At 67.0% G+C, this 57671-nt stretch carries 51 protein-coding genes and 1 pseudogene (2 of these 52 running past the window's edge); 22 read left to right on the top strand and 30 right to left on the bottom strand.

Going from position 1 to position 57671, the window contains the following annotated elements; translation table 11 throughout:
• Positions 1–1010, top strand: the 3' portion of a protein-coding gene (locus ERC79_RS22705; protein ID WP_131580579.1) for a saccharopine dehydrogenase NADP-binding domain-containing protein. Its footprint begins 241 nt before the window's first position; 1010 of the gene's 1251 nt are visible here — the last part of the coding sequence; the start codon falls outside the window, past its left edge; its stop codon occupies positions 1008–1010.
• 4 nt (positions 1011–1014) lie between these two features.
• On the opposite strand, the pseudogene ERC79_RS22700 reads toward ERC79_RS22705, so the two are convergent.
• Together ERC79_RS22700 and ERC79_RS22695 are read right to left on the bottom strand one after the other, a co-directional pair.
• A pseudogene (locus ERC79_RS22700) lies at positions 1015–1736 on the bottom strand (class II glutamine amidotransferase).
• Between the two features lie 155 nt (positions 1737–1891).
• Complete coding sequence (locus tag ERC79_RS22695; protein WP_242676692.1) at positions 1892–2605, bottom strand: lysoplasmalogenase; 714 nt, start codon at positions 2603–2605, stop codon at positions 1892–1894.
• 91 nt (positions 2606–2696) lie between these two features.
• On the opposite strand from ERC79_RS22695, the gene ERC79_RS22690 reads away from it, so the two are divergent.
• The 4 genes from ERC79_RS22690 (at position 2697) to ERC79_RS22675 (ending at position 8917) form a co-directional block, all read left to right on the top strand.
• Positions 2697–3755 (top strand): nucleoside hydrolase, encoded by a 1059-nt coding sequence (locus tag ERC79_RS22690; RefSeq protein WP_131580578.1) that lies wholly within the window; start codon positions 2697–2699, stop codon positions 3753–3755.
• Between the two features lie 97 nt (positions 3756–3852).
• Positions 3853–4494 carry a ScbR family autoregulator-binding transcription factor gene (locus tag ERC79_RS22685; protein ID WP_131580577.1) on the top strand — a complete coding sequence of 214 codons (642 nt, stop codon included), beginning with the start codon at positions 3853–3855 and terminating at the stop codon, positions 4492–4494.
• Between the two features lie 314 nt (positions 4495–4808).
• On the top strand, positions 4809–5819 hold the full coding sequence (locus ERC79_RS22680) for a hypothetical protein (protein WP_165497193.1): 1011 nt from the start codon (positions 4809–4811) through the stop codon (positions 5817–5819).
• 476 nt (positions 5820–6295) lie between these two features.
• On the top strand, positions 6296–8917 hold the full coding sequence (locus ERC79_RS22675) for a LuxR family transcriptional regulator (RefSeq protein ID WP_131580575.1): 2622 nt from the start codon (positions 6296–6298) through the stop codon (positions 8915–8917).
• Positions 8918–9133: 216 nt separating this feature from the next.
• Here ERC79_RS22675 and meaB read toward each other — a convergent pair whose 3' ends face one another.
• The 3 genes from meaB to mutA are packed head-to-tail and all read right to left on the bottom strand — an operon-like array spanning position 9134 to position 14279.
• Positions 9134–10123, bottom strand: coding sequence for a methylmalonyl Co-A mutase-associated GTPase MeaB (gene meaB / locus ERC79_RS22670; protein WP_131580574.1), 990 nt, complete (start codon positions 10121–10123; stop codon positions 9134–9136).
• Positions 10124–10125: 2 nt separating this feature from the next.
• Positions 10126–12375: a methylmalonyl-CoA mutase gene (gene scpA, locus ERC79_RS22665; protein ID WP_131580573.1), complete on the bottom strand. Its 2250-nt coding sequence runs from the start codon at positions 12373–12375 to the stop codon at positions 10126–10128.
• A gap of 14 nt (positions 12376–12389) precedes the next feature.
• Positions 12390–14279 (bottom strand): methylmalonyl-CoA mutase small subunit, encoded by a 1890-nt coding sequence (gene mutA / locus ERC79_RS22660; protein WP_131581501.1) that lies wholly within the window; start codon positions 14277–14279, stop codon positions 12390–12392.
• A gap of 303 nt (positions 14280–14582) precedes the next feature.
• Between mutA and ERC79_RS22655 the strand changes: the two genes are divergently transcribed.
• From ERC79_RS22655 to ERC79_RS22645, 3 genes are read left to right on the top strand one after another with little or no spacing between them, the layout of a single operon-like run.
• Positions 14583–15260, top strand: a complete 678-nt coding sequence (locus ERC79_RS22655; RefSeq protein ID WP_207390393.1) for a VTT domain-containing protein — start codon at positions 14583–14585, stop codon at positions 15258–15260.
• 60 nt (positions 15261–15320) lie between these two features.
• On the top strand, positions 15321–15902 hold the full coding sequence (locus tag ERC79_RS22650; protein WP_131580571.1) for a helix-turn-helix transcriptional regulator: 582 nt from the start codon (positions 15321–15323) through the stop codon (positions 15900–15902).
• Complete coding sequence (locus tag ERC79_RS22645; RefSeq protein ID WP_131580570.1) at positions 15899–16417, top strand: hypothetical protein; 519 nt, start codon at positions 15899–15901, stop codon at positions 16415–16417. The genes ERC79_RS22650 and ERC79_RS22645 overlap by 4 nt, the downstream gene beginning before the upstream one ends.
• 35 nt (positions 16418–16452) lie before the next feature.
• Here ERC79_RS22645 and ERC79_RS22640 read toward each other — a convergent pair whose 3' ends face one another.
• The 3 genes from ERC79_RS22640 to ERC79_RS22630 all read right to left on the bottom strand — a co-directional run bounded on the left by ERC79_RS22640 (position 16453) and on the right by ERC79_RS22630 (position 18965).
• Entirely contained in the window at positions 16453–17616 is a 1164-nt protein-coding gene (locus ERC79_RS22640; RefSeq protein ID WP_131580569.1) for an SPFH domain-containing protein, read from the bottom strand.
• Positions 17617–17620: 4 nt separating this feature from the next.
• Positions 17621–18052, bottom strand: coding sequence for an NfeD family protein (locus ERC79_RS22635; RefSeq protein WP_131580568.1), 432 nt, complete (start codon positions 18050–18052; stop codon positions 17621–17623).
• An 85-nt stretch (positions 18053–18137) separates the two neighbouring features.
• On the bottom strand, positions 18138–18965 hold the full coding sequence (locus tag ERC79_RS22630) for a DUF3097 domain-containing protein (RefSeq protein ID WP_207390392.1): 828 nt from the start codon (positions 18963–18965) through the stop codon (positions 18138–18140).
• A gap of 66 nt (positions 18966–19031) precedes the next feature.
• Between ERC79_RS22630 and ERC79_RS22625 the strand changes: the two genes are divergently transcribed.
• Positions 19032–19844, top strand: coding sequence for a hypothetical protein (locus tag ERC79_RS22625; RefSeq protein ID WP_131580567.1), 813 nt, complete (start codon positions 19032–19034; stop codon positions 19842–19844).
• 13 nt (positions 19845–19857) lie between these two features.
• On the opposite strand, the gene ERC79_RS22620 is transcribed toward ERC79_RS22625, so the two are convergent.
• From ERC79_RS22620 to ERC79_RS22580, 9 genes are all read right to left on the bottom strand, one after another.
• Positions 19858–20346: a hypothetical protein gene (locus tag ERC79_RS22620; protein WP_131580566.1), complete on the bottom strand. Its 489-nt coding sequence runs from the start codon at positions 20344–20346 to the stop codon at positions 19858–19860.
• A gap of 3 nt (positions 20347–20349) precedes the next feature.
• Complete coding sequence (locus ERC79_RS22615; RefSeq protein ID WP_131580565.1) at positions 20350–21420, bottom strand: ferrochelatase; 1071 nt, start codon at positions 21418–21420, stop codon at positions 20350–20352.
• 42 nt (positions 21421–21462) lie between these two features.
• Complete coding sequence (gene inhA / locus ERC79_RS22610; RefSeq protein WP_131580564.1) at positions 21463–22260, bottom strand: NADH-dependent enoyl-ACP reductase InhA; 798 nt, start codon at positions 22258–22260, stop codon at positions 21463–21465.
• Positions 22261–22312: 52 nt separating this feature from the next.
• Entirely contained in the window at positions 22313–23035 is a 723-nt protein-coding gene (fabG1, locus tag ERC79_RS22605) for a 3-oxoacyl-ACP reductase FabG1 (protein WP_131580563.1), read from the bottom strand.
• 69 nt (positions 23036–23104) lie between these two features.
• Positions 23105–24085 (bottom strand): VWA domain-containing protein, encoded by a 981-nt coding sequence (locus ERC79_RS22600; RefSeq protein WP_131580562.1) that lies wholly within the window; start codon positions 24083–24085, stop codon positions 23105–23107.
• Entirely contained in the window at positions 24082–25038 is a 957-nt protein-coding gene (locus tag ERC79_RS22595; RefSeq protein WP_131580561.1) for a DUF58 domain-containing protein, read from the bottom strand. The genes ERC79_RS22600 and ERC79_RS22595 overlap by 4 nt, the downstream gene beginning before the upstream one ends.
• Positions 25035–26120, bottom strand: a complete 1086-nt coding sequence (locus ERC79_RS22590; RefSeq protein ID WP_131581497.1) for a MoxR family ATPase — start codon at positions 26118–26120, stop codon at positions 25035–25037. Before ERC79_RS22590 ends, ERC79_RS22595 begins: the two co-directional genes overlap by 4 nt.
• 148 nt (positions 26121–26268) lie before the next feature.
• A complete protein-coding gene (locus ERC79_RS22585; RefSeq protein ID WP_131581495.1) occupies positions 26269–27645 on the bottom strand; it encodes an NlpC/P60 family protein in 1377 nt (458 codons plus the stop codon).
• A gap of 426 nt (positions 27646–28071) precedes the next feature.
• Positions 28072–28665 carry a DUF6676 family protein gene (locus ERC79_RS22580; protein ID WP_207390391.1) on the bottom strand — a complete coding sequence of 198 codons (594 nt, stop codon included), beginning with the start codon at positions 28663–28665 and terminating at the stop codon, positions 28072–28074.
• Positions 28666–29000: 335 nt separating this feature from the next.
• Between ERC79_RS22580 and acnA the strand changes: the two genes are divergently transcribed.
• Positions 29001–31802, top strand: coding sequence for an aconitate hydratase AcnA (gene acnA, locus ERC79_RS22575; RefSeq protein ID WP_131580560.1), 2802 nt, complete (start codon positions 29001–29003; stop codon positions 31800–31802).
• 191 nt (positions 31803–31993) lie between these two features.
• On the top strand, positions 31994–32560 hold the full coding sequence (locus tag ERC79_RS22570) for a TetR/AcrR family transcriptional regulator (protein WP_131580559.1): 567 nt from the start codon (positions 31994–31996) through the stop codon (positions 32558–32560).
• Between the two features lies 1 nt (position 32561).
• On the opposite strand, the gene ERC79_RS22565 is transcribed toward ERC79_RS22570, so the two are convergent.
• Positions 32562–32783: a helix-turn-helix domain-containing protein gene (locus ERC79_RS22565; RefSeq protein WP_131580558.1), complete on the bottom strand. Its 222-nt coding sequence runs from the start codon at positions 32781–32783 to the stop codon at positions 32562–32564.
• 142 nt (positions 32784–32925) lie between these two features.
• Positions 32926–34557, bottom strand: a complete 1632-nt coding sequence (locus tag ERC79_RS22560) for an ABC-F family ATP-binding cassette domain-containing protein (protein WP_131580557.1) — start codon at positions 34555–34557, stop codon at positions 32926–32928.
• 161 nt (positions 34558–34718) lie between these two features.
• Between ERC79_RS22560 and ERC79_RS22555 the strand changes: the two genes are divergently transcribed.
• Positions 34719–35489, top strand: a complete 771-nt coding sequence (locus ERC79_RS22555; protein ID WP_131580556.1) for an SDR family oxidoreductase — start codon at positions 34719–34721, stop codon at positions 35487–35489.
• On the top strand, positions 35429–36616 hold the full coding sequence (locus ERC79_RS22550; protein ID WP_242676691.1) for a lycopene cyclase family protein: 1188 nt from the start codon (positions 35429–35431) through the stop codon (positions 36614–36616). Before ERC79_RS22555 ends, ERC79_RS22550 begins: the two co-directional genes overlap by 61 nt.
• Before the next feature lies 1 nt (position 36617).
• Here ERC79_RS22550 and ERC79_RS22545 read toward each other — a convergent pair whose 3' ends face one another.
• Entirely contained in the window at positions 36618–37616 is a 999-nt protein-coding gene (locus ERC79_RS22545) for an alkaline phosphatase family protein (RefSeq protein WP_165497192.1), read from the bottom strand.
• A 195-nt stretch (positions 37617–37811) separates the two neighbouring features.
• Here ERC79_RS22545 and ERC79_RS22540 point away from each other — a divergent pair, with 195 nt between their 5' ends.
• Positions 37812–38636, top strand: a complete 825-nt coding sequence (locus ERC79_RS22540) for a Ku protein (RefSeq protein ID WP_131580555.1) — start codon at positions 37812–37814, stop codon at positions 38634–38636.
• 4 nt (positions 38637–38640) lie between these two features.
• On the opposite strand, the gene ERC79_RS22535 is transcribed toward ERC79_RS22540, so the two are convergent.
• From ERC79_RS22535 to ERC79_RS22500, 8 genes are all read right to left on the bottom strand, one after another.
• The gene (locus tag ERC79_RS22535; RefSeq protein ID WP_242676690.1) at positions 38641–39135 is read right to left on the bottom strand and encodes a DUF1990 domain-containing protein; all 495 of its coding nucleotides are present in this window, start codon (positions 39133–39135) and stop codon (positions 38641–38643) included.
• A gap of 1 nt (position 39136) precedes the next feature.
• Positions 39137–39553: a metal-sulfur cluster assembly factor gene (locus ERC79_RS22530; protein WP_131580554.1), complete on the bottom strand. Its 417-nt coding sequence runs from the start codon at positions 39551–39553 to the stop codon at positions 39137–39139.
• The gene (gene sufU, locus ERC79_RS22525; RefSeq protein ID WP_131580553.1) at positions 39550–40071 is read right to left on the bottom strand and encodes a Fe-S cluster assembly sulfur transfer protein SufU; all 522 of its coding nucleotides are present in this window, start codon (positions 40069–40071) and stop codon (positions 39550–39552) included. Before sufU ends, ERC79_RS22530 begins: the two co-directional genes overlap by 4 nt.
• 2 nt (positions 40072–40073) lie before the next feature.
• A complete protein-coding gene (locus ERC79_RS22520) occupies positions 40074–41336 on the bottom strand; it encodes a cysteine desulfurase (protein ID WP_131580552.1) in 1263 nt (420 codons plus the stop codon).
• A gap of 6 nt (positions 41337–41342) precedes the next feature.
• Positions 41343–42167, bottom strand: coding sequence for a Fe-S cluster assembly ATPase SufC (sufC, locus tag ERC79_RS22515; protein WP_131580551.1), 825 nt, complete (start codon positions 42165–42167; stop codon positions 41343–41345).
• 54 nt (positions 42168–42221) lie between these two features.
• Positions 42222–43424 carry a Fe-S cluster assembly protein SufD gene (gene sufD, locus ERC79_RS22510; RefSeq protein WP_242676926.1) on the bottom strand — a complete coding sequence of 401 codons (1203 nt, stop codon included), beginning with the start codon at positions 43422–43424 and terminating at the stop codon, positions 42222–42224.
• 104 nt (positions 43425–43528) lie between these two features.
• Positions 43529–44974 carry a Fe-S cluster assembly protein SufB gene (gene sufB, locus ERC79_RS22505; RefSeq protein ID WP_131580549.1) on the bottom strand — a complete coding sequence of 482 codons (1446 nt, stop codon included), beginning with the start codon at positions 44972–44974 and terminating at the stop codon, positions 43529–43531.
• Positions 44975–45037: 63 nt separating this feature from the next.
• Positions 45038–45730, bottom strand: coding sequence for a metalloregulator ArsR/SmtB family transcription factor (locus tag ERC79_RS22500; RefSeq protein ID WP_131581487.1), 693 nt, complete (start codon positions 45728–45730; stop codon positions 45038–45040).
• 201 nt (positions 45731–45931) lie between these two features.
• Between ERC79_RS22500 and mptB the strand changes: the two genes are divergently transcribed.
• The 5 genes from mptB (at position 45932) to ERC79_RS22475 (ending at position 52022) form a co-directional block, all read left to right on the top strand.
• Positions 45932–47635, top strand: coding sequence for a polyprenol phosphomannose-dependent alpha 1,6 mannosyltransferase MptB (gene mptB / locus ERC79_RS22495; protein WP_207390552.1), 1704 nt, complete (start codon positions 45932–45934; stop codon positions 47633–47635).
• Positions 47636–47637: 2 nt separating this feature from the next.
• Positions 47638–48588 carry an ABC transporter ATP-binding protein gene (locus tag ERC79_RS22490; protein WP_242676925.1) on the top strand — a complete coding sequence of 317 codons (951 nt, stop codon included), beginning with the start codon at positions 47638–47640 and terminating at the stop codon, positions 48586–48588.
• On the top strand, positions 48585–49382 hold the full coding sequence (locus ERC79_RS22485) for an ABC transporter permease (protein WP_131580547.1): 798 nt from the start codon (positions 48585–48587) through the stop codon (positions 49380–49382). Before ERC79_RS22490 ends, ERC79_RS22485 begins: the two co-directional genes overlap by 4 nt.
• A gap of 67 nt (positions 49383–49449) precedes the next feature.
• A complete protein-coding gene (locus tag ERC79_RS22480) occupies positions 49450–51000 on the top strand; it encodes a hypothetical protein (protein WP_131580546.1) in 1551 nt (516 codons plus the stop codon).
• 47 nt (positions 51001–51047) lie between these two features.
• Entirely contained in the window at positions 51048–52022 is a 975-nt protein-coding gene (locus ERC79_RS22475; RefSeq protein ID WP_131580545.1) for a COX15/CtaA family protein, read from the top strand.
• 80 nt (positions 52023–52102) lie between these two features.
• On the opposite strand, the gene ERC79_RS22470 is transcribed toward ERC79_RS22475, so the two are convergent.
• Complete coding sequence (locus ERC79_RS22470; protein WP_131580544.1) at positions 52103–52456, bottom strand: hypothetical protein; 354 nt, start codon at positions 52454–52456, stop codon at positions 52103–52105.
• An 83-nt stretch (positions 52457–52539) separates the two neighbouring features.
• On the opposite strand from ERC79_RS22470, the gene ERC79_RS22465 reads away from it, so the two are divergent.
• Complete coding sequence (locus ERC79_RS22465; RefSeq protein ID WP_131580543.1) at positions 52540–53505, top strand: quinone oxidoreductase; 966 nt, start codon at positions 52540–52542, stop codon at positions 53503–53505.
• Between the two features lie 14 nt (positions 53506–53519).
• On the opposite strand, the gene ERC79_RS22460 is transcribed toward ERC79_RS22465, so the two are convergent.
• Positions 53520–54509: a heme o synthase gene (locus ERC79_RS22460; protein ID WP_131580542.1), complete on the bottom strand. Its 990-nt coding sequence runs from the start codon at positions 54507–54509 to the stop codon at positions 53520–53522.
• 204 nt (positions 54510–54713) lie between these two features.
• Here ERC79_RS22460 and tkt point away from each other — a divergent pair, with 204 nt between their 5' ends.
• Both tkt and tal read left to right on the top strand, forming a co-directional pair.
• On the top strand, positions 54714–56816 hold the full coding sequence (gene tkt, locus ERC79_RS22455) for a transketolase (protein WP_131580541.1): 2103 nt from the start codon (positions 54714–54716) through the stop codon (positions 56814–56816).
• Positions 56817–56822: 6 nt separating this feature from the next.
• Positions 56823–57671: the 5' portion of a transaldolase gene (gene tal, locus ERC79_RS22450; RefSeq protein WP_131580540.1), read on the top strand. It continues 285 nt past the right edge of the window; the window shows 849 of its 1134 coding nt (coding positions 1–849); its start codon is at positions 56823–56825; its stop codon lies off the right edge, out of view.

Genomic DNA, 57671 nt, shown 5'->3' with positions numbered 1-57671 from the left:
CCGCCACCCATGTCGTGGCGACCACGGTCGGCCCTTACGCGAAGTACGGTCTGCCGCTGGTACGCGCATGCGCCGAGGCCGGCACCGATTACGTCGACCTCACCGGCGAGGTCCTGTTCGCCAGGGACAGCATCGACCGTTTCCACGACATTGCACGGGCCAGCGGCGCACGAATCGTCCATTCCTGCGGATTCGATTCCATCCCTTCCGATCTCGGAGTTCACGTCCTGCACCGGCAGGTAGCGGCAGACGGCGCCGGCGACCTCACCGACACGACACTGGTGGTGACGTCCATGCGCGGCGGCATCAGTGGCGGGACCATCGACTCCCTGCGCACTCAAATCGACGTCACCAGGCGCGACGCCAGGCTTCGTCACCTCGCCGCGGCGCCGTACTCGCTGAGCCCCGACCGTTCCGCCGAACCCGACCTCGGGAAGCAGCCCGATCTGACCATGGTGCGCGGCTCCGACATCGCACCCGGACTGTCAGGCTGGAAGGCGCCGTTCGTGATGGCGCTCTACAACACCCGGGTAGTGCGTCGGAGCAACGCGCTCAGCGGCTTCGCCTACGGCAAGCAGTTCCGGTACCGCGAGGTGATGAACGTGGGCTCCTCGATCGTCTCACCGGCGATCGCCGCGGCCATCGGTGCCGGCGTCGGCGGACTGATGGCCGGATTGCTGTTCCCGCCGACTCGCGCTCTGCTGGACCGGATCCTACCCAAACCTGGCGAGGGCCCGAGCGAAAAGACCCGCAGCACCGGACATTTCACGATAGACGTGTATACCCGGACCAGCACCGGTGCCCGCTACACCGCGCGCATCTCGGCGCAGGGTGATCCCGGTTACGCAGCGACCGCCGTCATGCTCGGTGAATCTGCCTTGGCGCTGGCCCTGCAACGCGACGATCTCCCCGACGTCGCGGGTGTTCTGACGCCGGCGGTCGCGATAGGTGACGTGCTCACCGCACGCCTGCGCGACGCCGGATTCGAGATTCACGTGCAGCGCGCCTGACGAATCACACCGGGTTGGGCGACTGCGCGGCGGCAGCCCGGTCCGTCAGATCTGCCAGCGTGAGCTGATGGCGCGCGGGTCGGCCGCGGACCATCGTGCGGGTAACGGTTCGGTCGGTAGCCACGTGGAGAAGCTCACCCGGGCACAGCGACTCCCAGTCCGGGTCCTCGTCCATCTGCTCCGTTGCAACCACCACCGCGGGAAGCTCGGCGAGCTGCCCGGACCGGGCACGAACCGTGCCGGCGCGCGCCGCGTGGTCGAGATGACGATGGCCACCGGGGCCGCCCGACCTGCGTCGCAGCACCAACAGGTCGTGGGTATCCGGAAGACGCAGCGCCCACATCTCCGTCGCACTGATCAGCACGAAGTTCAGCGACAGCATTCGCAGGCGGTCGGCGACCCAGGCCACCGCGGCGGTGATTCGGGCGGCGACGTCGCCGTCGTGCTCATCGATATAGCGGGTGATCAGCGCGAAGAACCGCTCCGAATCGGTTTCGCCCTTCACGAGCCCACGGTAGTCGCCGAGCTCCGCCTCGAGCGCGGACAGATCTTCGATCACGCCGTTGTGCGCGAACAGCCGGCCCTGCTGTCCACGGAAAATGTGCCCAGTCCGGTACCGTCCGGCATTCGCCGACTCTGCCGCGCGAGACTGTCGTCGGCGTCGAACAACCAGAACGTCGCGTGCACACGGTGCGGCGCCGCGGACAGTCCGAACAGCCGACACATGGCCATCGCCCCTTCGTCTCGAGTCCGGGTATCGACCAGTATGTCGCCCGCGACGGCGGCACGTAACCGATCGCACTCACGACTTCGGAAGCTGACGGCGCCTGCGGTCACCACGTTCACCACGGCGACCGACCGGCTCGATCGCGCTGTCGGTATTACGCCGAAGCCGTGGCGGATTCACCCACGGAGCGGTGACCGCAGCACGCCCCGCGTTCGGCCGCCAGCACGCCGAGCACGATCAAGACCTGAGCGACGATGTACGTCGCCATGATCCAGAAGCCCTCGAGCGGCGGAGTGAACCAATCGGCGAACGCTCCCAGGGCGATCAGCCCGTCCGAGACGAGGAACATGGCGCCGCCGATTGCCGCCCAGCGGTTGAGCCCGGTCGCCAGGGCCGCCATGACACCGAGAGTGATGCCGTAGACGAGGGCAGGTACCAGCAGATCGCCAGCACCAGGCGCGCACGCGGCAACCAGTGCGACGACAGCGCCGACGTATGCAGCTGCCCACCCGCGCCGTTCGATCAGCACACTGGCGCTGCGATACGGCAGGAACGCGGCGATGTAGGTGAACTGAGCAAGGAGAAAGAACCCCATCATCAACAGGAAGGAGATGTCGCCTTCGGCCAGGTCCGGTGCACTGTCCCCCAACCAGGAGAATCCCAGGGCCACAAGCGTCAAGACGACCAGACGGCTCCGGCCCGCCCCCGTCGCTGACCAGAGCACGCTCGCCAGCATCGGCATCAGGAACCACTGCGATACGTTCGCGAGCTGGTCGGCGTCGGCGAGTTGCGCCGCGAGATGGACGATGGCCAGGACGCCGAACGCCGCCCACAGGATCCGAACCGCGTTGTTTCGCTGGGGATTCACGATGTCATGGTAGGGCGGGAGGAGCGGCGATCCGTCACGATCGGCAAGAGTCCGCGATGATGGAGCGGTGACCGATCGACAGCGACCGTCCGTGAACGACCGCACCCGGCTGATCATCGACGTCGACACCGGCATCGACGATTCGGTAGCACTGCTGTACCTCCTGTCCCGAGAGGACGCCGAGATCCTCGCCGTCCTCTCGACGGCGGGCAATGTCCCGGCCGCACAGGTCGCCACGAACAATCTGGCGTGGTTGCAGTTGTGTGGTGCCGACGCCATCGAGGTCGCACTGGGTGCCGCCGCACCCCTGACCGTCCCACTGCGCACCACCGAGGACACACACGGACCACAGGGAATCGGATACGCCACCCTGCCGCCGCCGACCAGGGCGCCGTCGTCGCGCACGGCGGCGCAGGCGTGGGTCGATCTCACCCGGACGCACCCGGGCGAACTCGTCGGCCTGGTCACCGGCCCGCTCACCAATCTGGCACTCGCGGTACGCATGGACCCGGACCTCCCCCGCCGACTGCGTCGACTCGTCGTCATGGGTGGCGCATTCGGTCATCCGGGCAACACCACCCCGGTCGCGGAATGGAACATCTCGGTCGACCCCGAGGCCGCCGCGGAGGTGTTCGCGGCGTTCTCCGGGCTGCCGGAGGACCGCCGACCCATCGTCTGCAGCCTCGACGTCACCGAACGGATCGTGCTGCGGCCCGGACACCTGCAGCGGCTGGCGGAACTGTCGGACAGCACCCCGGTCGAATCGATGTCCGTCGACGAAGATCGTGGCACCCGCTCAGCGGCGTCGAACCCGCTCGTGCGCCACCTGTGCGACGCGGTGCGGTACTACTTCGAGTTCCACGACGACCACGGCCAGGGCTACCTCGCGCACATGCATGATCCCTTCGCCGCGGCCGTCGCGCTCGACTCCAGTGTGGCGCGGTACCGCTCCGCAACGGTCGATGTGGAAGTAGGCGGCCGCATCACCCGCGGCCAGACTGTTGCCGACTGGACCGGAATGTGGGGACGCGAACCCAATGCCGAGGTCGTCCAGGACACCGACCCGGAGGCGTTCCTGGACCACATGATTCGACAGCTCGCCGAGTATGCCCGGAAGCTGTTCCCATCCGAGACCCCAATCGGTCGTTAGTTAGAAACTGGTAGCGTTTCGACGTTCTGACATAGCGACCGGTCGGTGCTTCCGGGCGGTCGCTATGCCGGTCGGATCCGTCGGGGAGAGGTAGGGCATGGCACAACAGGCACGTGCCGTGGCAACACGGCAGCAGATCATCACCGGAGCGGCTCGAATGTTCGAGCGTTCCGGATTCAAGGGCGCGAGCCTCGGCGACATCGTCGACAGGGCTGGTACCACGAAGGGCGCACTCTACTTCCACTTCCGTTCGAAGGACGAACTCGCGAGAGTCGTCATAGACGAACAGCACCAAGCGATGCGTGCAATGTACAGCGCTATCGCGGAATCGGGGGCACCTGCACTACAGCAACTCGTGATGCTGTGCCATGAGATGGGCACACGGATCGTGCACGATCCGATCGTCCGAGCCGGTCTCCGACTCACCCTGGAGTTCAGCGGGACCGACGGTCCGGCGCGGCCATACCTGGACTGGATCGACGGCACCCGGACCCTCATCGAGCTCGGCATTCGGCAGGGCGAGATCGTGGAGACGATCGATTCACCGACCCTGGCTCAGTTCATCATTGGCTCGTTCACCGGCGTGCAATTGCTGTCCCAGGTCCTGACGCGGCGCGCGGATCTGGAGCAGCGTATCGACGAGATGTGGTCACTGCTGATTCCCGGCATCAGCACCAGCCGGGATGCCGGCGTCCACCGCGAGATCCGCGCCGCGCGGTGGCAGCCGATCGCTGAATGACCCTCGCCCCGTCGCCATTGAATCCGGGCGAACCGTGTCGATATGGCGCTCGGGCGAGGTAGCAGAGGACGCGAGGGGTCGGCGTCCGCAGAAGGAGTCGCCGGTCCTGAACTCTTCACCTCCACTCTCACCCTCGTCGGTGAAGTTTCACATCCGGCTTCACTCACTTTTCGTGCTTGTCCCCTGCTCTGCTCGGGTTCGATGGACATAACTCGGAATTCGCCCGCTGCTGCATCATGTGCTCACCAGGCGTCCGAGCGTCAGGACTCGAACTCCGCCGGAAGGGCACATCCACCATGACGACAATCGATCGTATGCGTCGACCGCGCAGAGCCAGACGCCTTCGAAATCTGGCCGCCGCACTCACCTCCGCAGCACTTGCTATCGGCACCGCCACGGCTGCGGTCGCCGCACCGGTCGGTGTGCCCGGCGACCACCCCGGCACCATCACCGCATGGGGGCAGAACGATTACGGGCAGCGCGACGCTACGCCCACCGAAGGCGACTACACGGCCGTCGCCGCCGGCGACTTCCATTCGGTGGGAGTGAAAGCGGACGGCACCGTCACCACCTGGGGTGACGACACCGATGGGCAGTTCTACGATGCCCCCACCGGAAGTGGCTACACAGCCGTCGCCGCGGGCTGGCACCACTCGTTGGCACTCAAAGCCGACGGCACCGTCACCACCTGGGGAAGCAACGCATGGGGCGAGCGCGACGACGCCCCCATCGGAGGTGACTACACGGAGATCGCCGCGGGCGATGCCCATTCGCTCGCGCTCAAGCGCGACGGCACCATCACCATCTGGGGAAACAACAGCTACGGCCAGCGCGACGGAACGCCTACCGGGGGCGGCTACATCGCGATCGCCGCCGGTGGTGATCATTCGGCAGCGCTGAAAGCCGACGGCACCATCACAGTCTGGGGAAACACCGACTACGGCCAGCGCAACGACGCCCCCACTGGTAGCGGCTACACCGCCATCTCCGTCGGCGACTTCCACGCGGTAGCACTGAAGAGCGACGGCACCATCACCGTGTGGGGCGCCACCGACAATGGACAGCGCAACGACGCCCCCACTGACGGTGGCTACACAGCCGTGGCTGCAGGCTGGGCGCATTCGCTGGCACTGAAAGGCGACGGCACCATCACCGTGTGGGGCGCCACCGAGGACGGGCAGCGCAACGACGCCCCAACTGACGGTGGCTACACAGCCATTGCCGCTGGAGCCTGGCACGCCTTGGCGCTGAAATCGAGTCCTACTCCGCTCGGATCGCTCGGATCGCTCGGATCGCTCGGATCGCTCGGAAGCTTGGGTTCCTGAAGGAGGCGCCCTGACTCACCAGCTGCACCACCGATGAGACCGGTGGCCACCCATCCCGTCCGGGGGTGGGTGGCCACCGCCTCCCGAAGGTCCGAGGCAGCATCACTGATCCTCGGCAGGTCCTCGGACCAATTGTGGCGAATCGTGATTCTTCAGTCCCGAACAGCTCCGAGCGTCACTGTCACGACGGGCACCCTCCTGGACACACTGTGCGCTACCGTCGTGAGAGCCCAATCCGGAACACTCACCGCCGCAGTGGAATACAATCTCAAAGTCGCGCAAACCACTGGTGTCGAACCAGAGCAGCTCGTCGCGAACACGAACTCGTCCACATCACCGAACTGAATTCGGCAGAGAGTCCAGGACAATGGCACCGTGAAAGTGCTCGACACCACCGCCTGGCAACGAACCCCTGTATAGGGTAGTTGCGAACCGCTCGAATGTAGCGGGAGGCGAGAAGGGGTGAGTCCACACTGATGCTCGGCAAGGACCTTCACAACTGGGCCACCATGTCCGGCAGGGGCTCGATTGCCGAGTCCGCTTCTCACCGAGCGCAATTCGCGAAGCTCGACCGCCACGCCGCATTGACGATCATTCGCGCACCGACCGGCTACGGAAAATCCGCCTTGATCGCGTCGTGGCTGCGCACCACTCATGTCTCCGAGCTCATCTCTGTCTGGATTTCCGCCTCAGATCGGTCGGTGACCGCGCGCGAGTACTGGGCTGGCGTACTCGCGCAGCTCTACGATGCCGGGATTGCGCTGGTAAACAGCTCCGACACCGCGGATCCAGATCCGTTCGCTGCGATAGTTACTGTCCTCTGCAATACTGCGCGCCCCGTAGTGATCGTTCTGATCAGACCTGACCGAGTCGCCGGCACGCTGGACGACGAAATCATCGACATCGCCACGATTTGCCGGAACGTCAGTGTCGTCGTCACTGTGACAGGACGCAGCATGTTTCCCGACCCACACCTGCTCGATATCGATCAAGAATCGATCAGCACGAACGACCTTCTCTTCACACTCGAAGACACGACGAGTTTTCTCGACCGATCGGGTGCCGAGGTTCATCCTGGAGAAGCCGAACTCGTTCAGGCCCTCGTCGGTGGGCTACCCGTCCTGGTTCATCGCTCTGTGGCGGCCCTCAAGAATCTTCCGAGGGATTCGGGTCGTGAACAGTTGCTGGAACACCGTCTACGGCAGGTGCTCGAGCACTACACCCAAGAGTTCACTGTGGCTGATGCCCGACGGGTCGAACAATACGACTTCTTGGTATCAACAGCGGCGGCACGCTCGCTCACCGTCGGCATCGCCATGCAGATGTTCGATTCCCATGAAACCACTCGACAGATTCACGATCGGCTCCTGACTCTCGAATCGGCCGGCGTACTGTGCCACATCGACACCGAAATCGAGGCGACCTGGTCGTTGCCTCCGGCGATTCGGCAATCAATTCTCTCCCTGCAAAACGGTGCGGGAATTGATCAAGCTCAGCGCCTTTCCTTTCTCGCGCACAGACAACTCGACGCCGGAAACCACGCATCGGCGCTCGACTACGCGGTCGAAGCGAAAGACTGGCCCCTCTCCGTCGACATCATCGAACAGCACTGGGTCTCGATGATCGCTGATAATCTGGAGACAGTTCGCTCCGCATTCCATCAGATACCGCCCGAGGCTGCGGACAAGAAAGCAACCGCCCAGGCCGGGCGCAATCTTTTCATGAAGCACCAGGCTCAACACTCAGGTCTGGCGAGCGTGCCTACGTCGCAGACCGAACTCTCGACCCTCGGAAGAAGCGCGGATGCCAAAGCCGCCCTGACGGTAGGTTGTGTTCAGGCTCTCGAGTTCATCCATGTCGGGGAGTATCAGCACGCAGCGGAGGTCACCGGGCGTCTGATTCATGTGAGCCAGAGCGCGCTGGAATCCAATCCGGATGAGATCAGCGCTCAACTTCCCATCATGCGCGCGCAATGGGCGGTAACTTATCAACTGACCGGACGATTCGCCGAATCCACGACCATGGCTCGAATGGCCTACTGGGGCGGTGTGGCGCAGGGTCTCGACTTTGTCGCCCGCAATTCTGCGGGCATCGTCGCGATGAACTGGGCCATGGCCGGCGAGCCGCATCAGGCACGCTACTGGTCCGAATTCGAACAAAAGCACCGGGATTCGAACGACCGTTTGGAGCCTCTCATCAAGACTGCTGGGTTGACAGCGAGGACGTTGGCGTCCCTCGATACGCTCGACTACGCCGATGCGCGGCAGGCACTGACTGAACTGGGGCATCCCACCGAGAGCCAAGACTTGTGGGCGGAGGAACTATGGGCGTTCGCCATCTACGCGCACAGCCAATTCGCGCTCGCCCACGGTGACGCGTTCTCGGCGTTGTCGCTGCTCCGCCGGACAGTGGCCGCCCGCCGCGCGCAATGCAATCCCACCTCCTTTGCGCAACCATTGATGCGTGCCACCGAGATCGATCTACTCCTCGCGCTCGGGGAAGGAACCCAAGCAGTTGCACTGGCCGACAGCATCGCCGATCCGGAAAACAATCCGTGGACTCTGGTGTCGGTCGCCCGCATTCGACAGCGGATCGGCCACAATGAAGCGGCAATCGCCCTGTGCCACCAGTTCGACTGGTCCGGTGAATCGTATCCTCGGGCTCATACCGAATGCCTACTCATTCAAGCGGTTGCGCACCTCGAACTGGGCGACCAGCAGCGCGCGGCCGAGGCATGGTCCATGGCCTGCAGCATCGCCGACCAGACCGGGCTGCTACGCCCTTTCACGACCATCGCGACGCCGGACATCGAAAAGCTGGAATCGACCGCGATCACCACGTCGAGCGCACTCGCAGAATTTGTGAAATCCGCTGGTTCTCAATCATTTCCGAAGTCCGTGCACATCGTCGCTCTGACCGGACGTGAACGTCGGGTTCTCTCACTGCTGGCCCTCGGTATGAGTTCCACCGGAATGGCCGACAGACTCCACGTATCCACCAACACCGTCAAGTCTCAATTACGTTCGCTGTACAAGAAGCTCGACGCACACAGCCGAGACGAGGCTCTCGCGAAAGCACATGCGCTGCAGTTCATCTAGATTGCAAGCCTCTCGACCAGCCGCACGGACGGTCGGGTTCGTGCGTGACCAGGACCAACACATCCACCTCGCCATACCGGCCATAACCGAACTCGGTGCCGCCCACGGGCCTACCGACCTGTAACTACGCGAACAGGGTCCCGCACCAACCGAAGTGGTACGGGACCCTGTATCGCGTTGTGCCCTGTGCCCCGTTATGCCCTGTGTCCCGTTGTGCTAGGAGCCGTCGAAAGCGTCGAGGATCCGGTGCGCAGCCAAGGCCGCGGTCAGCGAACCGTCACGCACCTGCCTCTCGACGTCACCCCGGATCTCCTTGACCCGCGGGTTGGCGTCGAGCCGACGCAGCAATTGGTCGTGCACCATCGTCCACGTCCAGTCGACCTGCTGCTGACGACGCTTCTCCTCGAACTGGCCTGCCGCGGTGAGCGTGTCCCGATGCTTGAGCACCGTGTCCCAGAACTCGTCCAGTCCGATGCCCTCGAGCCCACTCATCGTGAGCACCGGCGGCTTCCAGATTGCGTCGTGCGGATAGATCAGCCGCAGCGCACCGGCAAGTTCGCGCGCTGCGCCCTTCGCCTCACGCTCGTGCTTACCATCAGCCTTGTTGACCGCGACAAGGTCGGCGAGCTCCAGAACACCCTTCTTGATGCCCTGCAACTGATCTCCGGTGCGCGCCAACGTCAGGAACGTGAAGCAGTCGACCATGTTCGCGACCGTCACCTCGGACTGCCCGACGCCGACCGTCTCGACCAGGATCACGTCGAATCCGGCCGCCTCGAGCAGCACGATCGTCTCGCGGGTGGCCTTGGCCACGCCCCCGAGCGTCCCCGACGTCGGCGACGGCCGGATGTACGCGTTCCTCTCCACCGACAGCCGCGCCATGCGCGTCTTGTCGCCGAGGATCGAACCGCCCGTCCGGGTGGACGACGGGTCCACCGCGAGCACGGCGACCCGATGTCCCTTGCCGATCAGGTACATGCCGAGCGAATCGATGAACGTCGACTTGCCGACTCCGGGGACACCGGTGATGCCGACCCGCAGCGCTCCCCCGGCCTCGGGGAGCAGCTTCAGCAGCAACTGCTGCGCCTGCTCCCGATGATCAGTGCGCGTGGACTCGACCAGAGTGATGGCCTGGGCCAGGCCGGCACGCTTGTTCTCGCGTACCGCCTGGGCCAGAGCATCGATGTCGACAGGAGGTCTACCCATTGCTACAGGTCGTGACCCAGCTGGGTGGCCAGCTTCTCGAGCAACCCGGAAGCCGCGTCCGCAATCACGGTGCCGGGCGGGAAGATCGCCGCGGCGCCGGCCGCATACAACTCGTCGAAGTCACCCGGCGGGATGACTCCACCGACGACGATCATGATGTCCGGGCGACCGGCCGCAGCCAATGCCTCCCGAAGTGCGGGCACCAGAGTGAGGTGACCCGCAGCCAACGACGACACGCCGACCACGTGGACGTCGTTGTCGGCCGCCTGGTTGGCGACCTCTTCGGGGGTCTGGAACAGCGGGCCCACATCGACGTCGAATCCGAGGTCGGCGAAGGCGGTGGCGATCACCTTCTGTCCACGGTCGTGTCCGTCCTGACCCATCTTCGCGACGAGGATGCGGGGACGACGTCCCTCGTCCTCCGCAAACTTCTCGACGAGCTCGGTTGCCTTGGTGATGTTGCTGACCTTTCCGGCCTCGTCCCGGTAGACCCCACTGATGGTCCGGATCTCGGCCTGGTGGCGTCCGTACACCTTCTCCAGAGCGTCGGAAATCTCCCCACCCGTCGCCATGGCACGAGCCGCATTGATCGCGAGGGCCAGCAGGTTGTTCTCCATGCCGCCCTCGGTCGACGCCGCGGCCCGGGTGAGCTCGGCGAGCGCGGCCTGCGTCGCGGCCTCGTCGCGCTCGGCGCGCAGCTTCTCGAGCTTCGCGAGCTGCTCGGCGCGCACCTTGGTGTTGTCGACCTTGAGCACCTCGATGCTGTCCGGCTCGTCCGGCACGTACTTGTTGACGCCGATCAGCGGCTGACGGCCGGAGTCGATCCGGGCCTGGGTGCGAGCCGCAGCCTCCTCGATCCGGAGCTTCGGAATGCCCTCACCGATGGCCTGCGCCATGCCGCCGGCCTCCTCGACCTCGGCGATGTGGGCGCGAGCCCGATTCGCGAGCTCGTTGGTCAGCCACTCGACGTAGTGAGAACCACCCCACGGGTCGATCGGACGGACCGTGTTCGACTCCTGCTGGATCAGTAGCTGGGTGTTACGCGCGATGCGGGCCGAGAAGTCGGTCGGCAGCGCGATCGCCTCGTCGAGCGCGTTGGTGTGCAGCGACTGGGTGTGCCCCTGTGTTGCGGCCATCGCCTCGATGCACGTGCGGCCGACGTTGTTGAACACGTCCTGCGCGGTGAGCGACCAGCCCGACGTCTGCGAATGGGTACGCAGCGACAGCGACTTGGCGCTCTTCGGATCGAACTTGGCGACCAGCTCGGCCCACAGCAGACGCCCGGCACGCAGCTTGGCGACCTCCATGAAGAAGTTCATTCCGATAGCCCAGAAGAACGACAGACGCGGCGCGAACTTGTCGATCTCCATGCCTGCATCGAGGCCCGCACGGATGTACTCGACGCCGTCGGCGAGCGTGTACGCCAGCTCCAGATCTGCCGTCGCGCCGGCCTCCTGGATGTGGTAACCGGAGATGGAGATCGAGTTGAACTTCGGCATCTTCGCGCTCGTGTACGCGAAGATGTCCGAGATGATCCGCATGGACGGCTTGGGCGGATAGATGTAGGTGTTGCGGACCATGAACTCCTTCAGAATGTCATTCTGAATGGTTCCGGCGAGCTGCTCGGGGGTGACGCCCTGCTCCTCTGCCGCAACGACGTACAGCGCCAGGATCGGCAGCACGGCTCCGTTCATGGTCATCGACACCGACACCTGTGACAGGTCGATGCCGTCGAACAGCTGACGCATGTCGAGGATCGAGTCGATCGCGACACCGGCCATGCCGACGTCACCGGCCACGCGTGGATGGTCGGAGTCGTAGCCGCGGTGGGTGGCGAGGTCGAACGCGACCGACAGGCCCTTCTGACCGGACGCGAGGTTGCGGCGGTAGAAAGCGTTCGACTCTGCGGCAGTGGAGAACCCGGCGTACTGGCGGATGGTCCACGGCTGGTTGACGTACATCGTCGGGTACGGACCACGCAGGAACGGCGCGGCACCCGGGTAGCTGCCGAGCGGGTATCCCTCGGCCTCGACCGCGTCGCGGTCGGCCTTGGTGTACACCGGACGCACATCGATGCCCTCGGGCGTCGACCACACCACCTGCTCGGGGGTGTAGTTGTTCGCCGTCGCGAGGTTCTCGATGAGCGCATCGGTCTGCTCGGAGGTGGGGGCAGCCGACTCCGGGAACTGTGGGTCCGTCAGCGCGACATCAGCGAAACTGCCGATGACGTGCTGCACCTCGTTCGTTGTCACTTCGATGCTCCCAGTCACTCGTTGTCACCGTCGATTGCGTCGAGCAGCGCGGTCAGTGCCGCGACTGCGTCGATGCGAGCGGTGAGGAATCCGTCGGGACGCTCGGCGCCCTCGACTCCGGCGAAGATCTTCTCGGGACCGGCGAGCAGCACCTGCTCGATGCCGGCTTCCCGCAGGGCTGCCACGGCGGCGGCGCCCTGCTCCGCATAACGCTTGTCGGTGCCGCACAGCACCGCGATGCGAGCTCCGGACTCCTTGACAGCCGCCGCGATGCTGCCGTTGCCGGCGTCCAGCGGACCCGGGTTCAGCGCCTCGATACCGCCGGAGGCGAGCAGGTTGGCCGCGAAAGTGGACCGGCCGTTGTGTTCGGCCACCGGGCCGAGCGGCGCCAGGAACACCTGGGGGCGTGCACCGTTCGCTGCAAGGAACGCATCGGAACGGTCGCGCAAAGCCTCGAACGCGGCGGCGTAGCGAGCCACCGTGGCGCCCGACTCGATCGCCTCGGTCGGCAGCGGAGCTTCAGCGAGATTCGGGAACTCGTTGACGCCGGTGACCGTGGTCCTGCGGTGTGCGATGTCGGAATCGCGGGCAGCCTTGGTGGCTGCGATACGATCGCCGATCACACCGGAGCCGAGTGCCGCCGAGTAGCCACCGACCGCCTCGATCTGCTGGAAGAACTCCCAGGCCTTGGCTGCGATCTCCTCGGTGAGGTCCTCGACGTACCAGGAGCCGGCACCGGGATCGAGCACGCGGCCCAGGTGTGACTCCTCGAGCAGCAGCAGCTGAGTGTTGCGCGCGATACGAGCCGAGAACGACTTCGAGACTCCGGCGGCGCCCGCGGGGAGCGCGACGTCGAACGGCAGCACCGTCACCGAGTCGGCACCGCCGACGCCGGCGCCGAACGCCGCGAGCGTGGTCCGGAGCATGTTCACCCACGGGTCGCGCTGCGCCATCATTGCCGCGGACGTCACCGCGTGCTGTACGGCGCCACCGAACTCGGAAGCACCGCACACCTGAGCGACGCGGGCCCACACCTGACGGCCGGCACGGAACTTGGCGATGGTCTGGAACTGGTCATCGGTGGCGGCCAATCGGAACTCGAGTTGGCCCAGGGCCACCGAGATGCTCAGCCCCGCGTTGGTGAGCGCGCGCAGGTACTCGACACCGGCCGCAACGGCCGCACCCAGTTCCTCGGCGTCACTGGCACCGGCGTTGTGGAACGCGGTGCCGTCGACGGTGATCGCGCGGATCGACTCCTCGCGTCCGGCCGCGGTCTCGGCGAGCGCGACGGCCTGCGCCAGCTCCACATCAGCCGCACCGGAGAATGCGCTGGTGAGGGGCGCAACTCCCAGACCGACACGCACCTGCGCGCGATCGGCGACGCCGTCACCGGCGGCGGCACGTGTGTCCAGCAGTGCGAGGATCTGCTCGGAGGCAGTCTCCGCGTCAGCGCCGGCGTCGAGCGTGAGCGGCGCGAGGTCCAGCAGCACGCCCTCCAACGCGACGGCCAGCGAGGCGGTGGGCAGGTTCTCGCCGCCCACGGACAGCTGGAGCGCGCTCACACCGTTCTCGAGCGAATCCAGGATCGTCCGATTGACTGCGGACGCGTCGACGGCGCCCTGACCGAACTGGGCATTGACGAGCCAGCCGGAGTTGACGTCGCGGTTCGCATCGGCGCCGCGCACGAACGGGAACACTCCCGGCAGCGGCGGTTCGGGGCGCTCGTCCCGACCTGTGTACAGCGGCGAGATGGTGACACCGTCGTAGGTCGTGGTCTCGAGCAGCTTCTGCGGCTCCGGGCCCAGCTCGGAGGCGTCCACTCGTCGCGATTTGGCGAGCACGCCGGCCACGGCCTGCTGCCACTCCGAGTAGGCGTGCGCGGCGTCCGTGACGCCTCGACGCACGGCGTCCGTGACGCCTCGACGCACGGCGTCCTCGGCCTCTGAAGCTGGTGACACGGGGCGGCTCCCTCTCACTCTCGTGTGCGATCGCTCATCGAAGAACGGTCTTCCAATCGGGCAGATCAGTCGGACAAAATAGGACGATCGTCGTCCTCTGATCTGTGATGTTATCCGCAGCGGTCCGGCTGCTCACGTGAGGACCACCCCACTGTCGCCAGCCTCGGTTCATGAGCGTTGTGAACGTGCTGGACGACGGTGCGCCGATGGCCCCTCGGCGATTGCCACGCACGGGTACTGTGGTCGACTGTGGTTGCGCGGCTGAGGGATCCCAGGTTGATCGCGTCCCTCGCACTCCTGGTGGCACTCTTCGTGGCTGCCGCACTCATGCCGCTCCCGTCAATCGAACAGGTTCGTACCTGGGCCGATGCGGTCGGGCCGGCGTTCCCACTGGTGTTCTTCCTCGTACACGTCGTGGTGACGGTGGCGCCGGTACCTCGGACGCTGTTCACGATCAGCGCCGGAGTTCTGTTCGGTGCGGCGACCGGCCTGGTGGTGACGGTCGCCGCCACGACGATCAGCGCAGTACTGGCGCTGCTGCTGGTCCGCGCTCTCGGACGGGAGGCGGTTGCGGCGCATCTGACGCACCCGGCGGTACGGGCGGTGGATACGAGGCTGGCCCGCCGCGGCTGGCTGGCCGTCGGTTCACTGCGGTTGATCGCGCCGATTCCGTTCTCGGTGATCAACTACTGCTGCGGCGTCTCCTCGATTCGGGTCGTCCCGTACACACTGGCCACGGTCGCCGGCATCCTGCCCGGCACCGTGGGTGTGGTCCTCCTCGGTGACGCCCTCACCGGCCAGGCCGATCCGGCACTGTTGACGGTCTCGGCGATCTGCATCGCCGTCGGCGTCCTGGGTCTTCTCCTGGATGCCCGAACTCCGGTCTCGGGCACTCCAGCGGTCGCCCCCACCAAGCCTGAAAGGTAGATTCACTCAAATCAAGCTTTTAGCCTTGATCATTGAGAGTCCAGGCTCTAGCCTTCACTCATGTACGTCCTGACCGTGGATCAGCGGCACAGCCGCCGCGACGTGGACCGAGTGGGCGACCTGCTCTCGGACCTCGGGGACCGGCCGCTGCTCCGACCGTTCGAACGGACCGCCGGCGACGAGGTACAGGCCGTGGATCGCGATCCGGCGATGGTCGTCGACCTTGCTCTCGATCTGGTTAGACGCGGACACTGGAGCGTCGGGATCGGCGTCGGAGCAGTCGAGGAACCGCTCCCCGAACAAACACGCGCCGGGCGCGGGCCGGCGTTCGAGGCCGCTCGAACTGCGGTCGAACGCGCGAAGAAGATGCCCGTGGCGGTCGCCGTCGAGGCGGCCGACAACGATGCGTCACTGGACGCCGACGCGGCCCTGATGCTGGTCGCGATGCTGGTGTCGCGCCGCTCGGCCCAAGGACATGCCGCGGTGGCGCTCATGGCGCGAGGACTCACCCAAGCCGAGGCCGCGTCCGAGTTGGGAATCAGCAAGCAGGCCGTCTCGCAACGGCTGGCCGCGGCTGGCTGGCAAGCCGAGATGGCCGGGAGACGACTCACCGAAAGACTGCTCCGGAGGGCCGATCGATGACCGTACTGAGTCTGGCACTGATCGCGGTCGCGGCACTCGTCGGAGTCGCGGCGGGGCGTGCGCGCCGCACGAGTGTCGCCACACGGGTCACACCGGTCGTGGCCGCCGTCGCACTGGCAGGTTCCGCGCTGGCCGCGACCGCCGCCCCACCCGCCCAAGGGTTCGCCCTCGCCGCCGCATATGTCCTGAGCGTGGCGGCCGCGGCGACGGGCGGAGCACCAATGGTGTTTGCGGCGTTCCGTTTCGCACGCCGTCAGCCCGATGCCGGCCCCGAACCCGACGACGGCCCACTCCGCGGAGGCCGGGTGATCGGCCTGCTGGAGCGAACCGCCGTCGCCGTGTCGATCCTCGCCGGCTGGCCCGAGGGCATCGCGATCGTGCTCGCGGTGAAGGGGCTCGCGCGCTATCCGGAGCTGCGCGAACCGCATGCATCCGAGCAGTTCATCATCGGCACCTTCACGAGCGTGCTGTGGGCCGTCGCGGCTGCGGGCATCGGCCGGGCGCTGCTGACCTGACCGACGCCCACAACTACGTACCCGACTGCCCAGACCTACTCCTTGGCCGGAGGCAGCTCGCCTGGCTCGTCCGCGCCGCCGAGGAGATGCTCGGGGACGAGGGACTCGACCGGGGTCCGGGCCACAGCCTCGGCCGCGCGCACGGCGCGTTCTACAGCTGGGTCGGTCTTGGTCTCGAACCAGCCCGCCACTTCCTCCGAGTCGTCCTCAGGACGCGGCAGGTCCTCGGCCTCGGCACTGGGCTCGTACCGGAAGACGCCGTCCTCGCCGGGCGCGCCGAGTGTCTTCGCGAAGCCCTTGAGGGCGTCACCGAAGTCGCTGGGCACCAGCCACACCTTGTTGGCATCGCCCTGCGCCATCTGTGGCAGCGTCTGCAGATACTGGTACGCCAGCATCTCAGGAGTCGGCTTGCCCGCCTTGATAGCCGCGAACACCTTCTCGATGGACTTGGCCTCGCCCTGCGCCTGCAGGTACTTCGCGGCCCGCTCACCCTGCGCGCGCAGGATGCGAGACTGCCGTTCACCCTCTGCCGCGAGAATCGCCGCCTGCTTGGCGCCCTCCGCAGACAGGATCTGGCTCTGCTTGGCACCCTCGGCAGTCTTGATGGACGACTCGCGATGTCCTTCCGCAGTGAGAATCGTCGCCCGCTTCTCGCGGTCGGCCTTCATCTGCTTCTCCATCGACTCCTGGATCGACGGCGGCGGGTCGATGCTCTTGAGCTCGACACGGGCCACCCGTAGACCCCAGCGTCCGGTCGCGTCGTCGAGCACCCCGCGCAACTGACCGTTGATCGAGTCACGCGAGGTCAGTGTCTCCTCCAGCGTCATACCACCCACGACGTTGCGCAGCGTGGTGATGGTGAGCTGCTCGACGGCGGCGATGTAGTTGCTGATCTCGTACACCGCCGCCTGCGGATTGGTCACCTGGAAGTACACGACCGTGTCAATGGACAGGGTCAGGTTGTCCTGCGTGATGACCGGCTGCGGCGCGAACGACACAACACGCTCGCGCAGATCGACCTTGGCCCTTATCCGGTCGACGAACGGAATCAGGAACGTCAACTGCCCAGACACGGTCTTCACGTAGCGGCCGAGCCGCTCGATCACTGCCGCCTCGGCCTGCGGGACCAGAGCCACCGACTTCGCGACCAGGATCACCACCAACACGACGATGACGGCCAAAACTATGAGTGCAGCCATGTTTCTAGGGTCCCCTCCAGACGACGGCAGTCGCGCCGTCGATCTCAATCACTGTCACCGTGGTGCCCGGCGGATAAACCTCGGTGACGTCGAGCGGCCGGGCCGTCCACACGTCACCGCCGAGCTTGACCTGCCCGGCGTTCGCACCAACCTCTTCGAGCACCAACGCCTGCTTGCCGCTCAGCGCCGCCGTATTGGTGGGCACCTCGGGTGGGACCCCGAACCGCCGCAGCAATGCCGGCCGGAGCCCGACCACCAGCGCGAGGGAAACCACCCCGAACACGACGGCGTCGATCCACACCGGAAAGTCGGAAATCGCCGTGACGGCGGCAGTCGCGAGCGCAGCGCCGGACAGCATCAGTAGGAAGAACCCACCGGCCAGCGCCTCGGCCGTCGCCAGTAACACGCCCGCCACCAGCCAAATCAGAGCCGCCACATCACCATCTAACCAGAAGCCGGACCCCGGCAGCGGAGTCGACGAAGCGAGCTACCGGCACGGGGACCTGGTCGTGAACGCGCTCTCAGTCAGCAGTGACGAAGTCGACAAGCCGTTCGACGGCACCGATCAACGGCGCCTCGAGATCTCGGAAGCTGCTCACGGCGCCGTACACCCGGCGCCACCCTTCCTGCGGGGTGCCCCAGCCGAGGGCATTGCAGATACCGGTCTTCCAGTCCTGCCCCCGTGGGACTTTCGGCCAGAACTCGATACCGACTGCTGTGGGCCGCACGGCTTCCCACACGTCGATGTACGGGTGACCGGTAACCATGACGTGTGGACCGAGCCCCTGCGTCAGCCGCTCCTCTTTCGAACCGGTGACCAGGTGGTCGACCAGCACGCCCACCTTCCGCCCCGGTCCGGGATCGAACTCGACCAAGCGGTCCGCGAGGTTGTCGAGACCCTCGAGGTGTTCGACGACCACACCTTCCACGCGCAGGTCGTGCCCCCACACCCGCTCGACCAGCGCGGCGTCGTGCACACCCTCCACCCAGATCCGGCTGGGCAGCGCGGTCCGCGCCCGCAGCCCCTCCACCCTCGTCGAGCCGGACGCCGAACGCTGCGCCGCCACCTTCTGCGGCTGCGGCACCGGACGCACCAAGGTCACCGGACGACCGTCGATGAGGAATGCGGCCTCCCGCATCGCGAACAGTCGGGTGCGTCGCGCCGAATCCTCGAGACGCACGAAGTCGCCGTCGTAGGTTCGTTCGATGCCGACCACCGCGCCGCAGAACCCGCTCGCAGCGTCCTCGACCACCAGATCGCGTTCGGCAGGTACCTGCGGAGTCGTCGGCTTCCGGGCGCGGGAGTGGCCGGCGAAGATATCGCCGCCGTACATGTTGCTCGAGCTCACGGCCGACCACGCTATGCCAGCGGGCCGTCCTGCCGACCCCGCCACGCCGTCCTATGCTCGATAACCGTGAGTTCCTCGAGCGCGACACTGACCGTGTGGGCCAGTTCCTGGCTCGCCGGTGCCAGTGCCCCGGACGACGTGATCGACGCCCTGCACCAGTGGGCGCCGATGCACATCGTCGGCGCCTCCGACCAGCGCACCGCGATCCTGACGGACCTGGAGTGGCCTGGAGTGCAGGACGGCGGTGGGCCGATCCTGCTCCGCATCCTGCGTCAGGCAACCGAGACGGTCGGGGCCGGGCTCCGCCTGGTCCTGCCCGCACCCGGGGACGTCCGCGGACTGCCCGCCGGTACCGGTTTTGCGCGCGCCGCACTCGAGACCGGGGAGGGAATCGTCGTCGGGGAACCCGGCCGGTCCGGTCTCGGGATCGTTCCCGTCGTCGAGGGCCCGGACGTGCTGAGATGGACGGTGTTCCCGATCGCTACTGTTCCCACCGCGGGCGATTACACCGGGCTCGGCGAGGCCGAGTACGCAATGCGGGAGGCCGTCCGCGACGCCGCCGACGCCCTGCTGCGAATCTCCTCCGTGCATACGGGTTCCTCCGACGGCAATCCACGTCGGCGCATCGCAGAGGCGCTCGACGATCGCGCCCACCACTCGTATCCGAAATCGACACCACCCCGCGCGCTACGGATCCTCGACTCGGCCGATCAGGTGGCGGCTATTCTCTCTGTGGCGGAGGATGATTCACCGACCCAGGCGCCGTCGGCCGCGACCGCCGCGGCACGGGAGAACCTGCTGCGCCCGCTGTGGGCTGCGGTGCGCTCGGCCCGGGTGGCGGCAGTGTCCGCGTGCGCGGAGTTCACCCACCGGACTTGATGCAGGACGGCCATCACCCCGCGCGATGGTTCATCACGATATGACGATCGATCCGCACGTGGTCGTCGAGAGTCGGGTACTGCAGTCCCGTGTCGGCGCCGTAGTCGTGACGGCGGAGCCAGGCGTACACGTCGCCCCACAGCCAGATTCCCCCGGAGACGGTGTTGAACGGCGCCGGAAAGGGCGTACCCCGCTGGCGCACACCACGAACCCACTGCCCCACCGCCTGGCGGGTGACACCTGCCCGATCCGCGATGTCCTGCCGCGTCACCAGATCCGGATGGGTCCGTACCGGGCGCACACCACGGGCCACCAACTGATCGACCAGGCTCATCCCCGTGGTCGCGCACCGCATGCCCTCGGACGCAACGGTGAGCAAATCGAGCCCGCCCCGATCGACCACCCGCGCACCGAACTCGTCCTCGACCACCGTCTCACGCGAGACCGTCAGCAGCGGGACGATGAATGCGAACTCGAAGTGATGATAGAGGCCGTCCTGCACCCGTCAGTTCCCTGCCGGACGACGCACGGGCGCACAGCAATCGACGGCACACGGACGCCCGTCGGCGGTGGCACCCAACAGCGGCTCGACGCCCAGACGCGCGGGATCGTCACCGGCCAGACGCTCCTGCACCAGCTCCCGCACCATGCGCGCAAACCGTGGATCGGTGCCCGGAGTTGCGACGCGGGCGAACTCGATTCCCAACTCTGCAGCCTTGGCCCGCGCCTCGGTATCGAGATCCCACACCACCTCGAGGTGGTCGGAGACGAACCCGATAGGGCACACGATCGCGGCGGGCGCACCCGCCGCGCCGACCGTGTCGAGGTGATCACAGATATCGGGGTCGAGCCACGGCACCTGCGGTGGACCCGAGCGCGACTGCCACACCAGGTCGAAGTCGTCGACACCCACCGCCTCCGCACACAACCGGGACGCCTCGGCTACCTGCCGACTGTAGAGATGGCCACCCGCCGCAGGCGGACCGGCCGCGGCATCCGACGCGACCGGCACCGAATGGGCCGTGAAGACCAGCCGTGCCCGCTCCCGGACGCCCTCCGAAAGTTGCTCTCGCGCAGCGCGGATCGCATCAGCGAATGCGGCAACCATCAGCGGATGGTCGTAGTACTGGCGAAGCTTCGCCAGTGTCGGCGCGTCTCCACCGACCGCTTCCCGGGCCCGCGAGATGTCCTCGTGGTACTGCCGGCAGCCGGAGTAACCGCCCCACGCCGAGGTCGGGAACACCAGCGCGTTGCGAACACCGTCGTCGTGCATCCTCGCCACGGTGTCCTCGACCATCGGATGCCAGTTCCGGTTGCCGAAGTAGACGGGAAGATCGATTCCGGCACCACGTAGTTCGGCCTCGATACCGACGATGATGTCGCGGTTGAGCGCATTGATCGGCGAGACACCACCGAAGTGCATGTAATGCTCGGCGACGGCATCGAGACGCTCCGGCGGCACTCCCCTGCCCCGCGTGACGTTCTCGAGGAATGGGCGCACGTCATCAGGCTTCTCCGGCCCACCGAAGGAGAGCACCAGGAGTGCGTCGAACTCTCTGTCCTGCTGACCGTTCATGCCCTCATTGTCCCGCGTCGAAAGCGAACTGCTGCGGACGGGTCAGCCCACCACGGCGTGGAAGCCGCCATCGACGTAAATGATCGACGCGGTCGTTCCCGGTAGCCAGTCCGAGAGCACGGTGCACACGCTCTTGGCGACGGGGGTCGGATCGTCGACGTCCCAGCCGATCGGCGCCGCACTGTCCCAGGCGGTGTTCAGCTTGTTGAGTTCCGCGCCGGAGCCGGTCGCGTCGCCCGCGATCGCCTTGGCAGCGAGCGTCTTGACCGGGCCGGCCGCAACGAGATTCGAGCGGATCCCGCGAACGCCGACCTCCTTGGCAACGTACCGATTGACCGCCTCGAGGGTGGCCTTCGACACACCCATCCAGTTGTAGAACGGCATCGCACGGGACGGATCGAAGTCCATGCCGACAATGGACGCGTTGTCGTTGAGCACCGGCAGCAGCGCCTTGGCGAGCGAGGCGTACGAATACGCGGAGATCTCCATCGCGTTCGAGATGTCCGACCACGGGGCATCCAGGAAGGGGGCGCCCAGGCCCGAGCGCGGCGAGAATGCGATCGAGTGCACCACGCCGTCGATACCCTCGGGCGCCAGCTCGCGCACCCGATCGGCGAGCGTCGCGAGATGCCCGTCGTCCTGCACGTTGAGCTCGACGGCGGGCGGAACCGGCTGCGGCAGACGCTGAGCGATCCGGTCGATCAACCGCAGCCGATCGAAGCCCGTGATGATCACCTTCGCGCCCTGCTCCTGCGCCACCTTCGCTACGTGGAACGCGATCGACGAATCGGTGATGATGCCGGTGACGAGAATGGTCTTACCCGCGAGCAGTCCGCCCATGATGGTTCTCCTGTAGATGAAAGTCAGTGGGTGCGTGGAGTTTCGGACGGACCTAGTGGCCCATGCCCATGCCGCCGTCCACGGGGATCACGGCACCCGAGACATACGCGGAGTCCTCGGAGGCGAGAAAGCTGACCACCGCCGCGACGTCCTCGGGCCGGCCCAGACGCTGCAGCGGGATGAACTTCTTGGCGGTCTCGCGGAGATCGTCCGACAGGTCCGCGGTCATATCGGTCTCGATGAAACCCGGCGCCACCACGTTCGCGGTGATCGACCGCGAACCCAGTTCCCGGGTGATCGAACGTGCCATGCCGATGACACCGGCCTTCGACGCCGCATAGTTGATCTGACCTGCCTGGCCCGCCAGGCCGACGACCGAACCCAGGAAGATCATCCGCCCCCAGCGCGCACGCAGCATCGCCCGGTTGGCGCGCTTGGCACACCGGAAAGCACCGGTCAGGTTGGAGTCGATGACCCGCGAGAACTGCTCCTCTTCCATGCGCATGAGCAGCGTGTCGTCGGTGATACCCGCATTGGCGACAAGCACCTCCACCGGACCCTGATGCTGCTCGACCTCGGAGAACGCGCGGTCGATCGACTCTGCGTCGGTGACATCGCACTTCACCCCGAACAGCCCCTCCGGCACGCCCGAGCCCCGGTGCGTGACGGCCACCTTGTGACCGTCGGCCAGGAGCCGCTGCGCGACGGCCAGGCCGATGCCGCGGTTGCCTCCGGTCACGAGCACGGAGCGGGACGTGGTGCTGGAATTCGACATGCGATCAACCTATCTGTTCGACGGGCGGTTTCGGGCGCAGGTGGATGATTTCGACGAACCGGACAGCGGTCAGGGCAGGCGTTGCCGCAGGACCAGCGCGGATCCCAGCCCGCCCGAAATGAACAGCACGCCGAGAATCAGCCACGGTCGGCTCGCATCGCCGCGGGCGTTCTCGAACCCGATCTGCTCCTCGAGGGTGTCGTACACGTCGCGCAGTTCCTCGAGACTCGATGCGGTGAAGAAGCCGCCGCCGGAGAGGTTCGCGATCTCCCGAAGTGACGGATCGTCCACCGGCACCGGGATACGGTCGCCATTGATCGAGACGGTGCCATAGCTCGTGCCGAACGAGATCGTGGAGATCGGCACGGCCTTCTCCTTCGCCAGCCGGGCCGCGGTGAATCCGCCCCGCGGATCAGTGGGACTCTCCGGCACCGTCTGCTTGCCGTCGGAGAGCAGCACGATGCGCGCCGGCGGCGCCTGGTCGCTACCACCGAGCACGGCCGCCAGCGTGTCGATCGACTGGAGCGAGGTGAAGATCGCCTCGCCGGTCGCGGTGCGCTCGCTGAGCTCGAGGTTCTCGATCGCAGCCTTCGTCTCTTCGCGGTTCGGCGTGGGTGACACCAGCACCGAGGCGGTACCCGCGAACGCGACCAGACCGAGATTGATTCCGGGTGTCAGCCCGTCAGCGAAGGATTTCGCGGCCTCCTGAGCGGCTGCGATCCGGCTGGGCTCGACATCAGTGGCCTTCATCGACAGCGACACGTCGATCACCAGGACGACCGTCGCGCGGTTGCGCGGGACCCGCTTGTCCGCAGTGGGCCCGGCGAGGGCCACGGTGAGGAACAACAGGCCGGCGAGCACGAGCGCCGTCGGGATGTGCCGGGTCAGGTTGGGCCGCTTGGGTGCAACCTTTTCGAGCAACTCCATGTTCGCAAAGCGCAGCACGTGCTTCTGCCGACGACGTTGGATATAGACGTATCCGGCGGCGAGCGCGGCGACGACCGCCAGGAACACCAGCCACCACGGGGACGCGAACTGCGACAGGCTCATCGGCGCGGCACCCGGTTCGTCGTGGCCCCGTAGCTGTGCCGGCGCGACGAAACGAACCGAACGACATCGGAAATCCAGTCGCGGTCGGTGCTCAGACTCAGCCGTGGCGCGCCGCACCGACGAAGGGTCGCCTCGACGTCGTCACGGTGCGCCTGCGCTGCCGCCGCGAAGTCGGCCCGCAGCTTCGGCGTGGTGGTGAACTCCCGGGTACGTCCGGACTCGGGGTCGAACAGCACGACATCACCCGCATCGGGCAACGCCATGTCGCGCGGGTCGAGCACCTCGACCGCGAGCAGTTCGTGCCGTCCGGACAGTGCCCGCATCGATCGTTCCCAGTCGATCGGCCCGAGGAAATCGCTGATCACGACCGCCATTCCGCGGCGCCGCTCGGGACGTCGCAGCGACTCGAGTGCACCCTTCAGATCACCTCGGACCCCGTCGGGCGCATGGGGGGTGGACGCGATTCGGCGCAGCATTCCCTGCGCGTGGACGCGGCCGCCGCGCGCCGGGATCCGCACCGTGCGGTCGCCGGTAGCGACGATCGCACCGATCCGATTACCGCTGCCCCCGGCGAGGAACGTGATCGCGGACGCCGCCGCCACTGCGAGGTCCCGCTTCTCGCACGAGACGGTACCGAAGTCGAGGCTCGATGACAGGTCGACCACGAGCCAGGTCTCGAGCTCACGGTCGGCGACGGTCTGCCGCACGTGTGGATGCGTCGTTCGCGCGGTGACAGACCAGTCCATCTGCCGGACGTCGTCGCCCGGCTGATACTCGCGCGCGTCACCGGGCTCTGATCCTGGCCCGGGGATGAGCCCGAGATGGTCGCCGTGCAGGACGCCGTCGAGGCGTCGGCGCACGGTGAGCTCGAGAGTGCGCAGGGCGGCCGTCAGTTCGGGATCACGAAGCGACCCGGACCGCAGCGACGGCACCGCGCCTGAGCGCCCGGTCACCGTTGCTGGGGGCCCGCCGTTGCGGCCGGGACCGGACCGGCATCGAACGCCGGTGCAGGCTGCGTCACCGGTTGCGCACCGACCTGCGGCAGCCCGACCGTCTGCAGCACACGGGTGATGATGTCCTCTGGCGAAACCTCGTCGGCCAGTGCGTCATACGACAAGACCAGGCGGTGCCGAAGCACGTCGGGGATGAGCTCGAGAACATCCTGTGGAACCACGTAGTCGCGGCCTCGCAGCAGCGCGAGGGCGCGCGACGCCGCAATGATGCCGAGGGTCGCGCGGGGCGACGCGCCGTAGGCGATCCAGCCGGCCACGTCGTCGAGTCCGAACTGCCTGGGCGAACGGGTCGCCGAGATCACCCGCACTACGTAGTCCACGAGTGCGTGGTGGACAAAGACGCCGCTGGCGACCGCCTGCAGTCGCACGAGCTCCTGAGGGTCGAGGATCTGACTCGGTTCGGGCGCCGCGACTCCCATCCGGTAGACGATCTCGCGTTCCTCCTCCACCGACGGGTAATCGACGAGGACCTTGAACAGGAAGCGGTCGCGCTGCGCCTCCGGCAGCGGGTACACGCCCTCGTTCTCGATCGGATTCTGCGTCGCCATCACCAGGAACGGTTCCGGCATCTCGTAGGTCTTGCCGCCGATCGAGACATGCCGTTCTGCCATGACTTCGAGCAACGCCGACTGCACCTTCGCGGGCGCACGGTTGATCTCGTCGGCGAGCAGGAAGTTAGCCACGACCGGACCGAGTTCGGTGTCGAACTGCTCGCGACCCTGACGGTAGATGCGCGTGCCGATCAGATCCGTGGGGACGAGGTCCGGAGTGAACTGGACGCGGGAGAACGAGCCTCCGACAACCTTCGCGAACGTCTCCACGGCGAGGGTCTTCGCGACACCGGGAACGCCCTCGAGCAGCACGTGCCCTTTCGCGAGCACACCGACGAGCATGCGCTCCACCAAACGGTCCTGCCCGACGATGACCCGCTTGACCTCGTAGATCGCCCGCTCGAGCGTGTGCACGTCACGAGCGAGATCCGACGGCGACGCCCCCTCCGCTACCGAGCCGGCTACCGCCACGGCATCGGATACGGCTCGTGAATCAGACGCAGCGCCGTCACGTGAGGTCACCAAGAGTCCCCGCTTCCACCTAAATCGATTCGACCGAAAAACCTGTACGCCCAACTATTCCAGGTGTCGCCCCGCGCCGGTACGGAGATGACGTGAGCTACGACACCATACGGACAGCGTAGGCGGTCATCCCGTCCCATCGCACGGGCGAGACCTTGACGATCGACCCGGACTGGGGAGCTTCGAGCATCTGCCCGTTGCCCAGGTAGAGCGCGACGTGCTGGCTCGCGTTGGGACCGTAGAAGATCATGTCGCCGCGCCGCATCTCGGACGACGGCACCTGCGTGCCGGCGGTGTACTGGTACCCGGTGTAATGGGGCAGCGAGATGCCGACACCGGCGAAGGCGTAGATCATCAGCCCGGAGCAGTCGAACCCGACCTTGTTGAAGTCGCCGAAGCTGTCAGCCACTCCACCGTCACGGATACCGAGGGTGGGGCCGTTCTCGTTGCCACCGCCCCATGCGTAGGGCAGACCGAGCTGCGACATGCCGCGGTCGATGACGGTCTCGATCGCCGCGCCACCCGTCACCGCGGGCGCCATCGGTTTCGGCTTCGGTTTCACCTGGGCCGGCGCCGCAGCGGTTCCGCCACCACCGGAATCAGAGTCCTCGTCGATCTGGGTATGCGGGCGTTGACCGTTTGCGAGTTCGGCCGCGCGCTCACGGGCCGACTGGTCCTCGGCTGCCCGGCGTGCGGCCTCAGCTGCCGCCGCAGCAGCAGCTGCCGCTTCCGCGGCCTGACGCTGGTTGTCCCACGTGATGTAGGCATCGCGCTGGCCCTGCAGCCCCGCGACACTGTCACGGGCCGCATCGAGCCGGGCCTGCGCGGAGTTCCGGTCGGCCTCGATCTGCGCCTTTCGCGAGGCCTGCTCCTGGAGCGCAGTCCGGGCCACTGTGATCGCCTGCTCGGCCTCCGACTTCTTGGATTCGGCCTCGCTCGCGGCCGCGTCCGCCCGCTGTTTCGCCTCACGGGCAGCCGAATCCCGGTTGGCTTGCTCGGTGCGTGCGCGCTGGAGGTTCTCGAGGACAGCCTTCTGACTCGCCGAGAGCAACCGCATCACCTGGGCGCGGTCCAGGACATCGTCCGGACCGGTGGCGCCGAAGAACGACGACAGCGAGGCGACGTTGCGACCCTTGGTGTAGCTGGCGACGGCATAGTCGGTGAATCGCTGCTGCGCCCGCTCGATCTGAGTGCCCGCATCTCGCAGGGCCTGCTGGGATTCTGCGACCACGCCGCCCGCGGCGTCGACGGCCTCGCGGGCAATCTGCAGGTCCACCAGCGCCTTGTTGACACCCTCGCGTTTGATCGCGACCTCGTCGTCCAGCCGGGAGAGCTGCTGATTCGCGGACGCAACCTGGTTGATCAGATCGCCGACTTGCGAGACGCTCTCGGACACCTGTGCGTTGCCGTTGGCGATATCGGTGTCGGACGGATTCGGTGGCGGCGGCGGGACGGCGGCGGCAGTGCCCGGCATTCCGGCCACGAGAGCGCCGACGATGCCGACTCCCACCACGACGCGGGCGATACGCGAGCGCCCTCGTGAGAATACTGGGCGCGTCACGCCTGCGCGTGATCTGCTTCGCCTCACAAGACCCTCCCTCACTGCTGCGACCGAACCGGCTGGGACCCGATCCGTGTGGGGAGGAATGACGTAGCCGGGCACACCTGCACGACGTGCCTTCCGCGCGACAACACAGCTGTCACACGAATCAACACATCACACCCTGCGACACTTCTTCCCCAAAAGTGCCAAGGGCACCGTACGACACTTTGCGCTCTGTGGAAACTCCAGTCACAAATGACGTGGGAATAATTCAACCAGCGGAAATACCGCGAATGTGTCGAAACGGCGGACTGATTCGCAACCGTCCCAGCGATCACTCATGCGCTGGACAGAAGATCAACGTCCCCGAGGATCGCTCGGCTCCCGGGCCGCGCCGTCGCCGGCAGACTGATCCGAGGGCACGGCCTCCGGGGGCTGGTGGGCGTCAACGGTCTCGGGGCCGCGCCGCACCTTCGCCACGTAGGACACGCCACCGACGAGCACCACCAGCACCACGAGCAGCGCGGTGATCAGGCCCCACGACACTCCGGGCTCGGTGATCTCGTCGAGGAAATTGTTCGCCGAGACGACCGGATCGCCGATGTAGGTGCGATCCTGTCCGGCCTCGAGTACCACGCGGCTCACGCTGTCGCTGTAGGTTCCGGGCGCCGACGGGCCGAGCACCAGCACGGTGCCTCCCTCAACCTTGCCGACCTCGGTTGCGAGATCGCGAAGCTGCTCGGGCCTGCCCGGATCCTTCTCCACGACCACGACGCTGAGCTTGATGCCGTGTTCCTGGGCCCTGAGCACAACATCGCGGAGGCCGTCCACCTCGGAGGCAGGCGCCGCGACACCGTCGTCGGCAAGGTCCGCGAGCACTGTCTCGACGGAGCCGCCGTCGGGAATCATGGCGACGTGCGGAAGCAGAACGGGCGCTATTTGAGCAGGCATCTCTCATCCGGGGTCGATGTGGGAACGGCAAGCCTCGACTGAACAGTACGTGACAGTAACTTTCGCGAACGTCACGTACCGCTAATCGCCGTCACGCCGCGATTCGTTGCGCACCCGGGCCGGCTGCGTGAGGATTGGACCGACGCGATCGGCTCCGGACAGTCGCAATGCAACCCTCGAATCTCACAGGACAAGCGTACTGTTAGACTCTCCACGAGACGCATGCGGAGCTGTGGGCCCGGTCCCTGATCGAGCCGTGCACCTGTTCGCGTGCCTCGCTTCAGCCGTCGACACAGCCCCGTCGACGGCGAACCTCAAAGACGAGTGGAGCTGACGTGACCACCAGTATTGATTCGTTCGGCGCCAAGGGAACGCTCGAGGTCGGAGACAACTCGTACGAGATCTTCCGCCTCGCTTCCGTCCCCGGCACCGAGAAGCTGCCGTATGCACTGAAGGTTCTCGCCGAGAACCTGCTGCGCACCGAGGACGGCGCCAACATCACCGCCGATCACATTCGCGCCATCGCGAATTGGGACCCCTCGGCCCAGCCGAGTGTCGAGATCCAGTTCACGCCCGCGCGCGTGATCATGCAGGACTTCACCGGCGTGCCGTGTGTCGTCGACCTCGCCACGATGCGTGAGGCCGTCACCACCCTCGGCGGTGACCCGAACAAGGTCAACCCGCTCTCCCCCGCAGACATGGTCATCGACCACTCGGTCATCCTGGACGTGTTCGGCCGCGCCGACGCCCTCGAGCGGAACGTGGATCTCGAGTACCAGCGCAACGGCGAGCGCTACCAGTTCCTGCGCTGGGGCCAGGGCGCGTTCGACGATTTCAAGGTCGTCCCCCCGGGCATGGGCATTGTGCACCAGGTCAACATCGAGTACCTGGCGCCCACCGTCATGGTCCGTAACGGACAGGCCTACCCCGACACCTGCGTCGGCACCGACTCGCACACCACGATGGTCAACGGCCTCGGTGTGCTCGGCTGGGGCGTCGGCGGCATCGAGGCCGAGGCAGCAATGCTCGGCCAGCCCGTCTCCATGCTGATCCCCCGTGTCGTCGGCTTCAAGCTCTCCGGTGAGATCAAGCCCGGCGTCACCGCAACCGACGTCGTGCTCACCGTCACCGAGATGCTGCGCAAGCACGGCGTCGTCGGCAAGTTCGTCGAGTTCTACGGCGCGGGTGTCGCCGAGGTTCCGCTGGCCAACCGCGCGACCCTGGGCAACATGAGCCCCGAGTTCGGTTCCACCGCAGCGATCTTCCCGATCGACGGCGAGACCATCAACTACCTGCGTCTGACCGGACGCTCCGAGGAGCAGCTCGCGCTCGTCGAGGCGTACGCCAAGGAGCAGGGCATGTGGCACGACGCGGACCACGAGCCTGTGTACTCCGAGTACCTCGAGTTGGACCTGTCGACGGTCGTGCCCTCGATCGCCGGCCCGAAGCGCCCGCAGGACCGCATCCTGCTGTCGGAGTCGAAGGACGCGTTCCGTCGCGACATCGTCACCTACGTCACCAACGGCGCCGAGGCTGCCCACTCCGCACTGGACGAGGCAGTCGAGGAGTCGTTCCCGGCGTCCGACCCGGCCTCGACGGCCGGCGTCTCCGACGTCGCCGCGGTGGTTCCGTCGGCCGCCAACGGTTCGCACGGACGTCCGAGCAAGCCGGTGAAGGTCACCACCGATCGTGGCGAGTTCGTTCTCGACCACGGCGCGGTTGCGGTTGCAGGCATCACGTCCTGCACCAACACCTCGAACCCGTCGGTCATGCTCGGCGCCGCACTGCTCGCCCGCAATGCGGTCGAGAAGGGCCTCGAGACCAAGCCGTGGGTCAAGACCAACATGGCGCCCGGTTCGCAGGTCGTCTCCGACTACTACGAGAAGGCCGGCCTGTGGCCGTACCTCGAGAAGCTCGGCTTCTACCTCGGCGGCTACGGCTGCACCACGTGCATCGGTAACACCGGTCCGCTGCCGGAGGAGATCTCCAAGGCGATCAACGAGCACGATCTGTCCGTCACCGCGGTGCTCTCCGGCAACCGCAACTTCGAGGGTCGTATCTCCCCCGACGTCAAGATGAACTACCTGGCGTCCCCGCCGCTCGTCATCGCGTACGCGCTGGCCGGCACCATGGACTTCGACTTCGAGGTCGACGCCCTGGGCCAGGACCAGGACGGCAACGACGTCTTCCTCAAGGACATCTGGCCTTCGGCCCAGGAGATCGACGACACGATCAAGTCGGCGATCAGCCAGGACATGTTCCGCAAGTCCTACGCGACGGTCTTCGCGGGCGACGAGCGCTGGCAGAACCTGGCCACCCCGGAGGGCGACACCTTCGCATGGGACGAGAAGTCGACCTACGTCCGCAAGGCGCCGTACTTCGACGGCATGACGATGGATCCGGCTCCGGTCACCGATATCGCGGGCGCGCGTGTGCTCGCCCTGCTCGGCGACTCGGTCACCACGGACCACATCAGCCCGGCCGGCCCGATCAAGCCCGGCACCCCGGCCGCGCAGTACCTGGACGCCAACGGTGTCGAGCGCAAGGACTACAACTCCCTGGGTTCGCGTCGCGGTAACCACGAGGTGATGATCCGCGGCACGTTCGCGAACATCCGTCTGCGCAACCAGCTCCTCGAGGACGTCTCGGGCGGCTACACTCGCGACTTCACCCTCGAGGGTGGCCCGCAGTCGTTCATCTACGACGCGTCGCAGAACTACCAGAAGGCCGGCATCCCGCTGGTCGTGCTGGGCGGCAAAGAATACGGGTCCGGCTCCTCTCGTGACTGGGCCGCCAAGGGCACCAGCCTGCTCGGCGTCAAGGCCGTCATCGTCGAGTCCTTCGAGCGCATCCACCGCTCGAACCTCATCGGCATGGGCGTTGTCCCGTTGCAGTTCCCCGCTGGAGAATCGGCGGCCTCGCTGGGCCTGGACGGCACCGAGGTGTTCGACATCTCCGGTATCGCGAAGCTGAACGAGGGCGTCACCCCGGCGACGGTCAAGGTCACCGCGACCAAGACCGACGGCAGCAAGGTGGAGTTCGACGCGGTCGTCCGCATCGACACCCCCGGCGAGGCGGACTACTACCGCAACGGCGGCATCCTGCAGTACGTGCTGCGCAACATGATCCGGGGCTAGGCGCTAGCGCACCTGTGCGCGTTTTCGGCCCCTAGAAGAGCACAAAGCGCTCACGACCAGTTTCGCTGTAAGGCGAATGAGAGATCAGTGGTCGTGAGCGCTTTGTGCATAACGCGCGAATTCGTACGGAAGGCCGAAAACGCGCACAGGTGACCGACGTAGGAGTGTCGCCTGGACGAAGGAGGAAGCCGTTGCCCAAGGTCAGTGAAGACCATCTCGCGGCGCGGCGGAGCCAGATTCTCGATGGCGCCCGCCAGTGCTTCGCGCAGTACGGCTACGACGGCGCCACCGTGCGCCGCCTCGAGGAGACCACCGGGCTCTCGCGTGGTGCGATCTTCCACCACTTCAAGGACAAGGACGGCCTGTTCCTGGCCCTCGCCCACGAGGACGCCACCCGCATGGCCGACGTGGTCGCCGAGGGCGGCCTGGTACAGGTGATGCGGGACATGCTCGCCTCCCCCGAACAGTTCGACTGGCTGGGCACCCGGCTCGAGATCGCGCGGCGGCTGCGAACGGACCCCGAGTTCGCGCAGGACTGGACCCAGCGCAGTGCCGAACTGACCGAGGCCACCGTGCGTCGACTGGAGCGGCAGAAGTCCGCCGGGCGGCTGCGCGACGACCTGCCCACCGACGTCCTGCTCGACTATCTCGACCTCGTCCTCGACGGTCTCATCGCCCGGATCGCATCCGGGCACGGCGGCGAAAACCTCTCGGCCGTACTCGATCTCGTCGAGGAATCGGTGCGACGCCGGGACTGACTCAGCCCGTCCGTTTGCGCCGGTTCGGTCCGCCACGTCTGCGCAATGTCACGTCCGCCTCGACGAGCACGTTGTGGATGAATCCATACGAGCGGCCGGTCTGATTTGCGAGGGTTCGAATGCTCGCGCCGGCCTCGTACTGGGCTTTCAGTTCGTCGCGGAGCTTGTCACGCGATTCCCCGGTGATGCGGGCCCCCCGCGAGATTCCCGTGCTCTCCGCCATGATGACCTCCGGTCAGCTGAGCGAGCCTCGGTTTCCAGGCTAGATCACTTTCCAGCACGTGATCAACGAAACCGGCGGCTGCGCCGCCCGTGCGCCATTTGTGTAGTCCCAACTACCAGAATCGCGCACGGGCGCGAAGCGCCTAAGCAAGCTGGATGAGCTCGAGGTACTCCTGCGACCAGTGATCCTCGGTTCCATCGGGCAGCAGAATGACGCGCTCGGGGTTGAGGGCCTCCGCGGCACCGGGGTCGTGCGTGACGAGGACGACGGCACCCTTGTAGCTGCGTAGCGCGTCGAGCACCTGCTCACGCGAGATCGGGTCGAGGTTGTTGGTCGGCTCGTCGAGCAGCAGCACGTTTGCCGCCGAGGACACCAGCCCGGCCAGCGCCAGACGTGTCTTCTCACCACCGGACAACGTGCCGGCCGGCTGCTCGAGCTGCGGGCCGGTGAACATGAATGCGCCGAGCAGCGAACGCAGTTCCTGCTCCCCCGTGTCCGGCGCGGCATGCCGAATGTTCTCCCACACGGTGGCATCGTCGTCGAGGGTGTCGTGCTCCTGCGCGAAGTACCCGATCTTCAAACCGTGGCCGGGGACCAGCTCGCCCGCGTTGGGTGTTTCGGTGCCGGCCAGAATGCGCAGCAGCGTCGTCTTTCCGGCACCGTTGAGCCCGAGCACGACCACCCGGCTGCCGCGGTCGATCGCCAGATCCACCCCGGCGAAGATCTCCAGGGAGCCGTACATCTTGGTGAGGTTCTCCGCCATCAGCGGGGTCTTGCCGCAGGCGGCCGGCTCCGGGAAACGAATGTGCGCGACCTTGTCGTCCACCCGCACCTCGTCGAGCGCGGCCATCATCTTGTCGGCCCGCTTGGCCATGTTCTGCGCGGCCGTAGCCTTCGTCGCCTTCGCGCCGAGCTTGGCCGCCTGCACACGCAGCGCGCCGGCCTTCTTCTCCGCGTTGGCACGCTCGCGACGCCGACGCTGCTCGTCGGTGGCGCGGGCGTCGAGGTACTTCTTCCAGCCCATGTTGTAAATGTCGGCCTCGCCGCGGACCGCGTCGAGAAACCACACCCGGTTCACGACGTCATCGAGCAGATCCACGTCGTGGCTGATCACGATCAGGCCACCGTCGTGGTTCTGCAGGAACCCGCGCAGCCACGTGATGGAGTCGGCGTCGAGGTGGTTGGTGGGCTCGTCGAGCAGCAGCGTCGTGTTGGACTTGCCACCGGAGCCGTCCGACGCCGCGAACAGGATGCGCGCCAGCTCGACACGGCGACGCTGACCACCCGAGAGGGTGCGCAGCGGCTGCTCGAGGATGCGATCCGCCAGCCCGAGGCTGTTGCAGATACGCGCGGCCTCGGACTCGGCCACGTAGCCACCGAGCGCGGAGAACCGGTCCTCGAGCGAGCCGTACTTGCGCACGGCCTTGTCTCGAACCGCGTCGTCGACGGCCTCGGCCATGATGGTCTGCTGCTTCTCCATGCTGCGCATGATCTCGTCGAGGCCGCGAGCGGACAGGACACGATCCTTCGCGAGGACGTCGAGGTTGCCCTCCTTGGGGTCCTGCGGCAGATAGCCCAGATCACCGCTGCGGACCACCGCGCCCGCATAGGGCTCACCCTCACCGGCGAGGATGCGCAGGGTCGTGGTCTTGCCGGCGCCGTTACGACCGACCAGCCCGATCCGGTCTCCGGCCTGCACCCGCAACGCCGACCCCGGCGCAGTCAGCAGCGTCCGCACACCGGCGCGGACTTCGAGGTCGGTGGCGGTTATCAAGAAAGTCTCCTCGGTGAGCAACTGAAACGGGACGTCCCGGAACGCCAATCGGCGGCGCGGGAGTCATAGTGCCCACGAAAGAGCACAAGAACCACCCATTTTACCGTGAGACCGTGACGACGACACACGGCGGTAGCGTGACTCCGCTAACGTTCGCTTCCATGACCGTTGTCAACGACCTGCAGGGGCGCAGCGCGCTCGTCACCGGAGCCAGCCGCGGAATCGGCAAGGCCATCGCCGCCGAGTTCCTCGCGCGCGGCGCGAACATCGTCATCACCGCGCGCAAGCCGGAGCCGCTCGAGGAGGCCGCGACCGAACTGCGGGCTCTCGGGCACGGCGGCAAGGTGATCGCGATCGCCGGCAACTCCGGCGACGCCGCTGCCCGGACCGAAGCGGTGACGCGCACCGTCACCGAGCTCGGTTCGCTCGACATCCTGATCAACAACACCGGCATCAACCCCGTCTACGGCCCGCTGATGGACGCCGACCTCGATGCGGTCCGCAAGATCTTCGACGTCAACGTCGTTGCCGCCCTCGGCTACGTCCAGGAGGCGTACCGGGCCTGGATGGGCGAGCACGGCGGCGCGGTGGTCAACCTTGCCAGCGTCGCCGGGATCCGGTCGACCGGCGTGATCGCCGCCTACGGCGCGTCGAAGGCCGCGCTCATCCGGCTCACCGAGGAACTCGCCTGGCAGCTGGGCCCGAAGATCCGGGTGAACGCCGTCGCGCCGGGCGTCGTGAAGACCAAGTTCGCCGCCGCCCTGGTCGCTGCAGGTGAGGATCAGGCGGCGTCGGTGTATCCGATGAAGCGCCTCGGCACCCCGGAGGACGTCGCCGGGCTGGTCGGCTTCCTCGTCTCGGATGCGGCCGCGTGGATCACGGGAGAAACTGTGCGGGTGGACGGCGGGCTGCTGGCCACCGGTGGCCTCTGATCGCCACTCCCGCCGCTGACCTGGCCGTGGTCGGGCTCGGTCCCGCCGGCCGCGCGCTCGCACACCGGGCCGCAGCCGCTGGCCTGCGCACCGTGGGAGTCGATCCGCGGCCCGATCGCCCGTGGGCACCGACATATGCCGCGTGGGTCGACGAGCTGCCGTCGTGGCTGAGTCCCGGCGTCCTGCGCACCCGGGTCGCCCAACCGCGCGTGTGGGCCACCCAGCCACGGACACTCGACCGCGAATACGGCGTGCTCGACAACCCGGCCCTGCACCGAACGCTCGATCTCTCAGCCGTACAGACGGTGACCGGGACCGCCGCCGCTCTGGGTCGCGGCGTCGTCACATTGCGCGACGGCACCGAGATCCGTGCGGCGCGGGTGATCGACGCCCGCGGACTGCGCGCCGACCCGGCGCTCGCCGAGCAGACGGCATACGGGGTGGTCCTTCCGAGCGCGGTGGCCGCGCCCGCGATGGGCGGGGCCGAATGCTGGTTCATGGACTGGCGCCGCGACAACGGCACAAGTCCAGGCGATCCGCCGTCCTTCCTGTACGCGGTCCCCCTCGGGGGCGACAGCGTCCTGCTCGAGGAGACGTGCCTCGTCGGCCGCCCCGGCCTGCCACTCGACACGCTCCGCCGACGGCTCGATGTTCGCCTGCGTAACCGTGGTGTCGAGGTTGCCGCCGACGCCGACTTCAACGTCGAACGGGTCCGGTTCCCCGTTGAAGCGCCGCGGCTCAGAACGGCGGTGATGACCTTCGGCGCCCGAGCCGGGCTGATCCATCCGGGTACCGGCTACAGTGTCGCGGCGTCACTGCGCGCGGTCGACGACGTCGTCACCGCACTGACAGTCGGCGCAGACCCGGCAAAGGCTCTGTGGCCGTATCCAACCCGAGCGGTCCGATCGCTGCGCGAAATCGGGCTCCGGGCATTGCTGCACCTGAATCCCGCCTTCACCGCAGAGTTCTTCGACAGGTTCTTCGCCCTCCCGACCCACCGCCAGCGGGCCTACCTGTCCGGGCGCGAGCACCCCGCCGCTACGGCCGCAACGATGTGGGAACTGTTCCGCACGGCGCCGATGCCGATCCGCCGGACGCTGGCGGCTGCCAGCGTCCGGCGTTCGTGACTCAGGATCCGAGCGAGCCCGTCGGGATCCAGGACGGCAGCCAACCGAGCGAGCCGGTGGCAGGCGGTGCCGTCTTCGCGAGCGGGGCACCGTCGAGGTCCGCAGGCTGCGCGATCCCGAGGTTGTCGAGGACGGTCGGCGCAATGTCCGCGATCGTGTAATCGTTGTCGACAGCACCGGCCTTGTAGTCTGCACCGCGGGCGATCACGAAAGTCGTTGCCTCCTCGGCGCTCTGGCCACCATGGCCGCCGGTGGGCTTGTGACCGTGGTCGGAGGTGACGAGGATCGTCCACTTCTCGCCGGTGTCCTTCTGACGCTTGTCGACGGCGGCGACGATCTTGCCGACCTCGGCGTCGACGCGCTCGAGCGCCGGTGCGTACTGCGAACCAGCCGTACCCGAGGAGTGCCCGGCACCGTCGACCTGATCGAGCTGCGTGAACACGAACTCCGGCCCCTTGGTGGCGATCTCCGCGGCCACCGCGGTTGCGGTCGCCGCGTCGGTGGCCGCATCGCTTCCCGCGCCGGGGGTGGTGGTCACCACATCGGCCTTCGGGGTGCCCGAGTCGGCGATCGTGGCGATGCCGCCCCACGTCGAGATCGAGGCGGTGCGCATCGCCGGATTGGCCTGCTCGATCCGGGTGAAGGCGCTCGGGTACAGGTCGTAGCGCGCGCCCTTGTAGGTGTTGTCGACGACGCCGTGCTTGGTGTGCCACACGCCGGTGAGGATCGTCGACCACGACGGACCGGAAATCGTCGGATGCCCGAGGATCGACGACTGCCCACTGGTGCCCTCGGCGATCAGGCGGTGCAGGTTGGGGGTGTTGGAATTCTTGACGTAGTCGAGCATCGTGCCATCGAGTCCAATGACGACCGTCTTGGTAATCGACGGCGCGGGAGCCGCACTCGCGGTGCCCGCAGTGGTGGTCGCGACGCCCGCGGCGACAGCGCCGGCAGCGAGGAGGAGGGACAGGGCCTTGGGGGATGTGATGTTGTATGCCACACGAACCAGCCTGGATCGGACTAGACCAATTGTCGCGCTTTGTCGCAATTGTTGTCCCAACGTTCGGCCTGCATTCTCCGTAGGCGCCCTGCGGTCACCGAGCGGCCACCTCGTCGTCGACGAAATGTATCGAGATGGTGATGATCTTCTCGGCGGACCGGACACCGCCTCCCGATCTGGACGATAGTGGGGTGTATGCGATCAATCTGGAAGGGTTCCATCGCGTTCGGCCTGGTCAATGTGCCGGTCAAGGTGTACTCCGCGACCGAGGACCACGACATCCGCTTTCACCAGGTCCACGCCAAGGACGGCGGCCGGATCAAGTACAACCGTGTGTGCAGCGAGTGCGGCCAAACGGTGCAATTCGCCGATATCGACAAAGCTTACGACTCCGACGAGGGCGACCGCGTCATCCTCACCGACGAGGACTTCGACAAGCTTCCGGCGGCCGAGAAGCACGAGATCCCGGTCCTGCAGTTCGTCCCGACCGACCAGATCGACCCCATCCTGTTCGAGCGCAGCTACTACCTGGAACCGGATTCGGCGACCCCGAAGGCCTACGTGCTCCTGGCGAAGACACTCGCCGAGACCGACCGCACAGCGCTGGTCCACTTCACACTGCGACAGAAAACGCGCCTGGCGGCTCTGCGAGAACGCGGCGGCGTACTGGTGATTCAAACTCTGCTGTGGCCGGACGAGGTTCGGGCCGCCGAGTTCCCCTCCCTCGCGGACGCCGAGGACCCCAAGCCGAAGGAGCTGAAGATGGCCGGCACTCTCGTCGAGAGTATGGCCGAGGACTTCGATCCGACGGAGTTCACCGACGAGTACCAGCTCGAGCTCCGGCAACTCCTCGACGACGCGATCGCGAGCGGCGAGAAGGTCATTCCCGCCGCCGAACGTGCCGAAGTGGGCCAGGACGCGGAGGTCGTCGATTTGGTGGCAGCTCTGCAGCGCAGTCTCGAGGCCGCCGGCGAGGACAGCAAAGCAGAACCCGCCAAGAAGCGCCGGAAACGGGCCTGACGGCTCAGCGGGTGAACGCCTCCAAGTAGCGGTGGGTCATGCGGGCCTGAACCACGCGCGCCACCGGATCGCCGATCCGAGTGAACCACCGACCCGGCCGGGAGAACGCCGTGATCACCGCGGTGACGGTCCCGTCGGGCCCGCGTTCGACGCAGAACCGCTCCTCCCCCGACTCCGGATGCCCGGTCAGAGTCCCGTACGCGAAGCCGCGCCGGTCGGGCTCGTCGACGACGTAGACCACCCGGCACGGGATGGTGAACCCGATCCAGCGCAGCGCGACGCTCACTCCCGGTGCGGCCGACGGGGATTCCGCGTTGACGGCCAGGCCCGCCCCACGGTGGATGTCCCACCGCATCAACGCGTCGGACGCGGCGAGAAAGACATCCTCGCCGCGTCCGATGCGGATCGATTCACGCACATGCCGGTACCCCGCAGGCAGAATTCCAGCGGTGGCACCGACCTCGCGATAGGTCAGCGCCCGGGAATCCAGGGCCGACAAGCTAGACCGTGAAGCCGAGCGCGCGCAGCTGCTCGCGGCCGTCCTCGGTGATCTTGTCCGGGCCCCACGGCGGCATCCAGACCCAGTTGATCTTGAGTTCGCTGCACAGCCCACTGCTCACCAGAGCGCGACGGGACTGTTCCTCGATCACATCGGTCAGCGGGCACGCCGCCGACGTCAGCGTCATGTCGAGCGTGATGACATCCTCGTCGTCCACCGTGAAGCCGTAGACCAGCCCGAGGTCGACGACGTTGATGCCCAGCTCGGGGTCGACGACGTCGCGCATCGCTTCCTCGAGCTCGTCGAGACGCTCCGGATCGATGCCGGTGCCGTACTCGGGTGCCGGTTCCGTCGAGGCGGCCTGCGCCGATTCAGTCTGAACCGCCTCGGTCTGATTCTCGGCCTGGGTCTCGGTCATGATTTCCGTCCTCCGCTTCGAGCAAGCTCATCGGGTGTGCCGTCCACTGGGTCGATGTCGACTGATGTTCCGTCGACTATTCGAACAACGGCATCCTTGAAAGCCATCCATCCCAGCAACGCGCACTTCACGCGCGCCGGATACTTCGACACGCCGGCAAAGGCGATGCCGTCGCCGAGCACGTCCTCGTCGCCCTCGACGGTGCCGCGACTGCTCACCATCTCGCTGAACGCGTCCACGGTCTTCAATGCGGCGTCGAGTGGCATTCCGACGACCTGGTCGAACAGCACCGACGTCGATGCCTGGCTGATCGAACAGCCCTGCCCGTCATAGGAGATGTCCGCAACGACCGGGACGTCTCCCTCGCCGGGGGCCAACTGCACACGCAGCGTGATCTCGTCGCCGCACGTGGGGTTCACGTGGTGCACCTCGGCGCCGAACGGGTCGCGCAGCCCGCGGCCCAGCGGGTGCTTGTAGTGGTCCAGGATCACTTCCTGGTACATCTGCTCCAGACGCACGCTCAGGCTCCTCCGCCGACGCCGAAGAAGTCCTGTGCCCGCCGAATACCGGCGATCAGCGCATCGACCTCATCGAGGGTGTTGTACAGCGCAAACGAGGCCCGCGCGGTGGCCGCGATACCGAACCGCTGATGCATCGGCCACGCGCAGTGGTGTCCGACGCGCACGGCGACACCGTCGTCGTCGAGCACCTGCCCCAGATCGTGGGCGTGGATGCCGTCGACGAGGAACGCGATGGCCGAACCGCGGTCGATACCGTCGGTGGGTCCGACGATCCGCACGCCGTCGATACCAGCGAGCCCTTCGAGTGCCGCGGTGACGAGCAGGTGCTCGTGTGCGGCAACAGCATCCATACCGATGTTCTCGAGGTACTTCACGGCCGCACCGAGTCCGACCACCTGCGAGGTCATCGGCACACCGGCCTCGAACCGCTGCGGAGGGGGCGCGTACGTGCTGCCCTCCATCGTGACGGTCTCGATCATCGATCCGCCAGTGATGAACGGCGGCATCGACACCAGCAGCTCGCGCCGTCCGTACAGGACGCCGACGCCGGACGGGCCGAGCATCTTGTGACCTGAGAAGGCCGCGAAATCCACTCCGAGGGAATGGAAGTCGACGGTGATGTGCGGCACCGACTGGCATGCGTCGAGCACCGTTGTCGCGCCCACGGCCTGCGCCCGGCGGACCAGCTCAGCGACCGGCGAGATCGCTCCGGTGACGTTGGACTGATGGGTGAAGGCGACGATCTTGACCTTGTCGGTCAGCTCGAGCGAATCCAGATCGATCCGGCCGTCGTCCGTGATCCCGTACCACCGCAGCGTCGCACCCGTGCGGCGCGCAAGCTCCTGCCACGGAACGAGATTCGCGTGGTGCTCGAGCTCGGTGACGACGATCTCGTCCCCCGGGCCGACCACCTTGTCGAAGCGGTCGTCGCCGAACACATGCGCCACGAGATTGAGCGACTCGGTGGCATTCTTGGTGAACACCAGCTCGTCGGAATCGGCGCCGACGAATGATGCAATCGCAGCGCGGGCACCCTCGTATGCGTCGGTCGCTTCCTCCGCCAACTGGTGCGCGCCGCGGTGCACGGCCGCGTTACACGTGGTGAGAAACGCGCGCTCGGCGTCGAGCACCTGCACCGGACGCTGCGAGGTAGCGCCGGAATCCAAGTACACCAAGGGTTTTTCGTCACGCACGGTCCGTCCCAGAATCGGGAAGTCTTCCCGAATCCTGATGACGTCCAGCGCGGGCACCGTGGTGGTCATCTTCGACTATGCTCCTGCCGCGGATGCCACAGCCTGGGTGAACCGCACGTATCCGTTGGTCTCGAGCTCCTCGGCGAGCTCCGGGCCGCCCGATTCGACGATGCGGCCGTCGACGAACACGTGCACGAACTCGGGCTGGATGTACCGCAGGATTCGCGTGTAGTGCGTGATCAGCAGGATGCCGCCAGGAGTAGGCGTGTCGGAACCATTGTCCCAGCCGCGCTCCTTGTAACGGTTGACGCCCTCGGAGACGACGCGCAGCGCGTCGACGTCGAGGCCCGAGTCGGTCTCGTCGAGGATCGCGATCTTCGGCTTGAGCAGCCCCAGCTGCAGGATCTCGTGGCGCTTCTTCTCGCCGCCCGAGAACCCCTCGTTCACGCTCCGCTCGGCGAATGCGGGATCGATCTCGAGCTCGACCATCGCCTGCTTCGCCTCCTTGACCCAGTGGCGAAGCTTGGGGGCCTCGCCCCGGACCGCGGTAGCCGCGGTGCGCAGGAAGTTCGACATCGACACGCCCGGAACCTCGACCGGGTACTGCATCGCGAGAAAGAGACCGGCGCGGGCGCGCTCATCGACGCTCATCTCGAGGACGTTCTCACCGTCGAGGGTGATGGAACCGGAGGTCACCACGTACTTGGGGTGCCCGGCGATCGCGTACGACAGGGTGGACTTGCCAGAGCCGTTCGGGCCCATGATCGCATGTGTCTCACCCGAACGGATCGTGAGATTCACGCCCTTGAGGATGTTGATCGGCTCGGCGTTCTCGTCCGAGCTGGCGACGCTGACGTGCAGGTCCTTGATTTCGAGAACCGAGTTTTCAGGAGTAGACATTCGATTTCCTATGAGGGTATCGGCGAAGTTTCGATGGAAAGGCCGGGAACCGGGTCAGACGCCGACGGCGGCGAGTTCGGCCTCGACTGCGGCCTCGAGCCGCTCGCGCAGCTCGGGGACGGCGATGCGGTTGATGATCTCGTGGAAGAACCCACGCACGACCAACCGTCTCGCCTGATCCTCGGGAATACCCCGGGCCCGCAGGTAGAACAGCTGCTCGTCATCGAATCGTCCCGTAGCGCTGGCGTGCCCGGCACCGACGATCTCACCGGTCTCGATCTCGAGGTTCGGCACCGAGTCGGCGCGCGCACCATCGGTGAGCAGCAGGTTCCGGTTGAGCTCGAAGGTCTCGGTACCCTCCGCCTCCGCGCGGATCAGCACGTCGCCGATCCACACGGTGTGCGCCTCGGGCTTGCCGGAACGACCGGAGCCCGCGGAGTGAGCACCGAGCGCTGCCGGATCGCCCTGCAGCGCACCCTTGTACACGACGTGGGACTTGCAGTGCGGCTGTGAGTGGTCGACCAGCAGGCGCTGCTCGAAGTGCTGGCCGGCGTCGGCGAAGTACAGGCCGAGCATCTCCGCGTCGCCACCGGGGCCGGCGTACTTGACCGTCGGGGTGATGCGGACGAGGTCGCCGCCAAGGGTCACCGAGGTGTGCCGGAGTACCGCGTCACGGCCGAGTAGCGCGTGGTGCGCGGCGGCGTGTACGGCGTCGTCGGCCCAGTCCTGCACCGCGACGACAGTCAGAGAAGAACTGTCGCCGAGCACGAACTCGACGTTCTCCGCGTAGGTTCCGCTGCCCTTCTGATCGAGCACGATCGTCGCCTTGGCGAACTCCTCGAGCCTGATCTGCAGGTGCCCGAACGCCACCTTCCCCGCACCGGGACCGGTGACGACGATGTTGATCGGCTCCGCAATCTCGGTCTCACGGCCGACGGTCACGACGGTCGCCGTCTCGAACGACGTGTACGCCTGAGCGGCAACACGGTCGAACGGAACACCACCTTCGCCGAGGCGGGCGTCGTCGCGTCCCACGGTTTCGACGGTCGCGTCGCCGCCGGTGACCTCGACAGTCGCGGTACCCCGCAACGCTGCTGCAGCTGCGGTGCCGTCGTGTAGACCGCGTAGCCGGCGCAGCGGGGTGAACCGCCACGCCTCGTCACGGCCCGCGGGGACCTCGAACGCGTTCACGTCGAACGAGGTGAAGACCTCGCCCTTGTTGGTGGCAGGCACCGGCTGCGCGTTGGTGGCAGGCACCGCCTGCGCGTTGGTTGCGGGGACGACGTTCTCGCCGGCCGCCGCGCCCTGTACTCCCGCCACGGGGGTGCTAGGCACCACTTCTCTCGTCGCTTCGCTCGTCACTAGCCCACGGCCCCTTCCATCTGCAGTTCGATCAGGCGGTTGAGCTCGAGGGCGTACTCCATCGGCAGCTCCTTGGCGATGGGCTCGACGAACCCGCGCACCACCGTGGCCATGGCCTCGTCCTCGGTCAGCCCGCGGCTCATGAGGTAGAACAGCTGGTCGTCACTGACCTTCGACACCGTGGCCTCGTGACCCATCGTCACGTCGTCCTCGCGGACGTCGACGTACGGGTAGGTGTCCGAGCGGCTGATCTGGTCGACCAGCAGGGCGTCGCACTTGACGGTCGCCTTCGACCCGTACGCGCCCTTGTTCACCTGGACCAGGCCACGGTAGGACGCGCGACCGCCACCACGGGCGACCGACTTGCTCACGATGGTCGACGACGTGTGCGGCGCCAGGTGCAGCATCTTCGCACCGGTGTCCTGGTGCTGGCCCTCGCCGGCGAACGCGACGGAGAGAACCTCACCGCGCGCGTACTCGCCCATCATCCACACGGCCGGGTACTTCATCGTCACCTTGGAGCCGATGTTGCCGTCGATCCACTCCATCGATCCACCCGCGTCGACCTTGGTGCGCTTGGTCACGAGGTTGTAGACATTGTTGGACCAGTTCTGGATCGTCGTGTAGCGGCAGTGGCCGCCCTTCTTGACGATGATCTCGACGACAGCGGAGTGCAGCGAATCGGACTTGTAGATCGGCGCGGTGCAGCCCTCGACGTAGTGCACGGAGGCGCCCTCGTCGACAATGATCAGGGTCCGCTCGAACTGGCCCATGTTCTCGGTGTTGATCCGGAAGTAGGCCTGCAGCGGGATGTCGACCTTCACACCCGGCGGAACGTAGATGAACGAGCCGCCGGACCAGACGGCGGTGTTCAGCGCGGAGAACTTGTTGTCGCCGGCGGGGATGACCGAGCCGAAGTACTCCTTGAAGATCTCCGGGTGCTCACGCAGACCGGTGTCGGTGTCGAGGAAGATCACGCCCTGCGCCTCGAGATCCTCACGGATCGAGTGGTAGACGACCTCGGACTCGTACTGCGCCGCGACTCCGGCGACGAGGCGCTGCTTCTCTGCCTCCGGGATGCCGAGCCTGTCGTACGTGTTCTTGATGTCCTCGGGCAGGTCCTCCCAGCTCTCGGCCTGCTTCTCGCTCGAGCGCACGAAGTACTTGATGTTGTCGAAGTCGATGCCGTCGAGGTTCGAACCCCAGTGCGGCATCGGCTTCTTGTCGAAGGTCTTGAGCGCCTTGAGTCGGATGTCGAGCATCCACTCGGGCTCGTCCTTCTTCGCGGAGATGTCCCGCACGACGGCCTCGGACAGCCCTCGCTGCGCGCTGGCACCAGCGACGTCCGAGTCCGACCAGCCGTAGCCGTAATGGCCCAGCGAGGCGATCGTCTCGTCCTGAGTGAGGGGCGTCTCGGATGTCACCTGGTCTGATGTGACGGTCATGCGAGCTCCTTCCGGAGTCTTGTTACGTACCGATGTGAGCTGGGCACCGGCGGGGAGTACTTCTTACTTGCTTCGGGGTAATGCGAGCGGAACGTGGGTGGTACAGGCGCAGTCACCGTTGGCGATGGTCGCCAAGCGCTGTACGTGGGTGCCGAGCAATTCGGCGAACGCCGACCGCTCCGCTTCGCACAGTTCCGGAAACTCCTCGGCGACGTGCGACACCGGGCAGTGGTGCTGGCAGATCTGCACCCCGTTGCCGACCGGACGAATCGAGGCCGCGAAGCCCGCAGAGGTGAATGCCTCGGCGATCTCCTCCGCGGTCGACTCCACTTCCTCCGGACTGTCCTCGGTCACCGGGGTGACGTCACCGACGATCGACTGCACCCGGCGGCGGGCGAAATCCTCGATCGCCGCGTCTCCGCCGATCTCCCGCAGCTGCCTCATCGCAGCACCGGCCAGGTCGTCGTAGGTGTGACCGAGCTTGCCGCGGCCGGCCGCCGTTATCTGGAACAGCTTCGCGGGACGGCCACGACCCCGCTGCCGCCAGCTGGCGGCACTCGCGGCCCGCGCCTCACCCGCGTCGATGAGCACGTCGAGATGCCGACGGACTCCCGCCGCGCTCAGACCCAGCCGGGCACCGATATCCGATGCCGAGATCGGCCCTTCCTCGAGCAGTAACTGCACAACGGCTGCCCGGGTTTGCCCCTCCTGCGGGCCGGCTGCACCCGCAGCAGGCACCCCCGCGGAGGAGGGCACAGCCACGTGGCCTGCACCTTCTCCGTTCGCGCGTCGCACCCCTGCCGATTTCACAACACCAGTGTGACGGAATTACGCGCGCTGGTCTACGAAGGGTGCCCTGTGTAACAGGCAGCACTCGAGTCCCGGGCAATCGCGCGATCAACCCCGAGCGGACCGGCCTCCTCGCCCCGCTACGCTGCCCTTGTGCCGCAGACCAACATGGATCACGAGTCGGACGCCCCGGCCCGATCCCGAGTCCGGCAGGCGACGACGTTCGCCAAGCGCGCCCTCGGGATCGATGCGCGCTCACCGCACCCATCGGTAGCGGAGACGCTGCACGGCGACGAGACCGAGGCCCCCGCCCTCAATGCGCGCGAGGTCCGGCAATTGCACGGAATCCGCCTGTTCGGCGCGACCGGTGCGGTCCTGATGGCGGTCGGCGCGCTCGGGGCCGGAGCCCAGCCGGTACTGCAGAATCCCGTTCAGGGACTGCGACTCCTGGGGCTGCCAGCCCGCACAGGAAGCTCGACACTGACCATGGCCATGACGGGCACCGTGATGGTCGTGCTGGCCTGGCTCCTGCTGGGCAGATTCGCGGTCGGCAGCATGCGCGGCGGGCGGGCCCCCCGGCAGTTGAGCCGGTCGCAGCTCGACCGCACCCTGCTGCTGTGGGTGATTCCACTCACACTCGCGCCACCGATGTTCAGCCGCGACGTCTACTCCTATCTTGCGCAGAGCGAGATCGCCGCCCGCGGACTCGATCCGTACGCGATCGGGCCGGCCGATGCCCTCGGCGTAGATCATGTCCTGACCAGGACCGTTCCGACGATCTGGCGTGGCACGCCGGCGCCGTACGGACCGCTGTTCCTGTGGATGGGCAAGGGCATCACGTGGCTCACCGGCGAGAACATCGTGGCCGGCATCTTCCTGCACCGACTGCTCGCGCTGGCCGGCGTCGCCTTGATCGTGTGGGCGCTGCCGCGCCTGGCCCGGCGCTGCGGCGTGTCGAGCGTCAGCGCGTTGTGGCTCGGCGCCGCCAATCCCCTCGTGTTGTTCCATCTGGTGGCCGGCATCCACAACGAGGCCCTCATGTTGGGCCTGATGTTGGCCGGTGTCGAGCTCGCGCTGCGGGCCGTGGAGAGTACTCAGCCGATTCGCGGGCGGATCCTGCTACTGCTTGTCGCCGGTGCCGCACTGATCGCGTTGTCGTCGACGATCAAGATCCCGTCGCTGCTCGCGCTCGGATTCGTCGGGATGGCCCTCGCGCGCAGATGGGGGGCGAATCTCAAGGCGCTGGTGTCCGCGGCACTGCTACTGGGCGCGGTCACCGTGGTGGTGACCATTTTCGTGAGCGGGGCCAGTGGCCTCGGTATGGGCTGGACCCAGACACTCAGCACCGCGACGGAGGTGCGCAGTTGGATGTCGATTCCGACCCTGCTGGGGCTCGGCACCGGACTGGCCGGTGTCCTCCTCGGTCTGGGGGATCACACCACCGCCGTGTTGAGCCTCACCCGACCGATCGCGTCGATCGTCGCTGCCTTCGTCGCGATAAGGATGCTCATCGCGGTCCTGGTCGGCCGAATCCACCCGGTCGGCGGACTCGGCGTCTCTCTCGGCGCAATCGTGCTGCTGTTCCCCGTCGTGCAGCCGTGGTACCTGTTGTGGGCCGTCATTCCGCTGGCGGCGTGGGCAACTCGGCCGGTATTCCGCCTCCCTGCCATTGCCTTCTCGTCGGTGGTGTGCGTCATCCTCATGCCCAACGGCGCCGAATACGAGCCGTTCATGATCGTCCAGGCCGCAATCGCGACCGTGGTCGTCAGCATTCTCCTCATCTTCCTGACGCGGAACCGCCTGCCGTGGCGTCGCCAGCCCGGGGCGCCGGTCCGAGCGGATCCGCCCGGGGCTTACGCTGATTCCCCGTGACCGTGAGAGCGTCGAGAGCGACGTTGAAGAAGGGCGAACCAGCCGTCCGCCTCGAGGGGGTCGTCAAGTCGTTCGGCGACGTCCGCGCTGTCGACGGACTCGATCTCACTCTCGAATCCGCGCAGGTACTGGCCCTGCTGGGCCCGAATGGCGCGGGTAAGACCACCACCGTGGAGATGTGCGAGGGCTTCGCCTCCCCCGATGCTGGATCGGTGCGCGTCCTGGGTCTCGATCCCATCGCCGACTCGGCGTCCCTCCGCCCGCGGATCGGCGTCATGCTGCAGGGCGGCGGCGCGTACCCGGGCTCCAAGGCAGGGGAAATGCTCGACCTCGTCGCGTCCTACTCCGCGGATCCGCTCGAGCCCGAGTGGCTCCTGCGCTGCCTCGGACTGCAGGATGCGCGGCGGACGCCGTACCGGCGGCTCTCGGGTGGGCAGCAGCAACGTCTGGCACTCGCATGCGCTTTGGTTGGACGCCCCGAGTTGGTGTTCCTCGACGAGCCGACCGCCGGACTGGACGCGCAAGCCCGGCTCCTGGTGTGGGAACTGATCGACGCCCTGCGACGGGACGGCGTCAGCGTCCTGCTGACCACACACATGATGGACGAGGCCGAAGAGTTGGCTGACGAGCTCGTCATCATCGACCATGGACAGATCGTGGCGTCAGGCACGCCGTCCGAGGTCACCCGCACCGGCGCCGAGGGACAATTGAGTCTGGTTGCGCCTCCGGGCCTCGACCAGGCGCCACTGCGCGCCGCACTACCCGCGGACTTCCAGGTGCGCGAGCGCACGCCCGGAAATTATGTCGTCCGCGGCAACATCGACCCGCACGTCGTCGCGGCGGTCACGTCGTGGTGCGCCGGACTGGATGCGCTGGCCACGGAGATCCGGGTGGACCAGCGCCGCCTCGAGGACGTGTTCCTCGAGCTCACCGGACGGGACCTGAGGGGATGAGCGTGACGCACCACGAGCGGCTGGCCGACAATCGATTCGCCGAGGGCACGTTCGCGCCGCGCCCCCAGGCGGCGGCGCCCGCACGGATGCTCGCCGCGCAGACGCGCCTCGAGCTGAAGCTGCTGCTCCGCAACGGCGAGCAGTTACTCATCACGATGTTCATCCCGATCACCCTGCTCATCGGACTCACACTGCTTCCGATCGGGAACCTCGGCGACGACCGCGTCGACACGATCGTCCCCGCGGTGATGATGGTCGCGATCATGTCGACGGCGTTCACCGGGCAGGCGATCGCCGTCGGCTTCGACCGGCGTTACGGCGCGCTGAAGCGGCTCGGTGCCACACCCCTGCCGCGGTGGGGCATCATCGCCGGTAAGAGCGCGGCGGTGGTGATCGTCGTCGCGATGCAGTCGGTTCTGCTCGGCGCGATCGGCTTCGCTCTCGGCTGGCGCCCGAGTGCGCTGGGACTGGTCCTCGGCGCGGTCGTCATCGCGCTCGGGACCGTCACGTTCGCGGCCATGGGCCTGCTGCTCGGCGGCACGCTGCGCGCCGAGATCGTGCTCGCGCTGGCCAACATCCTGTGGTTCGCGATGGCCGGTATCGGTAGCGTGATCTTCGCTGAGCAGATCAACGACGGAGTGCGGATCGGAGCACAACTGATCCCCTCCGGAGCACTGGCGCAGGCACTCGAGGACGCCACCACGGGCAGCATCAACGTGATGTGTGTAACGGTGTTGGCGGTGTGGGCCCTGGTGTCCGGTTTCGTCGCAACCAAGGCTTTCAAGTTCACCTGACGGGAACATCCGTTCATCACGCTCATGCTGGGCGAATCGCTCACGCGACCGACCGCCCGGTATCACAATGACCTATGTGGCCTCCCTCATCGCCGGTTTCCGACGCAGCTCGATCGCCGCGTGCGGCGCACTCGCCCTGATCCTCGCCCCGATGACGGCGGACGCGACCCCGATGTGGGGCCCTCTCGCCCCCGCGAACCCGCAGCTGGGTCCGCGGGGGACATCGACGATGCACGGCGACGCCGGTTCGTCCGACGCAACCGCGCTGGCGGGTCCGGGCACGGGCGCCGTCTCGGTCGCGCAGTACCCACTCGCGTCGGCATGCCCCACCCTGCTACAGGGTTCCGACGGCCTGGTGGTCGCGCTGTGCACGACGATGCTCGGCCAGGTTCCCACCGTGAATCTCATCGATCCGGACAGGTCCGCCTTCCCCGTCGGGGTACCGCTCGCCGAGCTGCAGCTCACCAAGGGCAGCCTGCTCGGCGGCGTATACGCGTACCTGGATTCGGCCGACCGACTCGTAGTGATCGACGGCAGCCGGCACCTGTTGCGGATCGGCCATGCGCAGGCCCCGGACGGAAAGTGGACGCTTGCAGTCGAGTCGAGCGCCGATCTGACGTCGGCGATCCCGACCGATGACAACGTCACCGGTATCGCCCCCGACTGGAACGGCAACGTGTGGTTCGCGACCGGCGCGGGCCTCGTCGGAACCGTCGATACCGATGGGGTGACCCGCACAGTGCAACTAGGTACCGGCGAGCAGGTGCACAACAGCATCTCGACCTCCCCGACCGCCACCGCGGTCGCGACGACGCATGCCACCTACCAGCTGAGCGCCGGGCCCTCGGCCCAGCCGCAGATCGACTGGCGGCAGGAGTACGACCGAGGATCGGCCCGCAAACCCGGGCAGTTGAGCTGGGGCACCGGCTCGACGCCGACCTATTTCGGTCCCGTCACCGGCTCCGAGTACTTGACCATCGTCGACAACGCGGACGGCCAGGTGAACCTGCTGGTGTACCGTTCCGCCACCGGCGACGAGGTGTGCAGCGAGCCCGTTCTGCCTCCGGGAGACGGGGGCAGCAGCGGTGCCAACGGCAGCTCCGGGAGCGATTCCGGCAGCGCGACCGGGAGCACCGGCAGCGGAAGCGGCAGTGAGAACTCCCCCATCGGTATCGGGCGCTCGGTGTTCGTCGCGAGCACGTACGGTTACCCGTACCCGACTGTCCCGGCCGGTGCCGGCGCGGCGGTTCCGGCGTCGGCACCGTTCCGCGGCGGCATGTCCCGCGTGGACGTCGACGCCGATGGTTCCGGCTGCACCACGGTGTGGCAGAACCAAGTGCGTAGCTCCGCCGTACCGCACCTGTCGACCGCCGACGGGAACATCTACACCATGGTCCGGCTGGGTCTGGACACCACGACGCCCCTGGATGGATTTGCGTACGCCGTGATCGACCCGGACACCGGCGCAGTGCGGACTACCCGGACGATCACCGGCACCCTTCTCGGCGACACACTGCAGATGTCCGCACTGATCACCGCCGACGGCCGGTACATGCAGGGCACGATTGCGGGCATCGCCTCGGTCAGCCCCGCAGGAAGCGACTCGTCAGGCTCTTAGCCTGGGCCAACGACACCGCGTAGTTGACCGACCTCTACCATCGGAGCGTGCTGTATCTCAGGTTTCTGAGCCTTGTCGACCGTCTGCCGCTTCCCTCGCTGTCCGTGCAGCGGGTCATCGCGTTCGTGGTGATCCTCACGCAGGGCGGCATCGCGGTGACGGGAGCCGTCGTCCGTGTCACCGCCTCCGGACTCGGTTGCCCCACATGGCCTCAGTGCTTCCCCGGCTCGCTGGTTCCGGTCGGCGTATCGAGCAACGTGCAGACGATCCACCAGGTCGTCGAGTTCGGCAACCGCCTGCTGACGTTCGTCGTCGTGATCGCCGCGGCAGCCATCGTGCTCGCAGTGACGCGAGCGCGTCGCCGCACCGAGGTCATCGGCTATGCCTGGCTCATGCCGGCCGGCACCGTTCTGCAGGCCGGGATCGGCGGCATCACCGTCCTCGCCGGGCTGGCGTGGTGGACCGTCGCGATCCACCTGCTGGCGTCGATGCTGATGGTGTGGCTCGCCGTGCTGTTGTTCGCCAAGGTCGGCGAGCCGGACGACGGCACCGTCGTGCAGAGCGTTCCGCAGCCGCTGCGCTGGCTGACCGTGCTCTCGGCGGTCGCGCTGGGCGGCGTCCTCGTTGCCGGCACGCTGGTGACGGGTGCGGGCCCGCACGCGGGCGACAAGAGCATCGACAGACCCGTTCCGCGCCTCGACATCGACGTCACCACGCTGGTGCACCTGCATGCCGAGATGCTCGTCGGCTATCTGGCCCTACTCGTCGGACTCGCTTTCGGTCTCTACGCGGTCGCCGCCTCCGATGCCGTGAAGAAACGGTTGTTCGTCCTGATCGGTCTCGTGCTCGCACAGTCGCTCGTGGGCATCGTCCAGTACTTCACCGACGTACCCGCCGCGCTGGTCGTGGTGCATGTCGCGGGTGCCGGTGTGTGCACCGCCGCTACGGCCGCCGTGTGGGCCGCCGGACGGGCCCGGGAACACGTCGCGCTGCCCGAGAAGGTCCGCATCCGGCACCCCTGATCACAACACCGTTCGACGACGGCTCAGGCCGGTGAGGTGCGCACCTCACCGGCCTGAGCCGTTGTTTTGCCGAGTTCGAGTCAGCGCTCGCTGCGGGCCTTCGGGAAGCGGGTCTGGTGTGCGACCCAACCGGCCATCTTCTGAAAGTGACCCTGACGCGGGGTGACCACGCTGGTGAGCGCGCGGTCCCAGTCCGACACCGTGATCTCGTCGAACGAGGCCACGACGGCGTTCGCGATCGCAACGGTGTCGACCACCTGGTCGCCGAGGATGCCGTCCGCCCCGACGAGGGTGATGCGTACGCCGGCGCGGCCGACGGGCTGGATCACTGCACTCGCGGAACCGCCGTGCTCGGAGAGGAACTTCCGGATCGCCGCGACCGTGCCCGAGGGCAGGACCGGAGCCGCAGCGGTGCTCTGGGTATCGGTGCTCATGGAGTCAGACTACTCGGCGGTAGCTCGACTACGGTCACGACCGTCCGCTGCCCGCCCACATCGCCCCGTGTAGAACGGAGGCTATGCGCGCAATTGTGGTGTCCCAGTTCGGCGGTCCCGAGGTTCTCGTCCCGGCGGAGGTTCCGGATCCGGAGATCAACGCCGGTGACCTGCTGGTTGCCACCGATGCGATCGGCATCAACTACCTCGACACCTACTTCCGCACCGGGATCTACGCGCGTGATCTGCCGTATGTTCCCGGCGACGAGGGTTCCGGTGTCGTGATCGCCGTGGGCGACGATGTCACCGAATTCACTGTCGGCGACCGGGTCGCATGGGCGATCGCGCCGGGCAGCTATGCGGAGAAGGTTGCCGTGCCGGCGGCAGTGGCCGTCGCGGTCCCCCACGGGGTCCCGCCGGAACAGGCCGCTTCCGCGCTGCTACAGGGCATGACTGCGCACTATCTCATCGAGTCGGCGTATTCCGCGCAGCCGGGCGAAACCGTGCTGCTCCACGCCGGGGCCGGCGGCGTCGGGCTGCTGCTGACACAGATGGCGGCGGCGAAGGGCGTCCGGGTGATCACCACCGTGTCCTCCGCCGAGAAGGAAGCTCTCTCCCGAGCGGCCGGGGCGTGGCAGGTGCTGCGCTACGGCGCCGATCTGGCCGATCGGGTGCGCGACCTCACCGGCGGCGAGGGCGTAGCGGCGGTGTACGACGGCGTCGGCGCCGACACGTTCGAGGCGAGCCTGCGCTCGCTGCGAATCCGCGGGACGCTCGTGCTGTTCGGTGCTGCCAGCGGGCCGGTCCCGCCCTTCGATCCGCAGCGCCTGAACGCCGGTGGGTCGCTGTACATCACCCGTCCGACGCTCGCGCACTACACGCGCGACCGCGCGGAGCTCACGTGGCGGGCGGGCGCTGTCCTGAACTCGATCGCCGCGGGAACGCTGAACCTGCGGATCGGGGCCACCTACCCGCTCGCCGACGCCGCCCAGGCGCACCGAGACCTCGAGGGCCGCAAGACAACCGGCTCGATCGTGCTGATGCCGTAAGGGAGCTGCGCCTGTCAGAAGAGCTGCGCGACCGTCTGCCAGCCCAGGACGGAGTCGACTGCCAGACCGCAACACACGATCGCGAGATAGTTGTTGGACTGCAGGAACAGCTTGAGCGGCTTGATCGGCGTGCCGCCCCGCACACTGTTGTAGAGCTGGTGCGCCACGAACAGGAACCAGGCACCGGCCAGGAGTGTGACGACCGCATAGATCCACCCGGCCGCCGGCACCAGCGCAAGAGACGCGACGACGGTGGCCCACGTGTAGATCACGATCTGCTTGGTGACGTGCTCCTCGGAGGCAATGACCGGCAGCATCGGTACACCGGCGGCCTTGTAGTCCTCCTTGTAACGCATGCCGAGCGCCCACGTGTGCGGCGGCGTCCAGAAGAAGATGATGAGAAAGAGGACGAGCGGCTCCCAGCTGAGCGAGCCGGTCACGGCGGCCCAGCCGACCATCACAGGCATGCAACCCGCGGCACCACCCCAGATGACGTTCTGCCAAGTCCGCCGCTTGAGCACCATCGTGTAGACGAGGACGTAGAACGCGATCGTCAGAACCACGAGGAATCCGGCGAGCAGGTTGGCCGCCCACCACAACCACACGAACGACGCAATACCGAGCGTGATGCCGAACACGAATGCGTGCGATGTCGGCACCGCCTGGCGGGCCAGCGGGCGCAGCGCCGTGCGCTTCATCACCTTGTCGATGTCGGCATCGACGACGCAGTTGAGCGCGTTGGCGCTCGCGGCGCCCATCCAGCCGCCGAACAGCGTGCTCAGGATGAGCACGAGATCGATGTGGCCGCGGTCCGCGAGCAGCATCGCCGGGATGGTCGCAACCAACAGCAGTTCGATGACGCGCGGCTTGGTGAGCGCGATGTACGCCAGAACCGTGGACGAGATCCGGCCCCACACCGTGCCGGCATGCCGCGCAGACGCGGAGTCGGATGCAGGGTCGGGGCTACCGAAGCCGTGTCCGCTCGGCCGATGCCCTGTACGCACACTGTCTCCTTGCCCCACGCGACTACACACTCACTAGCGACTGCACTACTACAAACGATGGTAGACGGCGACTACCCATGAACCGAATCGACCCGAATGAGGCGGCGCACTAGGCTGGAGGCGCTCAAGAGGTCCGGCGACGCCCACTGCACCCTCCGGATACCCTCCGGCTCGACGTACAACCATGTCAGGAGACATCTGCCCGTGTCGATCACAGACGAGATCCGCGTCCTCACGCAACCGGTCCACCCCTCGGACTGGACCGAACTGGACACCAAGGCCGTCGACACCGCCCGCGTTCTTGCCGCGGATGCCGTCCAGAAGGTCGGCAACGGCCACCCGGGCACCGCGATGAGCCTGGCGCCGCTCGCCTACACCTTGTTCCAGCGCGTGCTGCGACACGATCCGAAGAACGCCGAATGGACCGGCCGCGACCGGTTCGTGCTGTCGTGCGGACACAGCAGCCTGACGCTGTACACCCAGCTGTACCTGTCGGGTTACGGACTCGAGCTCGCCGACCTGGAAGCACTGCGCACGTGGGGCGCGCTCACCCCGGGCCACCCCGAGTACGGCCATACCGTCGGCGTCGAAATGACCACCGGTCCGCTCGGTCAGGGCCTGGCCTCTGCCGTCGGAATGGCGATGGCCGCCCGTCGTGAGCGCGGTCTGTTCGATCCGGACGCCCCCGCCGGCGCGAGCCCGTTCGACCACTACATCTACGTGATCGCGTCGGACGGTGACATCGAGGAGGGTGTGACCTCCGAGGCGTCGTCGATCGCGGGCGTCCAGGAACTGGGCAACCTCATCGTCTTCTACGACGACAACAAGATCTCGATCGAGCACGACACCGCGATCGCCCTCGGTGAGGACGTCGCCAAGCGCTACGAGGCGTACGGCTGGCACGTACAGACCGTCGAGGGCGGCGAGAATGTCTCCGCGATCCTCGACGCCGTCGCCGCCGCGAAGGCCGTCACCGACAAGCCGTCGATCATCCTGCTGCGCACGATCATCGGCTACCCGGCCCCGACGATGATGAACACCGGCGACGTGCACGGCGCCGCCCTCGGCCCCGAGGAAGTTGCGGGCGTCAAGCGCGCTCTGGGCTTCGACCCGGAAAAGAGCTTCGACGTCGATCCGGCTGCCCTCGCCCACGCCCGTCAGGTCGTCGACCGTGGTGCCGCCGCGCATTCGCAGTGGCAGGCCGACTTCGACGCGTGGGCCGCGCGCGAGCCCGAGCGCAAGGCACTGTTCGACCGCCTGCACGCCGGAGAGTTCCCCGAGGGCTGGACGGACAATCTGCCGACGTGGGACGCCGACGCCAAGGGGGTCGCCACCCGCAAGGCGTCGGGCAAGACGCTCAACGCTCTGGGCCCGATCCTGCCGGAGCTGTGGGGCGGCTCCGCCGACCTCGCCGGCAGCAACAACACCACGATCGACGGATCCGACTCGTTCGGCCCCACGTCCATCTCCACCAAGGACTGGAACGCTCAGCCCTACGGCCGGACGCTGCACTTCGGTATCCGTGAGCACGCAATGGGCTCGATCCTCAACGGCATCGTGCTGCACGGACCGACCCGCGCGTACGGCGGCACCTTCCTCGTCTTCAGCGACTACATGCGCCCGGCCGTGCGCCTGGCGGCACTGATGCAGACCCCCGCGCTGTACGTGTGGACCCACGACTCCATCGGCCTCGGCGAGGACGGCCCGACGCACCAGCCGATCGAGCACCTCGCCTCGTTGCGCGCGATCCCGAACATGTCGGTCATCCGCCCCGGCGACGCCAACGAGACCGCCCAGGCGTGGAGGGCCGCGCTCGAGCACAAGACCGGCCCCACTGCGCTGGCGCTCACCCGTCAGGACATCCCGGTTCTCGACGGCACCAAGGAGAAGGCTGCCAAGGGCGTCAAGCTCGGCGCCTACGTCCTGGCCGAGGCGTCCACCGGCACCCCCGAGGTGATCCTGCTCGGCACCGGTTCGGAGCTGCAGTTGGCCGTCGCCGCCCGTGAGGTGCTCGAGACCGACGGCGTCGCCACCCGCGTCGTGTCGGTGCCCTGTCTCGACTGGTTCGAGCAGCAGGACCAGGCGTACCGCGACGAGGTGCTCCCACCCGCGGTGCGTGCCCGCGTCAGCGTCGAGGCCGGTATCGCGATGCCGTGGCACAAGATCATCGGCAGCGACGGCGAGGCTGTCTCGATCGAGCACTACGGCGCCTCCGCCGACCACAAGACGCTGTTCCGCGAGTTCGGCTTCACCACCGAAGCGGTCACCGATGCCGCACGTCGCGTCCTTGCACGTGTGAAGGGATGATTCACGATGACTGAAACCACAACCCAGAACGCCAATCTCGCGGCCCTGGCCGCGGCAGGCGTGTCCGTGTGGCTCGACGACCTGTCCCGCACCCGGCTCGAGACCGGCAACCTCGCGGAGCTGATCGCGACCCGCAGCGTCGTCGGCGTCACCACGAACCCGACGATCTTCCAGGGCGCGCTCACCAAGGGTGAGGCGTACGACGCGCAGCTGCGCGAGCTCGCGCAGCGGGGCGCCGACGTCGACGAGACCGTCCGCGCCCTCACCACCGACGACGTTCGCAATGCCTGCGAGGTACTGGCCCCGCAAGCCGCGAAGTCGGACGGCGTCGACGGCCGCGTTTCGATCGAGGTCGATCCGCGTCTGGCCCACGAGACGGACGCTACGGTCGCGCAGGCGATCGAGCTGTGGAAGCTCGTCGACCGCGACAACCTGCTCATCAAGATCCCAGCCACCAAGGCGGGCCTGCCCGCGATCACCCGGGTGATCGCGGAGGGCATCAGCGTCAACGTCACGCTCATCTTCTCGGTCGAGCGCTACGAGGCCGTCATCGACGCCTACCTCGCGGGCCTCGAGGCCGCGAAGGCCGCCGGACACGACCTGTCGAAGATCCATTCGGTGGCGTCGTTCTTCGTCTCCCGCGTGGATACCGAGATCGACGCGCAGCTCGGCAGGATCGGCTCGGACGAGGCGCTCGCACTGCGGGGCAAGGCCGGACTGGCCAACGCCCGCTTGGCATACGCGTCGTACCAGAAGGTGTTCGAGGGCGGCGAGCGCTGGGCCGCCCTGGCAGCCGCCGGCGCCCGCGTCCAGCGCCCGCTGTGGGCGTCGACGGGTGTGAAGAACCCCGACTAC

It is taken from the genome of Rhodococcus sp. ABRD24 (genome assembly GCF_004328705.1).
GTDB lineage: Bacteria > Actinomycetota > Actinomycetes > Mycobacteriales > Mycobacteriaceae > Prescottella.
The sequence above is the reverse complement of the archived record's forward strand: the minus strand, read 5'-3'. Positions and strand labels throughout refer to the sequence as shown.

What these genes read in the sequence shown, in the direction of transcription:
- ERC79_RS22640 (WP_131580569.1), bottom strand. Translation starts at nt 17,616, where the DNA reads ATGGCTGCACTCATAGTTTTGGCCGTCATCGTCGTGTTGGTGGTGATC.
- ERC79_RS22645 (WP_131580570.1), top strand. Translation starts at nt 15,899, where the DNA reads ATGACCGTACTGAGTCTGGCACTGATCGCGGTCGCGGCACTCGTCGGA.
- ERC79_RS22520 (WP_131580552.1), bottom strand. Translation starts at nt 41,336, where the DNA reads ATGACCACCACGGTGCCCGCGCTGGACGTCATCAGGATTCGGGAAGAC.
- ERC79_RS22470 (WP_131580544.1), bottom strand. Translation starts at nt 52,456, where the DNA reads ATGAGCACCGATACCCAGAGCACCGCTGCGGCTCCGGTCCTGCCCTCG.
- meaB (WP_131580574.1), bottom strand. Translation starts at nt 10,123, where the DNA reads ATGGGTAGACCTCCTGTCGACATCGATGCTCTGGCCCAGGCGGTACGC.
- ERC79_RS22540 (WP_131580555.1), top strand. Translation starts at nt 37,812, where the DNA reads ATGCGATCAATCTGGAAGGGTTCCATCGCGTTCGGCCTGGTCAATGTG.
- mptB (WP_207390552.1), top strand. Translation starts at nt 45,932, where the DNA reads ATGGATCACGAGTCGGACGCCCCGGCCCGATCCCGAGTCCGGCAGGCG.
- ERC79_RS22650 (WP_131580571.1), top strand. Translation starts at nt 15,321, where the DNA reads ATGTACGTCCTGACCGTGGATCAGCGGCACAGCCGCCGCGACGTGGAC.
- sufB (WP_131580549.1), bottom strand. Translation starts at nt 44,974, where the DNA reads ATGACCGTCACATCAGACCAGGTGACATCCGAGACGCCCCTCACTCAG.
- inhA (WP_131580564.1), bottom strand. Translation starts at nt 22,260, where the DNA reads ATGGGCGGACTGCTCGCGGGTAAGACCATTCTCGTCACCGGCATCATC.
- ERC79_RS22580 (WP_207390391.1), bottom strand. Translation starts at nt 28,665, where the DNA reads ATGCCTGCTCAAATAGCGCCCGTTCTGCTTCCGCACGTCGCCATGATT.
- ERC79_RS22685 (WP_131580577.1), top strand. Translation starts at nt 3,853, where the DNA reads ATGGCACAACAGGCACGTGCCGTGGCAACACGGCAGCAGATCATCACC.
- fabG1 (WP_131580563.1), bottom strand. Translation starts at nt 23,035, where the DNA reads ATGTCGAATTCCAGCACCACGTCCCGCTCCGTGCTCGTGACCGGAGGC.
- ERC79_RS22680 (WP_165497193.1), top strand. Translation starts at nt 4,809, where the DNA reads ATGCGTCGACCGCGCAGAGCCAGACGCCTTCGAAATCTGGCCGCCGCA.
- ERC79_RS22530 (WP_131580554.1), bottom strand. Translation starts at nt 39,553, where the DNA reads ATGACCGAGACCCAGGCCGAGAATCAGACCGAGGCGGTTCAGACTGAA.
- ERC79_RS22565 (WP_131580558.1), bottom strand. Translation starts at nt 32,783, where the DNA reads ATGGCGGAGAGCACGGGAATCTCGCGGGGGGCCCGCATCACCGGGGAA.
- ERC79_RS22485 (WP_131580547.1), top strand. Translation starts at nt 48,585, where the DNA reads ATGAGCGTGACGCACCACGAGCGGCTGGCCGACAATCGATTCGCCGAG.
- ERC79_RS22465 (WP_131580543.1), top strand. Translation starts at nt 52,540, where the DNA reads ATGCGCGCAATTGTGGTGTCCCAGTTCGGCGGTCCCGAGGTTCTCGTC.
- ERC79_RS22480 (WP_131580546.1), top strand. Translation starts at nt 49,450, where the DNA reads ATGACCTATGTGGCCTCCCTCATCGCCGGTTTCCGACGCAGCTCGATC.
- ERC79_RS22585 (WP_131581495.1), bottom strand. Translation starts at nt 27,645, where the DNA reads ATGCCGGGCACTGCCGCCGCCGTCCCGCCGCCGCCACCGAATCCGTCC.
- ERC79_RS22675 (WP_131580575.1), top strand. Translation starts at nt 6,296, where the DNA reads ATGCTCGGCAAGGACCTTCACAACTGGGCCACCATGTCCGGCAGGGGC.
- ERC79_RS22600 (WP_131580562.1), bottom strand. Translation starts at nt 24,085, where the DNA reads ATGAGCCTGTCGCAGTTCGCGTCCCCGTGGTGGCTGGTGTTCCTGGCG.
- ERC79_RS22555 (WP_131580556.1), top strand. Translation starts at nt 34,719, where the DNA reads ATGACCGTTGTCAACGACCTGCAGGGGCGCAGCGCGCTCGTCACCGGA.
- sufC (WP_131580551.1), bottom strand. Translation starts at nt 42,167, where the DNA reads ATGTCTACTCCTGAAAACTCGGTTCTCGAAATCAAGGACCTGCACGTC.
- ERC79_RS22615 (WP_131580565.1), bottom strand. Translation starts at nt 21,420, where the DNA reads ATGAACGGTCAGCAGGACAGAGAGTTCGACGCACTCCTGGTGCTCTCC.